Origin of the sequence: Yoonia sp. (genome assembly GCF_036770585.1) — a bacterium.
GTDB lineage: Bacteria > Pseudomonadota > Alphaproteobacteria > Rhodobacterales > Rhodobacteraceae > Yoonia.
The window spans coordinates 1-42,578 of record NZ_DAIPIW010000013.1 but is presented as its reverse complement, the minus strand read 5'-3'; the positions used below and the strand labels follow the sequence as shown (position 1 = coordinate 42,578).

39 protein-coding genes, 1 tRNA gene and 1 pseudogene are annotated in these 42,578 nt (G+C 61.9%); 23 read left to right on the top strand and 18 right to left on the bottom strand.

Annotation, left to right across the window (positions count from 1 at the left end):
- Both V7N12_RS04350 and V7N12_RS04345 read right to left on the bottom strand, forming a co-directional pair.
- Positions 1-976 (bottom strand): annotated as a pseudogene (locus V7N12_RS04350) (TRAP transporter permease); the annotation flags it as partial.
- 114 nt (positions 977-1,090) lie between these two features.
- A complete protein-coding gene (locus tag V7N12_RS04345; RefSeq protein WP_333712937.1) occupies positions 1,091-2,068 on the bottom strand; it encodes a TAXI family TRAP transporter solute-binding subunit in 978 nt (325 codons plus the stop codon).
- Positions 2,069-2,522: 454 nt separating this feature from the next.
- On the opposite strand from V7N12_RS04345, the gene V7N12_RS04340 reads away from it, so the two are divergent.
- The 3 genes from V7N12_RS04340 (at position 2,523) to V7N12_RS04330 (ending at position 4,855) form a co-directional block, all read left to right on the top strand.
- Positions 2,523-3,557, top strand: a complete 1,035-nt coding sequence (locus V7N12_RS04340; protein WP_333712936.1) for a glycosyltransferase family 2 protein — start codon at positions 2,523-2,525, stop codon at positions 3,555-3,557.
- Positions 3,558-3,647: 90 nt separating this feature from the next.
- On the top strand, positions 3,648-4,094 hold the full coding sequence (gene aroQ / locus V7N12_RS04335; RefSeq protein ID WP_333712935.1) for a type II 3-dehydroquinate dehydratase: 447 nt from the start codon (positions 3,648-3,650) through the stop codon (positions 4,092-4,094).
- Positions 4,091-4,855, top strand: a complete 765-nt coding sequence (locus tag V7N12_RS04330) for an autoinducer binding domain-containing protein (protein ID WP_333712933.1) — start codon at positions 4,091-4,093, stop codon at positions 4,853-4,855. The genes aroQ and V7N12_RS04330 overlap by 4 nt, the downstream gene beginning before the upstream one ends.
- A 373-nt stretch (positions 4,856-5,228) precedes the next feature.
- On the opposite strand, the gene tsf is transcribed toward V7N12_RS04330, so the two are convergent.
- The 3 genes from tsf to V7N12_RS04315 form a co-directional block, all read right to left on the bottom strand.
- On the bottom strand, positions 5,229-6,101 hold the full coding sequence (gene tsf, locus V7N12_RS04325; protein ID WP_333712932.1) for a translation elongation factor Ts: 873 nt from the start codon (positions 6,099-6,101) through the stop codon (positions 5,229-5,231).
- 72 nt (positions 6,102-6,173) lie between these two features.
- Complete coding sequence (gene rpsB, locus V7N12_RS04320; RefSeq protein ID WP_333712931.1) at positions 6,174-6,956, bottom strand: 30S ribosomal protein S2; 783 nt, start codon at positions 6,954-6,956, stop codon at positions 6,174-6,176.
- Between the two features lie 206 nt (positions 6,957-7,162).
- The gene (locus V7N12_RS04315; protein ID WP_333712929.1) at positions 7,163-8,455 is read right to left on the bottom strand and encodes a HupE/UreJ family protein; all 1,293 of its coding nucleotides are present in this window, start codon (positions 8,453-8,455) and stop codon (positions 7,163-7,165) included.
- 46 nt (positions 8,456-8,501) lie between these two features.
- On the opposite strand from V7N12_RS04315, the gene V7N12_RS04310 reads away from it, so the two are divergent.
- The 5 genes from V7N12_RS04310 to V7N12_RS04290 all read left to right on the top strand — a co-directional run bounded on the left by V7N12_RS04310 (position 8,502) and on the right by V7N12_RS04290 (position 12,546).
- Positions 8,502-9,302, top strand: coding sequence for a DUF4198 domain-containing protein (locus V7N12_RS04310; RefSeq protein WP_333712928.1), 801 nt, complete (start codon positions 8,502-8,504; stop codon positions 9,300-9,302).
- A 38-nt stretch (positions 9,303-9,340) separates the two neighbouring features.
- Positions 9,341-10,234, top strand: a complete 894-nt coding sequence (locus tag V7N12_RS04305) for a PfkB family carbohydrate kinase (protein ID WP_333712926.1) — start codon at positions 9,341-9,343, stop codon at positions 10,232-10,234.
- Complete coding sequence (locus V7N12_RS04300; protein WP_333712925.1) at positions 10,231-11,136, top strand: pseudouridine-5'-phosphate glycosidase; 906 nt, start codon at positions 10,231-10,233, stop codon at positions 11,134-11,136. The genes V7N12_RS04305 and V7N12_RS04300 overlap by 4 nt, the downstream gene beginning before the upstream one ends.
- Before the next feature lie 78 nt (positions 11,137-11,214).
- Positions 11,215-11,940, top strand: coding sequence for a DUF502 domain-containing protein (locus V7N12_RS04295; protein WP_333712924.1), 726 nt, complete (start codon positions 11,215-11,217; stop codon positions 11,938-11,940).
- A 3-nt stretch (positions 11,941-11,943) separates the two neighbouring features.
- A complete protein-coding gene (locus tag V7N12_RS04290; protein WP_333712923.1) occupies positions 11,944-12,546 on the top strand; it encodes a LysE/ArgO family amino acid transporter in 603 nt (200 codons plus the stop codon).
- Here V7N12_RS04290 and V7N12_RS04285 read toward each other — a convergent pair.
- Together V7N12_RS04285 and V7N12_RS04280 are read right to left on the bottom strand one after the other, a co-directional pair.
- Entirely contained in the window at positions 12,539-13,573 is a 1,035-nt protein-coding gene (locus V7N12_RS04285) for a patatin-like phospholipase family protein (protein WP_333712922.1), read from the bottom strand. The two genes, V7N12_RS04290 and V7N12_RS04285, sit on opposite strands and share 8 nt — an antisense overlap.
- Positions 13,574-13,576: 3 nt before the next feature.
- Positions 13,577-14,350: a 3-hydroxybutyrate dehydrogenase gene (locus V7N12_RS04280; protein WP_333712921.1), complete on the bottom strand. Its 774-nt coding sequence runs from the start codon at positions 14,348-14,350 to the stop codon at positions 13,577-13,579.
- A 373-nt stretch (positions 14,351-14,723) separates the two neighbouring features.
- Here V7N12_RS04280 and V7N12_RS04275 point away from each other — a divergent pair, with 373 nt between their 5' ends.
- The gene (locus V7N12_RS04275) at positions 14,724-16,436 is read left to right on the top strand and encodes an extracellular solute-binding protein (protein WP_333712920.1); all 1,713 of its coding nucleotides are present in this window, start codon (positions 14,724-14,726) and stop codon (positions 16,434-16,436) included.
- Between the two features lie 82 nt (positions 16,437-16,518).
- Here the strand turns inward: V7N12_RS04275 and V7N12_RS04270 are convergent, their stop codons facing one another.
- On the bottom strand, positions 16,519-17,115 hold the full coding sequence (locus V7N12_RS04270; protein WP_333712919.1) for a helix-turn-helix domain-containing protein: 597 nt from the start codon (positions 17,113-17,115) through the stop codon (positions 16,519-16,521).
- Between the two features lie 158 nt (positions 17,116-17,273).
- On the opposite strand from V7N12_RS04270, the gene V7N12_RS04265 reads away from it, so the two are divergent.
- Positions 17,274-17,918 (top strand): DsbA family oxidoreductase, encoded by a 645-nt coding sequence (locus tag V7N12_RS04265; protein WP_333712917.1) that lies wholly within the window; start codon positions 17,274-17,276, stop codon positions 17,916-17,918.
- Positions 17,915-19,126 (top strand): multidrug effflux MFS transporter, encoded by a 1,212-nt coding sequence (locus V7N12_RS04260; protein ID WP_333712915.1) that lies wholly within the window; start codon positions 17,915-17,917, stop codon positions 19,124-19,126. The genes V7N12_RS04265 and V7N12_RS04260 overlap by 4 nt, the downstream gene beginning before the upstream one ends.
- Positions 19,127-19,170: 44 nt before the next feature.
- Here the strand turns inward: V7N12_RS04260 and mfd are convergent, their stop codons facing one another.
- Complete coding sequence (gene mfd / locus V7N12_RS04255) at positions 19,171-22,617, bottom strand: transcription-repair coupling factor (RefSeq protein WP_333712914.1); 3,447 nt, start codon at positions 22,615-22,617, stop codon at positions 19,171-19,173.
- A gap of 37 nt (positions 22,618-22,654) precedes the next feature.
- Positions 22,655-23,179 (bottom strand): hypothetical protein, encoded by a 525-nt coding sequence (locus tag V7N12_RS04250; protein WP_333712913.1) that lies wholly within the window; start codon positions 23,177-23,179, stop codon positions 22,655-22,657.
- 123 nt (positions 23,180-23,302) lie between these two features.
- On the opposite strand from V7N12_RS04250, the gene hemB reads away from it, so the two are divergent.
- A complete protein-coding gene (gene hemB / locus V7N12_RS04245; protein ID WP_333712912.1) occupies positions 23,303-24,301 on the top strand; it encodes a porphobilinogen synthase in 999 nt (332 codons plus the stop codon).
- Positions 24,302-24,405: 104 nt separating this feature from the next.
- Positions 24,406-24,960, top strand: coding sequence for a YSC84-related protein (locus tag V7N12_RS04240; RefSeq protein WP_333712911.1), 555 nt, complete (start codon positions 24,406-24,408; stop codon positions 24,958-24,960).
- 36 nt (positions 24,961-24,996) lie between these two features.
- On the opposite strand, the gene V7N12_RS04235 is transcribed toward V7N12_RS04240, so the two are convergent.
- On the bottom strand, positions 24,997-27,408 hold the full coding sequence (locus V7N12_RS04235; RefSeq protein WP_333712910.1) for a GcvT family protein: 2,412 nt from the start codon (positions 27,406-27,408) through the stop codon (positions 24,997-24,999).
- A 148-nt stretch (positions 27,409-27,556) separates the two neighbouring features.
- Between V7N12_RS04235 and V7N12_RS04230 the strand changes: the two genes are divergently transcribed.
- Together V7N12_RS04230 and V7N12_RS04225 are read left to right on the top strand one after the other, a co-directional pair.
- Positions 27,557-29,965, top strand: a complete 2,409-nt coding sequence (locus V7N12_RS04230; protein ID WP_333712909.1) for a GcvT family protein — start codon at positions 27,557-27,559, stop codon at positions 29,963-29,965.
- Positions 29,962-30,552 carry a nucleotidyltransferase family protein gene (locus V7N12_RS04225; RefSeq protein WP_333712907.1) on the top strand — a complete coding sequence of 197 codons (591 nt, stop codon included), beginning with the start codon at positions 29,962-29,964 and terminating at the stop codon, positions 30,550-30,552. Before V7N12_RS04230 ends, V7N12_RS04225 begins: the two co-directional genes overlap by 4 nt.
- Here the strand turns inward: V7N12_RS04225 and V7N12_RS04220 are convergent.
- Complete coding sequence (locus V7N12_RS04220; protein WP_333712906.1) at positions 30,542-31,315, bottom strand: Hint domain-containing protein; 774 nt, start codon at positions 31,313-31,315, stop codon at positions 30,542-30,544. The genes V7N12_RS04225 and V7N12_RS04220 overlap by 11 nt on opposite strands.
- Positions 31,316-31,594: 279 nt before the next feature.
- Positions 31,595-31,680 (bottom strand) — tRNA-Leu (locus tag V7N12_RS04215).
- A 116-nt stretch (positions 31,681-31,796) separates the two neighbouring features.
- Here V7N12_RS04215 and V7N12_RS04210 point away from each other — a divergent pair.
- Positions 31,797-32,375, top strand: a complete 579-nt coding sequence (locus tag V7N12_RS04210; protein WP_333712904.1) for a YqaA family protein — start codon at positions 31,797-31,799, stop codon at positions 32,373-32,375.
- Positions 32,372-32,833, top strand: coding sequence for a disulfide bond formation protein B (locus tag V7N12_RS04205; RefSeq protein ID WP_333712903.1), 462 nt, complete (start codon positions 32,372-32,374; stop codon positions 32,831-32,833). Before V7N12_RS04210 ends, V7N12_RS04205 begins: the two co-directional genes overlap by 4 nt.
- On the opposite strand, the gene V7N12_RS04200 is transcribed toward V7N12_RS04205, so the two are convergent.
- Positions 32,819-33,238: an Lrp/AsnC family transcriptional regulator gene (locus V7N12_RS04200; protein ID WP_333712902.1), complete on the bottom strand. Its 420-nt coding sequence runs from the start codon at positions 33,236-33,238 to the stop codon at positions 32,819-32,821. The two genes, V7N12_RS04205 and V7N12_RS04200, sit on opposite strands and share 15 nt — an antisense overlap.
- A gap of 85 nt (positions 33,239-33,323) precedes the next feature.
- Between V7N12_RS04200 and rocF the strand changes: the two genes are divergently transcribed.
- On the top strand, positions 33,324-34,253 hold the full coding sequence (gene rocF, locus V7N12_RS04195) for an arginase (RefSeq protein ID WP_333712901.1): 930 nt from the start codon (positions 33,324-33,326) through the stop codon (positions 34,251-34,253).
- Positions 34,254-35,297, top strand: a complete 1,044-nt coding sequence (locus V7N12_RS04190; RefSeq protein ID WP_333712899.1) for an ornithine cyclodeaminase — start codon at positions 34,254-34,256, stop codon at positions 35,295-35,297.
- 9 nt (positions 35,298-35,306) lie between these two features.
- Here V7N12_RS04190 and V7N12_RS04185 read toward each other — a convergent pair whose 3' ends face one another.
- Positions 35,307-35,573 carry an usg protein gene (locus V7N12_RS04185; RefSeq protein ID WP_333712898.1) on the bottom strand — a complete coding sequence of 89 codons (267 nt, stop codon included), beginning with the start codon at positions 35,571-35,573 and terminating at the stop codon, positions 35,307-35,309.
- Between the two features lie 196 nt (positions 35,574-35,769).
- Between V7N12_RS04185 and gyrA the strand changes: the two genes are divergently transcribed.
- The 3 genes from gyrA (at position 35,770) to gluQRS (ending at position 40,800) form a co-directional block, all read left to right on the top strand.
- Entirely contained in the window at positions 35,770-38,499 is a 2,730-nt protein-coding gene (gyrA, locus tag V7N12_RS04180; protein WP_333712897.1) for a DNA gyrase subunit A, read from the top strand.
- A 61-nt stretch (positions 38,500-38,560) separates the two neighbouring features.
- Positions 38,561-39,916: a methylenetetrahydrofolate--tRNA-(uracil(54)-C(5))-methyltransferase (FADH(2)-oxidizing) TrmFO gene (trmFO, locus tag V7N12_RS04175; RefSeq protein WP_333712896.1), complete on the top strand. Its 1,356-nt coding sequence runs from the start codon at positions 38,561-38,563 to the stop codon at positions 39,914-39,916.
- Between the two features lie 59 nt (positions 39,917-39,975).
- Positions 39,976-40,800, top strand: coding sequence for a tRNA glutamyl-Q(34) synthetase GluQRS (gene gluQRS, locus V7N12_RS04170; protein WP_333712895.1), 825 nt, complete (start codon positions 39,976-39,978; stop codon positions 40,798-40,800).
- On the opposite strand, the gene hisI is transcribed toward gluQRS, so the two are convergent.
- Positions 40,793-41,152, bottom strand: a complete 360-nt coding sequence (hisI, locus tag V7N12_RS04165) for a phosphoribosyl-AMP cyclohydrolase (protein ID WP_333712894.1) — start codon at positions 41,150-41,152, stop codon at positions 40,793-40,795. The two genes, gluQRS and hisI, sit on opposite strands and share 8 nt — an antisense overlap.
- A gap of 66 nt (positions 41,153-41,218) precedes the next feature.
- Here hisI and V7N12_RS04160 point away from each other — a divergent pair, with 66 nt between their 5' ends.
- Positions 41,219-41,665 (top strand): iron-sulfur cluster assembly scaffold protein, encoded by a 447-nt coding sequence (locus tag V7N12_RS04160; RefSeq protein ID WP_333712893.1) that lies wholly within the window; start codon positions 41,219-41,221, stop codon positions 41,663-41,665.
- 171 nt (positions 41,666-41,836) lie between these two features.
- Here V7N12_RS04160 and V7N12_RS04155 read toward each other — a convergent pair whose 3' ends face one another.
- Positions 41,837-41,959, bottom strand: a complete 123-nt coding sequence (locus V7N12_RS04155; RefSeq protein ID WP_333712892.1) for a hypothetical protein — start codon at positions 41,957-41,959, stop codon at positions 41,837-41,839.
- 101 nt (positions 41,960-42,060) lie between these two features.
- The coding region (locus V7N12_RS04150) for a helicase-related protein (protein WP_333712891.1) at positions 42,061-42,578 on the bottom strand (518 nt) is incomplete at its 5' end.

Genomic DNA, 42,578 nt, shown 5'->3' with positions numbered 1-42,578 from the left:
AGGCCACCCCGATCGGCACCTGTGCTGTGCCCACGGCATTGCGCGCGGCGGTGCCATAGATCGGGATCAGATAGAAGGCGACAATAAAGGCGCAAAGGCCCAGAACGATGTCCGAGACGGGAAAACCGTCGCGGTCGCGACGCTCGAACCAGCTGGTGATGATGGCGCCGAATGTGGCGACCAGCAGGGGCACACCGAACCACCAGATTTCGCGTTGATAGACCCAGTCGTAGACGGCGAAGGTTTCGGGAATGGCGGTTCCCGACATCCAGAGCGGTCTGCCGCCCATTTCCATCACCTGATCCGACCCCAGAAACTGGATGAAACCGACGACGGTGAAGGCCGCGATCAGGGCAGGCAGCGCAAGGGCCCCCGCAATGACACGCACGATGCGGGTTTGCGCGGCAGGCGGCGCGTTGGAAGGAAACCCATAGGCCGAGAAAATCACGAACCCCAGCGCCAGTGCGCCCGCGATATGGATCATGCGAAAGTTCCACGGCTCCATCGGCAGGGTCGGCAGGAAGGGCAGGCGGTTCGCCCAAGTGCGCTGGACGTCGCGTGCCGTGCGGCCCAGATCGGTCGCCCTCTCTTGGGCGGCTGCGATCCCGGTGCTGAGCGCGGTGATCTCGTCGGCGTTCTCGGCGGTCAAGGCGACCTCTTCGGCCAGAACCAGAAGGCGGCGCACGCTGTTGCCCGAGAATTCTTCACCCGCAGGCCCAAGAGCATCGCGGAGGTCCTCGAACCCGCCCTGTGCCTCGCGCGCGGCAAGATCGGCCTGGATCGACCAGGGCATGGCGATCACGCCACTGACCGACAAACCATTCAGCGCGGCCATGTGAAACGCCGCATAGAGAAACGCCAAAAGGGCGATCAGCGTGTAAGAGCGACCGGTAAAGAGGCGGCGATTGGCCTCGACCGGTTCTTCATCCACGCCTTCGGCGATGACCTGTCCGGTCTGGCTTGTCGTATTTGTCATTTTTGTTCCCCCCCGAATGGTGCGTTGACCATCCATCGTCTGGCGGCGCGCCTTTTTGGTCTGACTTTACCGCTGCATGAAAACGGGGCGGCGCAAGGCCGCCCCATCCAGTCGTTACATCGCGCCGTGGATGCGGTCGGCGGGGATGTCCGCACCCGCATTCTCGGTGAACCAGCGTGCCGCACCGGGGTGCCAGTTCAGCGATGTGTTCTTGTCCCAATGGATCGGCAGGGTCTCGCGTGCCGAGGCGTGGATGCCGACCATGCGCTCGTTGTCGGACATCACGATGTCGGTGACCGCATAGACAAAGGATTCAGGCAGGTCACAGTTCGCAATGGCGAAGTTCCACATGGCCACGGACCGGGCAGGGGCCCCTAGCGTGGAATAGGTGGTTTCGGCGATCTCGAAGCCGGAGACGGGGAAGGCCGCGATAATCTGGGCCTGCTCTTCTTCGGTGAATTCGATGATGTTGATGTCCGTCTGAACCTCGAGCTGCGAGACGGCCGGAATTGGAACACCGGCTGCAAAGGCGATCACGTCCAGCAGACCATCCTGAAGCTGACCACCAAGGTCATCCCAGCCACCGTTGCGGCGCTCGAATTCAACGCCGAGGGCTTCCAGCATCAGCGGGAAGTAGGTGTCCGATGTCGAACCGGCCGGACCGAAACCGATGCGCGCACCGGCGGGGATGTCCTCGATCTGCTCGATGCCCGTCGATGACAGTGCAGTCACCGAGAAGGGCGTCTGATACATCGGGAACATCGCACAGGCGTTGGTCATTTGCAGACCCGGCGCAATCGGGTTGGTGCCGGCATAGGATTCCGCGGCAGGGCCCATTGTGGTCAGGCCGAACTGCGCGTCACCCGAATGCACTAGCGCCATGTTCTGCATGGGGCCGCCGGTGACTTCGCCGCCGCCGGTGATGCCAAGCTCATTGGCGACGAGGTTTGCCCAGCCAGAGCCATAGACGAAAAATGTGCCGCCCTGAGACGCCGTGCCGACGGTAAAGCTGTCAGGCCAGCCGGTCCGGTCCTGCGCGGCCACTGCCGTCGCGGTCAGCGCGGTGGTTGCGAGAATCGCTACTAGTTTCATGCGTGGTTCCTCCACTATAGGTTATCCGATCCCTCCCGGATCGGTTTCGTGACCCAATCACATCGCCTGTTATAGGCTCTGCGTCGCGATGGTCCAGAACGATCACGCTGTTCACCAGCCGGATGGGAAAGTGTTTGCGTTAATAGTTTCACATATTCGCCATCTCGGGGGGCTTGGGGTTGTGGCATGGTCGGAAGGGGTCAGCGCATATTCCTGCGGCTTCGCGCGAGGCCGAACGATCATCCAGTTATCGCATAATCAGTATTATGTAAAAAATGCAATCAGGGTTGCGCGAGGCCCAGCGCGTCAGATTGCGCACGGCCAAACAGCTTTAGCCGTCAACGCATTGACGATCATCGGCAAATCCCCCGTCGCGCCATTTCGATCAGCGCCCCGGGTTTGACGACCGGCCCTTCGTCACCTACCAATCGTGCGATATGCACCAAGGGCGATCATGCGCAATCTCATCATCACTTCCATGCGCAACGAGGCGCCCTTCGTGCTCGAGTGGATTGCCTACCACCAGCACATCGGCTTCACCGATTTCCTGATCTATACCAATGATTGCGACGACGGCACCGATCTGCTGCTCGACCGGCTGGCCGAACTGGGCCATGTCGTGCACCTGCGCAGCCACTCGGGCGGGAAAAAGCCGGTGCAATGGCGCGCGCTGAACAAGGCCCGGCGTCACCCGTTGACACGATCTGCCGACTGGATCTTCGTGGCCGATGTCGATGAATTCCTGAATATTCATGTGGGACAAGGATTGCTGGCCGATCTCCTTGGCGCGCGCCCCGAGGCTGCGGGCTTTGCGATTCCCTGGCGGATGTTCGGCAATGCCGGTGTCCGCCGGTTCGAGGATCGCCCGGTCATCACGCAATTCACCCAAGCCGCACCCGAGGCGATGATCTGGCCCTGGCGCGCGGTGCAATACAAGTCGCTCTTCAAGGCGGATGGCGAAGACGTCGACTTGGGTGTTCATCGACCAAAGTCCGGCACTGCGGACCGGTGGTGCGATGGCAACGGACAGCCTGACCGCGCGGCCCGTGCCACCTATCAGTTTCAGCGCGGCGCCCGTTATGGATTGGCGCAAATCAATCACTATGCGCTTGGATCCATTGAATCATTTCTGGTCAAGCGCGACCGTGGCAAGCCGAACCATCACACCGATCCGATCGACCTTGCTTATTGGGTGGAACGGAATTTCGCGGCAGCGGAGGATCGCTCGATCCTGCGCCATGCGGCTGCGGTGTCCCGCCGTGTCGATGCCTTTCACAAGGACCCGACCCTGGCCGGTCTGCATGCAGAGGGTGTCGCTTGGCGGCAAGGCAGGATCGCGGCCCTGCTTGCGGATCCCGAGGTCTTCAATCTCTATACTACGCTGTTGCAGGTGGCCCCGACCTGCCCCCTGCCCCTTGGGGATCAGGAACAGCTCTTCAATCAACTGGTCCGGTTGCGGCGTGCATTGCGAAGCAAGACGAAGCCGTAAAGTTGTAAATCTGCCATTCACCCCGCGTTTGTTGCCCCTTTTGCCGCAGAAATTCGTTTGCAGTCCGTGGGCCGGGTGCTAGCAAACTGCATGACGCAAAAAATCCTTATCCTGAACGGCCCGAACCTCAACCTGTTGGGCACGCGCCAGCCCGAGGTCTACGGCGCGACCACGCTCGCCGAGATTGAAGCCATGTGCCATGCGCGGGCGCAAGAGCGCGGGATCGCGGTCACTTGCGTCCAGAGCAATCACGAGGGCGCGCTGGTCGATCAGCTTCACGCAGCCCGCGGTGTCTTTGCCGGCGTGGTTCTGAATGCCGGCGCCTATACCCATACATCCGTGGCACTGATGGATGCGATTTCAAGCACCATGCTGCCCGTTGTCGAATTGCACCTGTCCAATATCCACGCACGCGAGGCGTTCCGGCATCGCTCGTTCATTGCGCCCGTTGCTGTGGGCCAGATTTGCGGGTTCGGCGCGGCGGGCTACCCGCTTGCCATTGATGCCTTGCTCGCGCACCTTGGCGCCGATGAATGACCGATCTGATCCAGACCTTGGATGAGATGGTTGCGACCACCGATGTCGAGGATCTTTGGACACTGCACAAGGCGAAGATGCGAACCTACGGTTTCGACCGGCTGATCTACGGCTTCACCCGTCATGGCGGTTCGGCGTCTGTGGGCAGCCCGAGTGACTGGATGATCTTGTCGTCGCAAACCCATGAATACATGAATTCTTTTGTCAAAGGCGGTCTTAACAAGGACGCCCCCATGCTGCGGTGGGCGCTGGAGCACGAGGGCGCTTGCAGTTGGCAGTGGATGCACCAGAAGGCGCATGACGACCGTCTGACGGCCTCTGAGCGCCGGGTGCTGGAATTCAACAAATCCATGGGGGTCACCGCCGGATATACGATCAGTTTTCGGTCGGTGTCGTTGCGGGTGAAAGGGGCAATCGCGCTGACGGCTGCATCTGGCATGACCCAGGATGAAGTGGATCAGATCTGGGCGATACGCGGCAGGGAAATCCTGTTGTTGAACAACGTCATGCATCTCAAGGTTCAGACGCTTCCGCAGGCTGTGGGTTGCAAGCTGACCAACCGCCAACGCGAGGTGCTGCAATGGGTCGGCGACGGCAAGTCGGTGATGGACATCGCCGTTTTGCTGGGACGCAAGCCTGCCACGGTGGAAAAGCACCTTCGCCTCGCCCGCGAGGCACTGGGCGTCGAGACAACGGCACAGGCGGTGCTGAAGGCCGCACTTCATAACCAGATGTTCGTCGTCGCGCCCGAAAAGCGGTAGCGCAGGACCTGACCTGTCCAAAAGGATAGGTCCCCTGACCCATCAGGTCAGGTTTCCCTGACTTTGTTGCCCTTGCGTCATGTGGCACTGTTCATTTGTTCCGTGAGTGTGGGCCTTGGGCCCTGGATCAGAGCCGACAACCCCTGCGATATCAGGGCTCTTGTTGGCTTGTTCCGGTTAACCGGTAGCTTGGTGTGGAAGGTTTGCCGGACGCACCAAGCGTTCGGCCTCTTTTCCGCCTCCCGATTGCGCAAAGAGGCGGGCATGTCGGTTAGGTCCTTGTCGATGGGGTTGTCCGACAGCTTCTCCCCCGACGACGAAGGGCGGTCCGTTCACACAGACCGCCCTTTGCGTTTCTCGAAAGATGTTGTGATCAAGCGTTGAGCTTGGCGACCTCGGCGGCGAAGTCTTCTTCTTTCTTCTCGATCCCTTCACCCACGGCCAGACGGACGTAACCGGTGATTTCGACGCCCGCTTCCTTCGCGGCATCCGCAACGGTGAGGTCGGGATTGACGACGAACTGCTGGCTGAGAAGCGTGACTTCGGCCATGTATTTCTTCATGCGGCCGACGATCATCTTTTCGATCACGGCTTCGGGCTTGCCGCTTTCACGGGCGATGTCCATCTGGACCTGCTTTTCCTTCTCGACCATGGCGGGGTCAAGATCCGCCTCGGAGAGTGCGGCAGGGTTCGCGGCGGCGATGTGCATGGCGACCTGACGGCCGAAACCCTCGTCATCGCCGGTCATGGCGACCAGAACGCCGATATTGCCCATGCCCTCGGCAGCGGCGTTGTGCACGTAGGTGACGACCTTGCCGCCTTCCAGCTTGTTCATGCGGCGGACCGACATGTTCTCGCCGATGACAGCGACGGCATCAGTGACGGTCTGTTCGACCGACTTGCCGTTGATCTGGGTCGCTTTCAGACCGTCGAGATCGGCGGCACCCAGTGCGGCCTGCGCGATGCCTGCGACCATTTTCTGGAAGTCGGCGTTCTTTGCGACAAAGTCGGTTTCCGAGTTCACCTCGACCGCGACCCCCGTGCCGCCATCGACGGCCACGGCCACAAGTCCTTCGGCCGCTGTCCGGCCGGATTTCTTTGCGGCCTTCGCAAGGCCCTTGGTGCGCAGCCAGTCAACGGCGGCTTCCATGTCGCCATCGGTTTCGGTCAGTGCCTTCTTTGCGTCCATCATGCCTGCGCCCGTGCTTTCGCGCAGTTCCTTCACCATTGCAGCGGTGATCGCCATCGTGTTTCTCCTCAAGAGGTCTTGTTGGAATGGGCGGGGCATAGCGCCCCTGCCCTGTCAGTTTTGTGACGCTCAGCCGGCGGTCGCTTCTTCGGCGGCGGCTTCTTCTGCGATCACTTCCTCGGCCAGTTCTTCCATGGCGCCCATATCGACACCGGCCGCACCCAGTTGCGCGGTCATGCCGTCAAGGGCGGCACGCGCGGCCAGATCGGTGTAAAGCGCGATGGCGCGGGCGGCGTCATCGTTGCCCGGGATCACATAGTCCACACCCGCAGGCGAGCAGTTGGTATCGACAACAGCCACAACGGGGATCCCCAGCTTGTTGGCTTCGGCGATGGCGAGGTCTTCCTTGTTGACGTCGATGACGAACAGAAGGTCAGGCACGCCGCCCATTTCGCGGATACCGCCAAGCGAGGCCTGCAATTTGCCCTGCTCGCGCTCCATGCCCAGACGCTCTTTCTTGGTCAGGCCGGTAAAGCCGTGCTCGGCCGCCTCGTCGATGGCCTTGAGGCGGTTGATCGACTGCGACACGGTCTGCCAGTTGGTCAGCGTGCCGCCAAGCCAGCGGTGGTTCATGTAGAATTGCGCGGATTTCTCGGCGGCTTCCATGATCGGCTTGGCGGCCTGACGCTTGGTGCCGACAAAGAGGATCCGGCCGCCCTTGGCGACTGTTTCGCGGATGACCTGCAGCGCCTGATCCAACATGGGAACAGTCTGTGTCAGGTCCATGATGTGGATGCCATTGCGCGACCCGTAGATGTATTTGTCCATCTTGGGGTTCCAGCGGGCGGTCTGGTGACCGAAGTGAACGCCAGCCTCAAGCAGCTGACGCATGGTGAACTCGGGAAGAGCCATGTCGTTTTCCTTTTCCGGTTTCAAGCCTCGGCGGGGGATCATTCCGGAACACGTCCGGGACAACCGGTGGATCCTTTGGGATGTCTCCCCATCGGACCCGCCCCCGCCTGCGGGATTAAGTGCGCGCCTCATAACGGGGGTCGCGGGGCGTTGCAAGCCTTGGAATGCCTCCGGCGGGAGTTTCGCGGGAGAAAGAAGTCCGGTGGCTAGAGAAACACCCGTTCAACGCACCAGTAGGCCCCGACGAAAGCGATGGCGAGCGAGGCAGGAACCGCCACGATCCGGCGGTAGGCGTCCGCTTGGTCGCGAAACCGGATCGACATGATGCAAAGGCCGAAGACGCCAGCAAGCGGGACAGAGAAGATCCAGACCGGATTTTCGAGTAATGCCACGAGGCTTGCCGGATTGAGGATGCCAAGGGCGACCGCGCCGACCAGCAGGCCCAGATAAATCGCATATCCACGCCCGACCTCGGCTGCGCCGCGATCGATCCGCAGGGCCTGCCAGACACAGAGGGCCATGATGGCGATGACGAAAAGCTGGCCGATCTCGACCCCGACGTTGAAGCCGATCAAGGCGGCGATGAACGTCTCATCGGGCAGTCCGAATTCGGCAAGGACCGAGGCGAAGCCAAGCCCATGCAGCAGGCCGAAAGCGAAGATGATGAACGGCCGCCAGGGTGTAAGGCCCTTCGCCCAGATGTTCTCGACCGCCACAAAGACGATGGATGCGGCGATCAGGGGTTCCACGATGGCGCCCGGCAGGCTGAAGATGCCCAGCGCCGCCAGCGCCAGCGTGATCGTATGCGCGACGGTGAAAAGGGAGATCTGGATGATCAGCGGCCGCATCCGGGCGGCCAGAAAGAACAGGGCCAGCACGAAAAGGATATGGTCGAGACCCTTGGGCACGATATGGTCGAAACCGACAGGGATATAGCCGACGAAAGTGTCCCAACCCGATGCCTGCCCGCCGCCCTGCAGCGCGATCTCTGCCGAGAGCGCCCCGCCTTGCAGGTAGCCGTCATAGGGCGCCGGAACACCCATCTGGCGCAGCACCAGAACCCCGAAATTGGCAGCCCAGCCGACCTGAACCGTTTCGGCCCCTTCCGGCAATGCGGCCGTGAAGGTAAACGACGAGGTCCGCACAAGGTCGGTATCGCCGACCTGATCGACAAAGACGTCGTCCAGTTCGGGCACCAGCGCCATGCCGTCCGCCGTGATCGTCAGACCACTGGCCATGAGGGGCCAGAAGGCGCGGAATTCCTCTGCCAGCCGCGCGGGTGGCAGTGCGCGCAGCGCGTCATAGCGCACCGCTTGCGGCGTTTCATTGGTATCGGACGTCGCGGCAAGGTCGATGCCTGCGATGAAGCTTTCAAGACTGGCCCGCACCTCGAAGATGAGAACGCCGTCCTCCTGCCGCATGTCGGCGATGGAGGGCAGGACCTCGTGCGCCGCTGCCGTTGACGCAAGCGTGATCCAAAGCAGCAGGACGCTTGACACCAAGGCTGCCCATGACAGTTTGGCGTGACTGCATAAGGAAATGAAGATGCGCATTCTCGCCCTCGTGATTGGTCTTGTCGCCACGCCTGCCGTCGCACATGAGTTCTGGATCGAACCGCTTGACTACCAAGTCGGCGCGGACGGTAGATTAGAGGCGCATCTTGTCAATGGCGAAGCGTTCGCAGGGGCCAAACAGCCATACCTGCCGCAACGCCACGAGAATTTCGTGCTTTTCGCGGGCGAAGACGCGGCGCGGGTGCAAGGGCGTCTGGGGGATTCGCCTGCGATGAACGTCCCGCCGCTGGCCGAGGGGCTGAACATCGCGGCCTATCAGGCGCGCAACGCCACGGTGAACTACGAGAACTGGGAGAAATTCCAGCGCTTTGTCGATCACAAGGACTTTGGCGATGTCCTGTCGCTGCATCAGGCGCGCGGGCTGTCGATGGAAAACTTCGGGGAACTTTATTCGCGCTATTCCAAGACATTGTTCGGTGTCGGCTCTGCCGAGGGTGCGGACCGGCGTGTCGGCCTGGAAACCGAGATCGTCGCGCTGACCAACCCCTACACCGATGATCTGACCGACGGGATGCAGGTGCAGGTCTTCTACCGCAACGATGTCCGCGCCGATGCGCAGATCGAGATTTTCGAGAAAGACGCAAGGGGCAACGTCGCGATCAGTCTCTACCGCACCGACGAGAACGGGATCGGCACCTTTCCGGTCCGCCAAGGGTTCAGCTACATGGTCGATGCCGTTGTCCTGCGCGAACCCAGCGCCGAAGAGGCGGCCACCACCGGCACCGTCTGGGAAACGCTCTGGGCGAACCTGACCTTCGCCGTGCCAGAGTAGATATTGCGCGCGCCGCCGCTTTGGGTCATTTGCGGCATATGACCAAGACACCTGACATTCTTTGCATTGGCTCGGTCCTGTGGGACGTGATCGGGCGCACCGCAAGCCATATGCGCCTCGGATCGGACGTGCCGGGGCGGATCACCCGCCTGCCGGGCGGGGTGGCGATGAATATCGCCATGACGTTGCGCCGCTTCGGGATGACGCCTGCCCTGCTGACCACCATCGGACGTGATGCCGAAGGCGAGGAACTGATGGGCGAGGTGCTGCGCATGGGCATGATCTGCGATCATGTCTATCGGTCGGATGACCTGCCCACGGATATCTATATGGCGATCGAGGGGGCCAACGGCCTGATTGCGGCGGTGGCCGACGCCCATTCGCTGGAAGCGGCGGGTGACAAGATCCTGCGCCCCTTGGCGGATGGACGGCTGGGGCGGCCCGATCAGCCCTTCAGGGGGCTGGTGGCGCTGGACGGCAACCTGACCGAAGACTTGCTGCAGACCATCGCCACCTCACCGCTGTTCCGCGATGCCGACCTGCGGGTGGCGCCAGCGTCCCCCGGCAAGGCCGAACGTCTGCTGGCGCTGGTCGATCACCCGACGGCGACGCTTTATGTGAACCTCGAAGAGGCAGGCTTGATCTGTCAGACCACATTCGACAGCGCCCCCGAGGCCGCGACCGCGCTGATCGCGCGCGGTGCGCATCGGGTGCTTGTCACGGACGGGGGCAATCGGGCGGCGGAATGCACCGCAGGCGACACGATCACGGCGACACCGCCCGAGGTCATGGTGACGCGCGTCACCGGCGCAGGCGATACCTTCATGGCCGCCCATATCGCCTCGGAGGCGGAAGGCATGGATCGCGTTGCCGCACTGGGACGGGCGCTGAATGCTGCCGCAACCTACGTGTCAGGAGAAACGCCATTATGATCCCCTTGCAATATAGTGCCGAAGTCGCCGCCGCGCGGGCCAGTGGCGCAGCCGTCGTGGCGCTTGAAAGCACGATCATCACCCATGGCATGCCCTTTCCGCAGAACGTCGAGACCGCGCGTCTGGTCGAGGCCGACATCCGCGCGGCAGGGGCAGTGCCCGCGACGATCGCGGTCATGGGCGGCAAGCTTCATATCGGTCTGGAAGCGGATGAACTGGACGCGCTTGGTCAGGCAGAGGGCGTCGCCAAACTGTCGCGGGCCGATATCGCAGCATGCATCGCATCGGGCGGGACCGGTGCCACGACTGTCGCGGCGACAATGATCGCGGCGCATCTGGCGGACATCCATGTCTTCGCCACAGGCGGGATCGGTGGTGTGCATCGCGGGGCCGAGACGAGCTTTGATATATCCGCCGACCTGCACGAACTGGCACAAACCCCGGTGACTGTCGTCGCCGCCGGTGCGAAAGCTATCCTCGATCTGCCCAAGACCTTCGAGGTGCTGGAAACGCTCGGTGTGCCTGTGATCGCCTTTGGTCAGGACAGCATCCCGGCCTTCTGGTCGGCGCAATCCGACATCCCTGCCCCGCTGCGCATGGATACCGCCGCAGAGATCGCGGCAGCACACAAGATGCGTGCCGCGATGGGTCTCTCCGGCGGGCAACTGGTCACCAATCCGATTCCGGACGCCGACGCAATCCCCGCCGAGGTTCTGCACCCGATCATCGCGCGGGCCTTGGCCGAGGCCGAGGCCCAAGGCGTCAGCGCCAAGGCGGTCACGCCGTTCCTGCTTGGACGGATTTTCGAACTGACCGAAGGCCGCTCTCTTGCGGCGAACATCGCACTGGTGCGCAATAATGCGCGCCTTGCCGCACAGATTGCCGTCGCTCTGGCGAATTGAATCATGGCACGCAGGCACCATCTTGCCGCCGTCTTGATCTGAGCATAGATAACGCAGAATGACAGACGGAAGGGTATCATGTCGAACCCGCTGCAAGAAGACCACAAGCCCCGCAAGCCGGGAATGTTCACGCGGCTGCGCAGCAATTTTCTTGCCGGCCTGATCATCGTCGCCCCGATCGGATTGACCATCTGGCTGATCTGGACCGTCGTCGGTTGGGTCGACAGCTGGGTCTGGCCCTTCGTGCCACAGGCCTACCACCCGGATGCTTTGCTGAACCGGTTTCTGGGTCGTCCTGCCGGCGAAGAGATTTTCATCAACGTGCGCGGCTTGGGCGTTGTCGTTTTTCTGATCTTTACGGTCTTGGTCGGCTGGATCGGCAAGGGGCTGATCGGGCGGTCGTTCATCGCTTGGGGAGAACGGCTGGTTGATCGCACACCGATCGTCCGCTCGATCTACAATGCGGTCAAACAGATCGCCGAGACGGTGTTCTCGCAACAGGAAACCTCGTTCGACAAGGCCTGTCTCGTCGAATACCCGCGCAAGGGCATCTGGGCGATTGGCTTCATCTCGATCAATGCCAAGGGCGAGATCGACGGCAAGCTCAATCTGGGCGAACCGATCGTGACGGTCTTCCTGCCGACCACGCCGAACCCGACCTCGGGCTTTCTGCTTTTTGTGCCGCAACGGGATGTCATCGTTCTCGACATGTCGGTCGAGGATGCGGCCAAGCTGGTGATCTCGGCGGGTCTGGTTTACCCCAACGGGAAAGATCCTGTGCAGGTCTCGAACCCCGAAAGTTGACCGATGCTTGTTCCTGCCCTGACGGGTTTCGCCACCGGCGCGGCCTTTATTGTCGCGTTCGGTCCGCAAAACACATTTCTGCTTAGGCAGGGGCTGGCGCGGTCGCATGTGTTCTGGCTTTGCCTGTTTTGCGCGATGTCCGATCTGATCCTGATCGTCGCCGGCGTGGCGGGGTTCGGGATCATCGTGGAAAGCTACCCGTCACTGCCCGTGATCATGACATTGGGTGGCGCGGCGTTTCTGTTCGCCTACGGCATCATGCGGTTTCGGGCCGCCTATCAGAATAGCTACGACTTCGTCTTGTCCGGCAAGCCTGTCGGTCTCTGGGCGGCTCTGGCGACCTGTGCTGCCTTCACCTGGCTGAACCCGCATGTCTATCTGGATACGCTGGTCGTCATGGGTGCGATTTCCACCGGATATGCGGGTATCGCCGCCAAGGCCGCCTTTGCGGCAGGGGCGGCGACTGCCTCGTTTCTGTTCTTCTTCGGTCTTGGCTACGGCGCGCGGTTGCTTGCGCCGGTGATGCGGTCGGCGCGGGCGTGGCAGGTGCTCGATGTGACGATCGGTGTTCTGATGTGCGGGTTGGCGATCAAACTGATCAGTTGAACATGGCGTGCAGATCAAGCGAGCTGCGCTTGCCCAGATCCTTGCGGTGATCCGACAGGAATGTTTCGGCCGCCGCTTCACCCGCCGCTTTCAGACGGGCAAGCACGACTGGTGCCGGGATCGTCTTTGTGGCGACGTTCAGCGCGTTCATCAGTGGATCGTCCGAAATCATGTGGACCAGCACGTCTTTCATCGTGCCCCGCTTGATCGCCCCTTCCGTGATCAGCCGCTTCACGAAAGCAATCGCGCGCAATTCGCGCAAAAGCGAGCTGTTGAAGCTGATCTCGTTGATCCGGTTCGCAATCGACTGGCTGTCGGTCGGAAGCGCGTCGCGGCGCAAGGGATTGATGTTCACGATCAGGATGTCATCGGGCAGGTCGGCCTCGAAAAGCGGAAAGAGCGCCGGATTGCCGGTATAGCCGCCATCCCAATAGGCCTCGGTCTTGCCGGTCGCGGGGTCTTCGATCTCGACCGCCTGAAACAGGCTTGGCAGGCAGGCCGAGGCCATGATCGCCTCGGGGCTGATTTCATCCCCCGAAAACAGTTTGATCTTGCCCGTTCGCACATTGGTCGCCCCGACATAAAGCGCGGGCCCGCCTTTCGCACAGACCGCATCGTAGTGAAACTGGGTGACGATACGTTCCAGAGGATTGCGCGCGAAGTCGCCATAGACATAGGGGGAAAACATGCGCGTCGTCATGTCGAACCCCACATAGGCGGGCGAATACTTCAGCGATTTGGCCCAGAAGTCGACCGTCGGCGCGGCGGCATCCAGCCAGCCTGCGATGAACGGATCGGTCAGCGCCCCCACCTGTTCCCAAAGCCAGGCAAGGTTCTGGATTGCCCCTTCCCGCCCGCCGGAAATCCATCCGGACTTGAGTGCTGCCGCATTCAGCGCGCCCGCCGAGGTGCCCGAGATGGCGGCGAATTCCAGATCATCCTCTTGCAACAGGCGCGTCAGCACACCCCAGGTAAAGGCCCCATGCGCGCCGCCGCCCTGCAGGGCCAGATTGATCCGCGTGACCATGGGCTAGAGCGCCGTCCAGCCGCCATCGACGCTGATCGTCGTGCCGGTGATCTGTGCGGCGGCCTCCGAGCACAGGAAGACCGCGGTGCCGCCCAATTGCTCGACCGTGGCGAATTCCTTGGACGGCTGACGCTGCAACATGACCTGTTCGATCACATCCTCGCGGGACATGTCGTATTCCTTCATCGTGTCGGGGATCTGCGATTCGACCAGCGGGGTCAGCACGTAGCCCGGACAGATTGCGTTGCAGGTGATCGGATCGCGGGCGGTTTCCAGACCGATTGTCTTGGTGAACCCCACGATCCCGTGCTTGGCGGCGACATAGGCCGATTTGTAGGGCGATGCCGTCAGGCCGTGGGCCGAGGCGATATTGATGATCCGGCCATAGCCGCGCTCGCGCATGCCCGTCACGGCGGCGGCTGTCGTGTGAAAGGCCGACGTCAGGTTGATGGCGATGATCGCGTCCCATTTGTCCGCAGGGAATTCCTGCACCGGCGCCACATGCTGGATCCCTGCATTGTTCACCAGTATGTCGCAGCCGCCCGCCTCGACGACCAGACGGCGGCAATCCTCGCCTTTGGACATATCGGCCTGCACATATTTCGCCTCGACGCCGCAGACCTTGGCGATTTCAGCGGCAAGTGCGTGGTCTTCGTCGCGGTCGGTGAACGAGTTCAGCACCACATTCGCCCCGGCCTTCGCCAATTCGCGGGCGACCCCCAGTCCGATCCCAGAGTTCGATCCGGTGATGACAGCGGTTTTTCCTGCCAGTGACATGGTCTTACCCTCCGATTCTCTTGCTTCGGGGCCAGTGTATATGCTGCACCTGCAAATGCCACCGCAGCCAAGAAAAACACGAAAAAAAACGCCCGCACAAGGCGGGCGTGTAGTTATTGAGGCAGGTTTCATACAGGCAAGAAACCTATCGAGCAGTGCCCTCTTTATAAGCAATCCGTCGCTTGGGTCCAAGCTAAAAGTTTGAAAAGCTTGGGAACCCTCTTTACGATCCGATAACAAGAAAGAACAAAACAGCCGGGGGTTACGGGCCATGTTGCATTCATTTCCAACGAAACTGCGTCGATATGTTGCGGGCGCAGCTTTCAGTCTCTTTGCGGCAAGCGCCATTGCCGAACCGCAACATGGCATAGCTATGTATGGCGACCCTGTCCTACCACCTGATTTTGTGTCCCTTCCTTACGCCAATGCCGATGCGCCGACGGGCGGACGGCTGGTCGAATCCAATGTCGGCAGCTTCGACAGCCTCAACCCGTTCATCCGCAAGGGCAGCACGCCATGGCAATTGCGGTTCCTGATCGGCGAAAGCCTGATGGGGCGGACGCTGGATGAACCCTTCTCGCTTTACGGACTTTTGGCCGAATCGATCGAGACCGGCCCGAATCGTGAATGGGTCGAATTCACCTTGCGCCAAGAGGCCCGCTTTTCGGACGGCAGCCCCGTCACCGTCGAGGATGTGATGTGGTCCTATGAAACGCTCGGGACTGTCGGCCATCCCCGCTATCTGGGGTTCTGGGAGCGTGTCGAAAGCATGGAACAGACCGGCCCGCGCTCGGTCCGCTTCACCTTCAACGTGGAAGATCGCGAGCTTGCGCTGCTGGCAGGCCTGCGCCCGATCCTGAAAAAGGCCCAATGGGACGGCGTGGATTTCGCCGAAAGCACGACCGAGGTGGTGCCCATCACCTCGTCCCCTTACATCATCGACGATTTCGAGCCCGGGCGCTTTGTCTCGCTGCGGCGCAACCCCGACTATTGGGGCGCTGATGTCCCTTTCCGCGTCGGGACGAACAATCTCGACGAATTGCGGATCGAGTTCTTCGGGGATGAGACCGCCGCCTTCGAGGCCTTCAAGGTGGGCGAGATCAACACCAACCGCGAATTCAATGTCGCCCGTTGGGACAGCCAATACGATTTCCCGCTGGTCCAAAGCGGCGATGTCGTCAAATCGGTCCTGCCCCATGCCCGCCCGTCCGGGATGACGGGTTTCGTGATGAACACACGCCGCGACCAATTCGCCGATTGGCGGGTGCGCGATGCGATGCTGCATGTCTTCAATTTCGAATTCGTGAACGAGGCGATGACCGGCTCGGCCCAGCCGCGCATCACGTCTTTCTGGTCGAATTCGCCCTTGGGGATGTCCGATGGTCCGGCCGAGGGCCGCGTGCTTGAATTTCTCGCACCTTACGCCGCTGCGCTGACGCCCGGAACGATCGAGGGATACGCCCTGCCCGTCAGCGACGGGACCGAGCGGAACCGCGCCGGCACCGCCGCCGCCTTGGCGCAGATGGAGGCCGCAGGCTGGACGGTGCAGGACGGCGTGATGAAGAACGCAGCCGGAGAGCCGTTTACGTTTGAAATCCTGTTGCAGACGGGGGCGTCGGAAAATCAGGCGATCATCGATATGTATGTGCAATCGCTGGCACGGATCGGTGTGACGCCGACCGTCTCGGTCGTCGATGCTGCGCAGTTCAAGGAACGCACCGACGTCTACAATTTCGACATGACCTACTACCGTGTCGCCGTGTCGCTTTCACCCGGGAACGAGCAATTCGGCTACTTCGGCATGGAGGCCGCCGATGTGACGGGCGGGCGCAACCTGATGGGTGTCCGATCCGAGGCGGTGGATGCGATGATCAACCGCCTGCTGACATCCGAAAGTCAGGATGACTTTGTTGCGGCGGTCAAGGCGCTGGACCGGATCCTGACCGCTGGCCGCTATGTGATCCCGATCTACCAGTGGAATATCAGCCGCATCGCCCATGCCAAAGAGCTGCGCTATCCCGACGAGATCCCGATCTTCGGCGACTGGCCCGGCTGGCAACCGGATGTCTGGTGGTATGAGGACTGATCCGCCCCCCTCTGCCGCCGGTCCCTGCTTGCGGGCAAGGATGCCTCCGGCGGGGATATTTATGGGCCAATAATGAGGCGGATCAGCCCAGCGAGGTGACCCAGAGGATCGTCGCGTCATCGGCGCTGACGGAGATCACGTTGTGCCCCATCGTGGCGTCATAGTAGGCGCTTTCGCCACGGCGCAGGTCGATGGGTTCGTAAAACTCGGTATAAAGGCGCACCTGTCCGGTCAGGACGTAAAGGAATTCCTCGCCGTCGTGGCGCACCCAGCCGTCGAAATCTTCAAGGGCGCGCGCGCGGACGCGGGCGCGATAGGGCAGCATCTTCTTGGTCGTCAGAGTTTCGGCCAGAAGCGCATGTTCGTAGGTGGTCGTGACCTTGCTGGTTTCATCGCCGGTTTTCGTCACGGCCATCCGGCCATTGACCTGTCCCTTCGAGGGCGGGGTGAAAAGCTGGGGCACGGAAATCTGCAATCCGACGGCCAGCTTTTTCAGCGCATCATAGGTCGGCGACATCTGCCCGTTCTCGATCTTGGACAATGTGGACCGCGCAAGCCCCGCCTGCTGGGCTGCCTGTTCCAGCGTCCAGTCGCGGGCCTTTCGTAACTCGCGCACGCGCGCCCCAAGGTCGAGAGGTTCGGGTGTCGCGGCGTCGCTTCTGTCGCTGTCGATTTTCATGTCGCTCTTGGGCCTGCCTTCGGATCGGACTTCAATAAGCCGCGGGGCTGTTTCATGCAACGGTTGGCTGTGCCATCGCGGGGCGACAAATTTGCCGTTGCGGCCCGCCTTGTCGGGCCGTAGGTGATAGGGAAAATCCGCCGACAGAAAGCCCCGCCATGGTCAAGCTTGATATCATCTCTGATCCGATCTGCCCGTGGTGCTATATCGGCAAGACCAATCTGGATCAGGCGCTGCTGCAGTTTCCCGATCATCCCTTCGTGGTCGAATGGCACCCGTTTCAGCTGAACCCTGACATGCCGCCCGAAGGGATGGACCGGCGTGCCTATCTTGAAGCCAAGTTCGGCGGCAAAGAGGCCGCGGCGCGCGCCTATGCGCCAGTCGCCGCGCAGGCGGAAAAGGCCGGCGCGGTGATCAATCTGGAAGCGATCCACAGAACACCGTCGACCATCGACGCGCACCGGCTGATCCACTGGGCCGGTATCGAGCAACGCCAATCCCTGGTGGTCGATCTGCTGTTCAAGGCCTATTTCGTCGATGGCCGCGATATCTCGGATCACGAGGTTCTCGCCGATATCGCCGATAGTGCCGAGATGGATGCAGCACTGGTGACGCGGCTTCTGGGGTCGGATGCGGATACCGCCGACATCCGCGCCCGCGATGCCCATAGCCGCAAGATGGGCGTGTCGGCGGTCCCGACGTTCATCGTCGCGCAAAAGCACGCCGTCCCTGGGGCGCAACCGCCTGAGACATGGGTGAGCGTGATCACCGAGATCATGGAACAGATCGCCGCGCCCGAATGACAACCCCAACCGTCAAGCGGCTGCCGCAAGCCGAGTTCATCGCCCTGATGGCCATGGTCGCTGCGACCGTGGCCTTTTCGATTGACGCGATGCTGCCTGCCCTGCCCCAGATCGGGGCCGCGCTGTCGCCGGATGATCTCAACCGTGCCCAGTTGATCGTCACGACCTTCATGCTGGGCATGGGCGTCGGCACGTTTTTCACTGGCCCCCTATCGGATGCCTTCGGCCGCAAGCCGGTGATGATCGGCGGGGCCGTGATCTATATTCTGGCCTGTGTCGTCGCATGGCAGGCCCAAACGCTGGAGGTGATGCTGGCCGCCCGCGTGGTGCAGGGGCTGGGTGCGGCGGGCCCGCGCGTTGTGGCCATGGCCCTGATCCGCGATCTCTATTCCGGTCCTGACATGGCCCGCATCCTGTCCTTCGTGATGATCGTCTTTGCGCTGGTCCCCGCGCTTGCGCCGACTTTGGGCCATTACATCGTCCTCTTTGCCGGATGGGAGGCGATCTTTGTCGCCTTCATCGTGTTTTCGCTTGCGACGACGATTTGGTTGCTGGTCCGCCAGCCTGAAACCCTGACGCCGGAGAACCGCAGGGCCCTGAGTTTCGCCGCCCTCGGTCATGCCGTGGCCGAGATGTTCCGGCATCCGACAGCGCGGCTGTCGATCCTGATCCAGACCCTGACCTTCGGGATGCTGCTGAGCATGCTGTCCTCGACACAACAGGTCTTTGACCAGACCTTCGGTCAGGGTGATGTCTTTCATCTGTGGTTCGGTGGGATTGCTATTGTCGCGGCCTCGTCGGGGTTTGTGAATGCCCGACTGGTGGTCCGGCTGGGGATGCGGGCGATGATCAAGGCGATGTATACCGCACAGATCGTGATCACCACGGTGATGATCGCCGTCACGCTTGCGACGGATATCTACTGGCTGGCCTTCGGGGCCTATGTCTTCTGGGTGCTCAGCAATTTCTTTCAGGCGGGGCTGACCATCGGCAATCTGAATGCCCTGGGGATGGAAGAGATGGGCCATATCGCGGGGCTTGCGGCCTCGGTCATCGCCTCGGTCTCGACGGTGGGGGCTGTCCTGATCGCCGTGCCGATCGCGCTGCAATTCGACGGCACACCCTTGCCGATGGCGGTCGGCACGCTGATCCTCGCCGCCCTGTCGCTGTGGCTGACAACGATGCTCAAGCGGCCGGGCGAGGTTTAGGCGGCATTATTGACCCATAAATATCCCCGCCGGAGGCATCGAAGTCAGGCGGGCGTGCCCGCCTCTTGCTTCAGCTTCTGTGCCAGATCGCGCGCGATGATGAATGCACCCTCGATCTTGTCGCGTTCCTTGCCCCAGTCGCGGCGCACGATGATCTTGTTGTCCTTGACCTTGGCCAGCCCGCGCTGTGCTGCGATGAAGTCCACCAGCCCCTTGGGCGAGGCGAACTTGTCGTTGTGAAAGCGGATCGTCGCACCTTTGGGTCCCGCATCCAGATGGCTGATGCCCGCTTTCTTGCACATCGCCTTGATCCGCACGACCAGCAGAAGTGAATTGACCTCTTTGGGCAGCTTGCCGAAACGGTCGATCAGCTCGGCGGCAAAGCCTTCCAGTTCCACCTTGCTCGACAGGTCGGACAGGCGACGATAAAGGCCAAGCCGCACATCCAGATCAGGCACGTAATCCTCGGGGATCAGGACAGGGACGCCCAGATTGATCTGCGGCGACCACTGGCCGTCATCCACGATGCCTTCGGCCGCACCCGACCGGATCGCGGCGATCTGGTCTTCCAGCATCTGCTGGTAAAGCTCGTATCCGACCTCGCGCATCTGGCCCGATTGTTCCTCGCCCAGAAGGTTGCCCGCCCCGCGAATATCCAGATCCTGAGAGGCCAGCGCAAAGCCTGCCCCGAGGCTGTCGATAGAGCCCAGCACCCGCAGCCGCTTTTGGGCGGTGTCGGTCAGTTTCTGGCGCGGTTTGGTGGTCAGATAGGCATAGGCGCGGGTCTTGGCGCGCCCCACCCTGCCCCTGATCTGGTAAAGCTGGCTGAGCCCGAACATATCCGCCCGCCAGACGATCATCGTATTCGCGGTCGGAATGTCGAGACCGCTTTCGACAATCGTCGTCGCCAGCAGGACATCGTATTTGCCGTCGTAAAAGGCGTTCATCCGGTCGTCGAGTTCGCCCGCCGCCATCTGTCCCGTTGCGGTGACATAGCTGACTTCGGGCACCTGCGTTTTCAGGAAGTCCTCCATTTCGGGCATATCCGCGATGCGCGGGACGACGATGAACGAATGGCCGCCGCGATAATGTTCGCGCAGCAGCGCCTCGCGGATGGTGATGCTGTCGAATTCGCTGACATAGGTCCGGATCGCAAGCCGGTCGATGGGCGGGGTGCCGATGATCGACAGATCGCGCACACCCGAGAGCGACAATTGCAGGGTGCGCGGGATCGGTGTCGCGGTCAGTGTCAGCACATGCACATCCGTCCGCAACTGCTTGAGCCGTTCCTTGTGCTGCACCCCGAATTTCTGTTCCTCGTCGATGACCAAAAGCCCGAGGTTCCTGAACCTGACGCCCTTGGCGAGGATGGCATGGGTGCCGACGACGATATCGACGCTGCCATTGGCCAGCCCCTCGCGCGTTGCATTGGCGTCCTTGGCCGAGACGAACCGCGACAAGGGGCGGACCGTCACCGGAAAGCCGCGGAACCTTTCCGCAAAGCTTTGGTAGTGCTGGCGGGCCAGAAGGGTGGTGGGTGCGACAATCGCCACCTGCACACCCGACAGGGCCGCAATGAAAGCCGCGCGGATCGCCACTTCGGTCTTGCCGAACCCGACATCGCCGCAGATCAGCCGGTCCATCGGGCGACCGCGTTGCAGGTCCTCCAGCACATCGGCGATGGCGCTGAGCTGATCGTCGGTTTCCGCGTAAGGAAAGCGCGCCAGAAACTGGTCCCACATCCCGTCTGGCGGATCGAGCACGGGGGCCGTGCGCAATTCACGCTCGGCGGCGACCCGGATCAGACGTTCGGCAATCTGCCGGATGCGTTCCTTCAGCCTTGCCTTTTTCGCCTGCCATGCCCCGCCGCCGAGTTTGTCCAGCAAACCGACCTCATGCCCGTATTTCGACAGAAGTTCGATGTTCTCGACCGGCAGATAAAGCTTGGCGTCTTCGGCATATTCCAGCAGCAGACATTCATGGGCCGCACCAAGGGCCGTGACGACCTCCATCCCCATGAACCGACCGACACCGTGATCGACGTGCACGACCAGATCACCGGGTGCCAGACTGTTTGTCTCGGACAGGAAATTCTCGGCCCGCCGTTTGCGTTTCGTCTGCCGGATCAGCCGGTCGCCCAGCACGTCCTGTTCGGAAATCACCGTCAGTTCCGGCGTCTCGAACCCGTGATCCAAGGCCCAAACCGCCAGATAGAGCCCCGATTTGCCTACGCGCGTCACGTCCGTCACTGGGATCGTTTCGGCCAGCCCCTCGTCCGTCAGCAACCCTTCCAGCCTTTCGCGCGCGCCTTCGGAATAGCTGGCGATGACGACCGGTCCGTCGTCCATCTTGGCGCGGATATGCGTGGCCAGCGCCCCGAAGAGGCTGATCTGTTCCTGTTGCCGCTCGGGTGCGAAGTTGCGCCCGATCCGTCCGCCAGCGTCGGTGACGCCAATGCCGGTCGCCTGCCGGAGAGGCGCGAATTGCAGCACGCGGTGGCCTGCGACCGCCCGCTGCCATGCCGCATCGTCAAGATAAAGCAGCTTTGGCGGCGCGGGCTTGTAGACCGTGTCGATCCGGCCTTTCTGGGACAAGGCGTGGATGCGCGTCTCGTACTGGTCGTTGATGCTGTCCCAGCGCGAAATACGCATCGGCGTCATCTGGTCGTCCAGCGTGATCGTCGCTTTGGGCAGGTAATCGAACAGCGTTTCCAGATCGTCCTGAAAGAAGCCCAGCCAATGCTCGACACCTGCGTGTTTGCGGCCGGCGCTGACCGCTTCGTAAAGCGGGTCATCCGTGCCGGCCGCACCGAATTCAAGCCGGTAGTTCTGCCGGAACCGTGTGATCGCGGCCTCGTCGAGGATGACCTCGGACACGGGCGCAAGTTCGACCTCTGACAGTTTTTCCGTCGTCCGCTGCGTGGCAGGATCGAACCGGCGCGCGCCGTCGAGCACGTCTCCGAATAGGTCCAGCCGCACCGGCCCGTTCTGCCCCGGCGGGTAAATGTCGATGATGCCGCCCCGAACGGCATAATCTCCCGGTTCCATCACGGTCGGGCTTTGGGTGAAACCCATCCGGACCAGAAAATCGCGCAGCCCTGCCTCGTCGATCCGGCTGCCGACTTTCGCGGTGAAGGCCGCCTCGCGCAGAAGGCTGCGGGCCGGAACGCGCTGGGTTGCGGCGGACAGCGTCGTCAGCAGGATGAACTGCGCGGGCATCCCGTGCACAAGGGCGGCAAGCGTCGCCATGCGCGCGGCCGAGATATCGGTATTGGGCGAGACACGGTCGTAGGGCAGACAATCCCAAGCCGGAAAGACGAAGACGGGCACATCGGGCGCAAAGAAGGCCAGCGCGGCCTGCATGGCTGCCAAACGCTTGTCGTCACGCGCGATATGCAGGACAGGCGCCCCTTTGCGCATTTCCTGAAGCGCAAGCTGCGCGTCAAACCCCTCGGGGGCGCCGCTGACGGTGATGTGTTCGGGCTGAGACATGGCGGTCACGTACGCTTTGGGCGGTTGGTGTCAACCGTCAAAAGAACCTCATCGTATCGATCGCATAGGCCATCCCGAGGGCCGATGTCGCAAAGAGCGAAATCGCGGCAATCCCTTGGGTCCAGAGCCGGACACGAAACAGGCGGGCCACCAGCTCTTGCCCCTTCAGCGGATTGGCGTGCAGCGCCAGCGCCAGACGCAGATTGACCAACACCACGACGAAGAGCGGCAGGGCAAGGATCAACACTCCGATGGCCAGTTCGAACCGATAGCCGATGGCCAGCAATCCGGTGCCTGCCAGAAAGAAGGCGGCAAGTGCTGCAAAGCCCGCCCCGCCGATATCCTGAAACCAGATGATCCGGCGCACATTGATATCGACCATCGCCTCGAGGTCGGCCATCTCCCGACCCTTGCCACGCCGCGCGCGGACCAGCATGTCGAAAGGGACGCCGATCAGCCAGTGACAGGCCACGGCCCAGGACACGACGACCGCGGCCCAGTACCAGACATTGCTGAAGGTATCCAAGGTGATGATGCGGGCGATGACCTCTGTCCAGTCCAAGGGGGTGGTCCATTCCTGTTGCTGCCTGTCGCGAACCTAGCGCCCACCCAAGAGGTTGCCCAGCCTTGTGGCGGTGGAAAAACCATGCGACCAAGACAGGCGACCAAGAAAAGGCCCTTGACGATGAAACCGACCGTTGCCCCCTTCCCTGCCACCCGACTGCGGCGGATGCGCCAATCGCCTGCGCTGCGGGCGCTGGCGCGGCAGACCACGCTGACAACGGACGATCTGATCTGGCCCATCTTCGTGATGGACGGCAAGGATGCCGAAACGCCCGTCGCATCCATGCCGGGCGTGGTGCGCCGCACGGTCGACCGTGTCGCCAAGGCCGCGAAAGAGGCGCAAGCGCTTGGTATCCCCGCCATCTGCATCTTTCCCTACACAGGGATGGAGGCACGGACCGAAGACTGCGCCATGGCCTGGGACCCTGACAACCTGACCAACCAGGCGATCCGCGCGATCAAGGACGCCGCCCCGGATATCGCCGTGATGACCGACATCGCCCTTGATCCCTACAACATCAACGGCCACGACGGCTATGTCGAGAACGGCGAGATCGTCAACGACCGCACGGTCGATGCGCTGGTCCGCATGGCGCTGGCGCAGGCAAAGGCCGGTGCCGATATCCTTGGCCCCTCCGACATGATGGACGGGCGGATCGGGGCGATCCGGATGGCGCTTGAATCCGAAGGCCACCAGAACGTCTGCATCCTGAGCTATACCGCGAAATACGCCTCGGCCTTTTATGGTCCGTTCCGCGACGCTGTGGGTGCGTCCTCGGCCCTGACCGGCGACAAGAAGACCTACCAGATGGACCCCGGCAACAGCGACGAGGCGCTGCGACTTGTCGAACGCGACCTGATGGAGGGCGCGGATATGGTCATGGTGAAGCCCGGCATGCCCTATCTCGACATCTGTCGCCGCGTAAAAGATAGCTTCGGTGTCCCGACCTATGCCTATCAGGTCAGCGGTGAATACGCGATGTTGCAGGCGGCCATCCAGAACGGCTGGCTTGATGGTCAGAAGGTCATGATGGAAAGCCTGCTTTCGTTCAAACGCGCGGGCTGTGACGGTATTCTGACCTATTTCGCACCCGAGGCGGCAAGGGTGTTGCGGGGCTAAGGCACTCTTCTGGCTATGAAGGCGTGACACCCCTGTCGCTTTTGACTATAATGTTTCCACAAAGGGCGAAAAACGCCCATCACAGGCATATAGGCGGATTTCTGATGAAACATCTTTCGCGGCGCGGATTTGCGCTTGGCGTAGCGGCAACCTCACTTGCGGCATGTGGTAACGGGATCGGCAGCGGCGGTGCCGCAACCATCGACGCAAGGGTCGATACCACACTCGATGCCATGTATCAGGCCTATCCCGGCACCCGGGATCTGGCCACGCGGGCTGCGGGCGTGCTTGTCATGCCGCTGGTCACCGAAGTGGGCCTTGGTTTGGGGGGGTCGTTCGGGCGCGGTGCATTGCGCGTGGGTCCGTCGACCGTCGATTACTACACCGCCGTTGCCGGAAGTGCGGGCCTGCAGATCGGGGCGCAGCAATTCAGCCATGTCCTGTTCTTCATGACACCCGAGGCCTTGCAGCAATTCCGGTCTTCACCCGGTTGGGCCGCCGGGGCGGATATCGAATACGCCTTTTCGAACCAGTCCGAGATGCTGCGGGCCGAGACGACCACCTCGCTTTCGCCGGTGATCGCCGTGGTCTTCGGGCAAACGGGTCTGCGTGTCGGGGCGACGCTGGAAGGCACGAAATACACCCGCATCATTCCCTGACGTGACCTGCGGGCGACCAACCCGTCGCCCGTGTCATCAGGACCGCAGCCTTTCGCCCTTGGGATCGAAGGGTGGTGCTGCCAGAACGACACCCCGATGTGGTCGGCCAAGGACCATCACGTCCACGGCTGCGCCCGCGCTGACGCCCCTGAGATATCCCAAGGCCAGCGACTTGCCGACCGAATAGCCATAGGTGCCAGAGGTCACGCGCCCGACCGGCGTGCCATCCGGCAGGAAGATCGGCTCGCCGCCTGTTGCATCGGCATTGGTCACATCCTGCACCTCGACCAATGACAAAACCTCACGCGGTGGATGATCCTTGATCGTCAGGTATCTGGTTTTGTTCAGGAATTCCTTTTCAGGCTTGATCAGCTTGTGCAACCCGACCTCCTGCGGCCAGTATTCCGGCGAATACTCGCGCCCCCAACTGCCATAGCCCTTTTCGATGCGCAAAGACATCAGCGCACGCGCCCCCACTGGTCCCGCATCGAAGGCTTCACCCGCCGCCAGCAAGGCCCGAAAGAGTGTCGTCTGATCCGCCTCGGCGCAATGCAACTCCCACCCCAGATCACCGGTGAAGGACACGCGCAGGGCAATCACATCGACCCCCGCCACGGTGATCCGCTGGCTGCGCATGAAGGGGAATGCTGCGGTCGAGAGGTCCGTGTCCGTGAGCCGGGACAAAATTGCGCGCGACAAAGGCCCCGCCACGTTGAAGCCACACATCCTGTCCGTGCGGCTTTCGAAGGTTGTCCCATCGGGCAAGGGCACCATTTTCCAGAAACGCTGGTGATAACGCTCGGCCGCACCACTGCCGATGATCATGAAGTCGTGCTCGGCCAACCGTGTGACCGTGAAATCACCGGCAATCCCGCCGTTTACACCGATCAGCGGCGTCAGACAGGACCGGCCGACAGCTTTGGGCATGGTGTTTGCGAAGACCGCGTTCAACCAGCCTTCCGCATCAGGTCCGCTGGCGAAGTATCTGGCGAAGTTCGAGATATCGATGATCCCTGCCCGATTGCGCAGCATCCGGCATTCGGCGCCGACCGGCTCGAACCAGTTCTGGCGGGTAAAGCCGTTGGTGTCCCTGGTGCCCGGCCTATCCGCGAACCACAGCGGGTGTTCCCAACCATAGTTGAGGCCGAACACCGCGCCCATGTCCTTTTGCATCTGATAGGCAGGACGTGTCCGCACGGGCCTGCCTGCTGCGCGTTCCTCGTTCGGGAAGTGGATGCTGAACCGCTTGGCGTATTGATCACCGACGCGGGCCTTGGTGAATGCCGCATCCGCCCATGTGCCGAAACGGGCGACGTCCCATGCGAACATGTCATATTGGCTTTCGCCTTGGATGATCCATTGTGCGGCCATCAACCCCATGCCACCCGACTGGCTGAAGCCCGGGATGATGCCGTTGCAGCAAAAGTAGTTGTTCAGATCGGGATGCGGACCAAAGAGAACATTGCTGTCAGGAGACCAGATCATCGGCCCGTTGATGACACGCTTGATCCCCGCCGCGCCCATGGCGGGCACCCGCGCCATCGCGCGCAGCATGTTGTCTTCGATGCGGTCCAGATCGTCGGCGAAAAGCTCGTGGCCAAAGCCCTGCGGCGTGCCCTCTTCTGCCCAGAACCGCACGTCCTTTTCATAGGCACCGACCAGCAGGCCCTTGCCCTCTTGGCGCAGATAGTATTCCCCGTCGCGGTCCGCCACCGACGGCAGGCGGCGGTCCATCGCGGCGATTTCGGGGATCGTCTCGGTGACGACATACTGATGTTCGGTCGGCAAAAGCGGCAGTGCGATGCCTGCCAGCCGCGCAACCTCGCGGCCCCAGAGACCGGCGGCATTGATCACCCAGTCCGCGCGGATTTCGCCCTTCGCGGTCGCGACGATCCATGTCCCATCGGGCTGCTGCACCGTCGCCGTCACAGGCGTGAAGCGATGGATTTCGGCGCCGCGCTGGCGCGCGCCCACGGCATAGGCATTGGTGACGCCCGATGGGTCCACGTTGCCACCGTCGGGTTCATACATGATGCAGCGGATACCGTCGAAATCGACCAGCGGATGCAGGCGTTCGGCCTCGTCGCGGCTGACCTCGTGAAAATTCATGCCGTAGAAACTGGCCTTCGCCGCTTGCAGGCGCAACTGATGCTCGCGCGCCTCGGTCTGCGCCAGATAGAGCGATCCAGGCTGGAAAATCCCGCAACTCTGCCCCGTTTCTTCCTCCAGCGCCTGATAGAGGGTCATCGTATAGTGCTGGATGCGGCTGATATTCGTGCTGTCATGCAGCCCGTGGATGTTCGCGGCCGCGTGCCAGGTGGACCCGCTGGTCAACTCGCTGCGTTCCAGCAGGACCACATCCGTCCATCCCAGTTTCGTCAGGTGGTAGAGGATGGAACATCCGATGACGCCGCCTCCGATGACGACAGCCTGGGCATGGGTGCGCATCAGACAGACCTTTCGCTTGATGATGGCTTCACCGTCCGCAATGCTCTGACCCAGCGGTTGCCCCAAGGCGACATCCTGTGTCGCAATCAGTACCGCGCGTCAGAATTTCGCTGGCATAGTGCGGGAAACCAGTGAGGGAGCGACGACCATGAAGACCACAACCAGATGCGTGATTATCGGCGGCGGGGTCGTGGGGTGTTCGGTGCTTTATCACCTGACCAAGCTGGGATGGTCGGACATCATGTTACTGGAACGCAGCGAGCTGACCAGCGGGTCCACCTGGCACGCGGCGGGCGGGTTTCACACCCTGAACGGCGATACCAACATGGCCGCCTTGCAGGGCTATACGATCAAGCTTTACCGCGAACTCGAAGAGATCACCGGCATGTCCTGCGGCTTGCACCATGTGGGCGGAGTGACCCTTGCCGACAATCAGGACCGTTTCGACATGCTGGTCGCGGAACGGGCCAAGCACCGCTACATGGGGCTGGAGACCGAAATCGTCGGCCCTGCAGAAATCGCGAAGATCGCACCGATCACCAACCTCGACGGGATCATCGGCGGGCTTTACGACCCGCTTGACGGCCATCTCGACCCGTCGGGGACGACACATGCCTATGCCAAGGCGGCGCGCATGGGTGGCGCGATGATCGCACTGCACACCAAGGTGATCGAGACCAATCCCCGCGCGGACGGCACATGGGACGTGGTGACCGACAAGGGCACGATCCACGCCGAACACGTCGTCAACGCAGGCGGCCTCTGGGCGCGCGAGGTGGCGGCCATGGCGGGCACCTATGTGCCGCTGCACCCGATGGAACATCAGTATATCGTCACCGATGACCTGCCCGAAATCTACGAGCGTGACAGCGAACACCCCCATGTCATGGACCCTGCCGGTGAAAGCTATCTGCGGCAGGAAGGGCGCGGTCTGTGCATCGGGTTCTATGAACAGCCCTGCAAGCCTTGGGCGGTCGATGGCACGCCTTGGGACTTCGGGCATGAACTGCTGCCCGACAATCTCGACAAGATCGAGGATTCCATCGCCTTCGCCTACAGGCGCTTCCCCGTGCTGGAGCGCGCTGGCGTCAAGTCCGTGATCCACGGCCCCTTTACCTTTGCCCCCGATGGCAACCCGCTGGTCGGCCCTGTTCCGGGTCTGCGCAACTACTGGTCCGCCTGTGGCGTGATGGCGGGCTTCAGCCAAGGGGGCGGCGTCGGTCTGATGCTGGCGCAATGGATGACGACCGGAGAATGCGAGCGTGACGTGACCGCGATGGACATCGGGCGCTACGGCAAGTGGATCACCCCCGGTTACACCCGCCCCAAGGTGATCGAAAACTACCAGCGCCGTTTCTCTGTCAGCTACCCGAACGAGGAACTGCCCGCCGCCCGCCCCCATCGCACCACGCCGATGTATGACATCTTCAGCGATCTCGGCGCTGTCTGGGGGCATCAATTCGGGCTGGAGGTCGCCAACTACTTTGCCCAAGAGGGTGAGCCGACATATGAAACCCCCACGTTCCGGCGGTCGGACGCATTCTCTGCGACCAAGCGCGAGGTGCAGGCGGTCCGTCGCGGCGTCGGCATCAACGAGGTGCAGAATTTCGGCAAATTCAGCGTGACGGGCAGCGGCGCGCGGGCGTGGCTCGACCGGATCATGGCGGGGCGCATCCCGCAGCCGGGGCGGATGTCTCTGACACCGATGCTGTCCCCGAAAGGACGGCTCTGGGGCGATTTCACCGTGTCCTGCTTGTCGGAAACCGAGTTCCAGATCACCGCTAGCTATGGCGCACAGGAAATCCATCACCGCTGGTTCCTGCAGAACATGGCTGACGATGTCGAGGTCGCGAATATCTCGGACCGCCGGACCGGGTTCCAGATCGCAGGCCCGAAGGCGCGCGATCTGCTTGCCGCCTGCACCCGCGATGACGTGGCCGCAATAAAATTCATGGATGTGCGCCGCATGACCGTGGGCCAAGTCGCCTGCATCGTGCAGCGCGTCAGCTACACGGGCGATCTGGGATATGAGATCTACTGCGATCCGATGGACCAGCGCCAGCTTTGGTGGACGCTGTGGACTGCCGGGCAGCCGATGGGCCTGACGCCCTTCGGAATGCGCGCGATGATGTCGCTGCGGCTGGACCGTTTCTTCGGCTCTTGGCTGTCGGAATTCTCGCCCGACTATACCGCCGCCGAAACCGGGATGGACCGCTTCATCAGCTTCAAGAAGAACGCCGATTTCATCGGACGGGCCGCCGCAGAGGCCGAACGTGCCGATCCCCCTGCCCGCATGCTGGTCACCTTCGCGGTCGATGCCGATGACGCCGATGTCGTGGGCTATGAGCCGGTGTTCATCAACGGCGATGTCGCGGGCTTTTGCACCTCGGGTGGCTATTCGCACCATGCCGAGACATCCATCGCCATGGCGCTGGTGCCGCGCGATGCCGTGACCGATGATCTGGCCGTGCAGATCGAGATCATGGGCCAGTTGCGCAACGCCCGCCGGATCACGACGCCGCTTTTTGATCCTGACGGCGCGGTCATGCGCGGATGATCCCGATCCTGATCCTTGCGGCCGGCCGGTCGTCACGGATGCGCGGGCGCGACAAGCTGCTCGAGGATCTGGGGGGCGAATCGCTGATTCGGCGACAGGCGCGCCATGCGCTGGCGCTTGGCGGCAGGGTCTTTGTGGCGGTCGGTCCGGATCAGGATGAACGGGAAGAGGCGCTTGCAGGACTGGATGTGCATATTCTGCAGGTGCCCGATGCGGTCGAGGGGATGTCAGGCACCCTGCGCGGTGCCGTGGCGCAGTTGCCCCCCTGGACGGCCTTCATGTTGGTGCTTGGTGATCTGGTCGCACTTGAACCGGAAGATCTCGCACAGGTCTGCGCGGCCCATGTCGGCCAGCCCGACCATCTGATCTGGCGCGGCGCGACCGAGGACGGCAAAGCAGGCCATCCGATCATTTTCGCAGATGCGTTAAGATCCGCCTTTGCCGAATTGTCGGGGGACGGCGGCGCACAAGTCATCGTCGCAGGGCATCAGGACCGGACCTGTCTTGTTGCCTTGCCGGGCACCCGCGCAAGGCTGGATCTGGACACGCCCGAGGACTGGGACGAATGGCGCGCCGTCAAAGGCTGAACAGCAGCGCCGCCTCGTTACGGTCAAGCGTTCTGCGGGCGGGGCGATACTGGGTGACACCCTCTCTGGCGGCGAGATCGGGGAACAGGCCGAACAGTTCTTCGCACTGTTGCTGGTCCATCCCCTTCAACGACAGATCACCCGGCTGGAAGCTTTCGCTCCATGTGCCGTCGGAAAGAACCACCTCGTGGTGATCGCACATGAAGTGCACGTAGGTGGCATAGGGCACCTCGGCCACGGAAATCCCGTCGAGTTTGACAAGATCGATCGCGGCGACAAAGACCTCGGACTGTCCGAAATGTGCCCGCGCCACGTCCGAGCGGACCAGCAGCCGGTGCATGGGCGAGACTTTCATGTCCCGTTCCGGCTGCCCGCCGCCCAGGGCGCCCGCCTTGATTTCGACCGGGCGCAGTTCCTTAAGCGTCTTCAACTGCAGATGATCCAGCTTTTTCTGCCCGAACCAACGGATCGTCTTGATCCCGTTGTCCCGCGTCAGAACACGGTCACCGACCTTCAGCCGTTCGACTGCGACCTCGCCCTTGGGCGTCGCGATACGGGTGCCGGGGGTGAAACAGGGGATGACCCGCTGAAGATCGGACAGCGGGACATCCGTTCCATCCGTAAAGGTGAAGCGATGCCGCTGGCGATCCACGTCGGATATATTCAGCGCCGCCAAAGCGCCGCGCCCATCTGCCAGACCGGTCAGATTGCCGGTCAGATCCTTGAACTCTTTATCAACCATATGCCCTGGAAACCATGTCATCGGTTCCCTATCCTCAATTTTTACCGTCAACTTTTCCGGTGACTGCGACACCGGATTTACCATCACTTGTCAATGCCACAGGACCCTGCGCATCGTCCCCCGCTAACTTGATGATCCTGACCAAAAGATCAATCCGAAAGGCCAGAAGTTGCGACCCGCGTCGCATCATCCGTAGATCATAGGCAGGTAAATCTGGCGATAATGCGAAAATCTTTGGAAGAGGTGCGGCACAGCCACCTTTTTCCCTTATCGCAGAAGGTCGGAAAATATCCGATTATCTGGTGCCGATGGAGAGACTCGAACTCTCACGATGTTGCCATCGGGGGATTTTGAATCCCCTGCGTCTACCATTCCGCCACATCGGCCCATGGCTGTCCTAAAGCTGCGCCCGCCCTGCGTCAATCGGGATTTCACGCCCCCGCCGATCAGACTTGACCGGCCTTGTCCAACATGGCCTAAGGGCGCGAACCCAGAGGCTATGATGCTGCGCAGACTGTATGATTGGACCATTTCGCTTGCGCAATCGCCCCATGCCTTGTGGGCGCTGGCCATCGTTTCCTTTGTCGAATCCTCGTTCTTTCCGATCCCGCCGGATGTGCTGATGATCCCGATGATCATAGCCCGCCCCTCGCGCGCGTTCCTGATTGCCGCCGTGGCGACGGTCGCGTCAGTGACCGGCGGGCTATTTGGGTATTTCATCGGGGCGCAACTGATGGAAAGCCTCGGGCATCCGATCCTCGAGTTTTATGGAAAATCGGGCAATTTCGAGGACATGGCCGAGGTCTTCAACCAATACGGGGCCTGGGCCGTTGTGGTGGCCGGTGTCACCTTCCTGCCCTTCAAGGTGATCACGATCGCATCCGGTGTGACGGGTCTTTCGCTGCCGGTCTTCATTCTGTCGTCGATCTTTGCGCGCGCATTGCGCTTCTTTTTGGTGGCCACATTGCTTTATTACTATGGCGCGCCGATCCGCGACTTCATCGAGAGGCGACTTGGCCTTGTGTTTGTGGTCTTCTGTGTGGTGCTGATCGGCGGCTTCGCTATCTTGGGTATGCTATGACACGACAGGTCTGGATCATGATTTCGGCGGGCGGGTCCGCGGCTTTGCTTGCGGGGGCCTATATCTTTCAGGCGCTTGGTTATCCGCCTTGCGCCATGTGCTACTGGCAGCGCTGGCCGCATATGGCGGCCATCCTGATCGGGCTTGTGGCGTTGCGCTTTGCCGGACCGGTCCTGCCGGTTCTTGGCGCGCTTGCCGCAGCCACAACCGGCGCGATCGGGATCTACCATACCGGGGTCGAGCGTGACTGGTGGGAAGGGCCAAGCAGTTGCACCGGCAGCGGCGGCCTTCAGGGGCTGAGCGGGGCCGACCTGCTTGCGGTCGAGGGGCCGCGCGTGATCCTCTGCGATCAGGTCAGTTGGGCGCTGTTCACCCTGTCCATGCCATCGTGGAACGCGCTTTTCTCGTTCATATTGGTCATCGGCTGGATCATGGCCGCGCGATCAACGGCGCGTTGACAACAGCAGGTTCGTCTCGGACCGCGTGACGCTGTCCAGACGCCGTATCGCGGTCAGCACCTGATCGAAGTGTTCCAGCGTATCGGTGCCGATCTCTGCGATCAGGTCCCAAGTGCCATTGGTCGAATGGATGGCCCGCACCTCGGGCAGGCGTTGCAGGTATTTCATGACCTTGTCCGCCCCGCGCCCCGCGATTTCCAGCATCATCAGCCCGCGCACCGGATCGGGTCGCACGTCCGATCGGGTCAGGACGGTAAAGCCTGCGATTTCGCCGCCCTGCACCAGCCGTTCCAGCCGCACCCGGACGGTGCTGCGCGTGACCCCCAGAATCCCCGCCAGTTCCGATAACGTTGCCCGCGCATTGCGTTTCAGCGCCACGATCAGGCGGCTGTCCAATTCGTCCATAAGCTTTGTCCACTTTGATCACTCCTTGCTCGTATTGCACAAAATGCAGGGTTCAACCACCCGTGGTTTCGGGCAATGCTATGGCATGACACAGAAAAACATCATCCTGATCGGCGCACCGGTCGATTGCGGCAAACGCCGTCGCGGCTGCCTGATGGGACCGGACGCCTACCGCACGGCCGGACTGGCAGAGGCCATCACCGCACTTGGCCACACGGTCGAGGATATCGGCAACCTGTCACCGCGCGCGGTGGACGTAGCCGAGACCGCGACCGGCAAGGTCTACAAACTGGCCGAGAACGTCGGCTGGACCATGACCCTGATGCAGGCCGCGCAAGAGGCCGCCCCCCGTGGCATGCCCATCTTCATGGGAGGCGATCACGCACTTGCCGCGGGCACTGTGGCCGGAATGGCCGCCCATGCCGCTAAGGTCGGACGGCCCTTCTTTGCGCTCTGGCTGGATGCCCATAGCGATATCCACACGCCCGAGACCACCGAAAGCGGCAACCTGCACGGCACACCCGTCGGCTATGTGACGGGTCGTCCCGGCTTCGACGCTTTCCCGCCCCTGCCCGCGACGGTCGCAAGCCGCAATATCTGCATGATCGGCCTGCGGTCCGTGGACCCGGCGGAACATGCCATTCTGGTGGACGGCGATGTGGAACTGGTCGATATGCGCCGCATCGACGAGGAAGGGATCAGCGCGCCGCTGAAAGCTTTCCTTGACCGTGTCGAGGCCGAAGGCGGGATGCTGCATGTCTCGCTCGACGTCGATTTCCTCGACCCTGCGATAGCCCCCGCTGTGGGCACGACCGTGCCCGGCGGTGCCACCGTGCGCGAGGGTCATCTGGTGATGGAGATCTTGTCGGACAGCGATCTGGTTACGTCGCTCGATCTGGTCGAACTGAATCCGTTTCTCGACGACCACGGGAAAACGGCCAATCTGATGGTGGATCTGACCGCCTCACTTCTCGGGCGGCGCGTGTTCGACCGCCCGACACGGAGCAAGACATAAATGCTGAAAGCCTCGCCTCTCGCAATGGTGCCTTTTGTCAGTGTCGATAACATGATGCGTCTGGTGCACCACATCGGCATCGAAACCTTCCTGTCGGATCTCGCCGCCGAAATCGAGGCCGACTTCGCCCGGTGGGAGCTTTTCGACAAGACCCCCCGCATCGGCAGCCATTCCGAGGTCGGCGTGATCGAGCTGATGCCAACGTCGGACGGGCAGCATTATGCCTTCAAATACGTGAACGGCCATCCCAAGAACATGAAGGAAGGCTTGCAGACCGTCACTGCCTTCGGCGTGCTGTCGGATGTCTATACCGGCTATCCGAAACTCTTTTGCGAGATGACGCTGCTGACCGCCCTGCGCACCGGCGCGATGTCGGCCGTCGCAACCAAGCACCTTGCCCGCAAGGATGCCCGCACCATGGCGATGATCGGCAATGGTGCGCAGTCGGAATTCCAGTGCCTTGCCATCAAGGCGGTCTGCGGCATCGACAACATCCGCCTTTACGACATCGACCCCGCCGCGACGCGCAAGTGCATGGCGAACCTGCAAGGGCTGGGGTTCACGATCACCCCCTGCACCACAGCGCAAGAGGCCATCGAAGGCGCGGATGTGATCACCGTCGCCACGGCGGACAAGAACGCGCAGACCATCCTGACCGACAACATGGTCGGTGCCGGCGTTCACATCAACGCCATCGGCGGCGACTGCCCCGGCAAGACGGAACTGCACCGCGATATCGTCGCGCGCTCGTCGGTCTTCGTGGAATACCCCGCGCAAACGCGGATCGAGGGCGAAATCCAGCAGATGCCGCCGGATCATCCGGTGACCGAGCTTTGGCAGGTGATCACCGGCGCCGCACAAGGGCGCAGCTCTGCCGCCGAGGTCACGCTTTTCGACGGTGTCGGCTTTGCCATCGAGGACTTCAGCGCCCTGCGTTATGTGCAAAAGACCATCCTGCAAACGCCCTATTACATCGACGTCGACCTGATCGCGGATCCCGACGATCCGCGCGACCTTTTCGGGATGCTGAAACGGGCGGGCTGACCCTGACCCCTAGTGATACTTGAGCTCGCCCGTGACGTGCCGCCACGCGCCGGGGCTGATCAGCTTGCGATGCACAAAGCGGACGGAATGCAGCGGGCCCTCTATCTCGTCGTGCCAGTAGCTGATGAAATTCAACAGCCTGTCGTGGTCGGGGGCTAGGTCGTAGTCCTGCCAGATGAACGTATTCAACACATGCGGATGGTCCGGCAGGTGATAGAACATCTCGGCCGTTGTCAGACCATACCCTTTCAGCATCAATTCCGTCTCTGTCGTCATCGCATTTCCCTTGCAGTGCGGCCACATGCGGATATTGAGGCAAAGGTGAAGTTATCTGTCAACAAAAACAGTATGTTAGCACAAGAGCTCCCCGGCTGCCAACCGCAGGGCGCTTCCGACATTGCGCCCCATATCAAGTGTCTGATAAGGTATGCTCAACCAGATATAGCAGTGTCCCAAGCAACAGGCAGATCACGTGAACGACACGCCGGAAACACCTGAAAACGAAGACGAAACCCCGCCGCAGCGGCCCCACTTCTTCGGGCCGTCGGTCACGATCGAGCACGAGCTGAAGACCAGCTATCTCGACTACGCGATGAGCGTGATCGTCAGCCGCGCCATTCCCGATCTGCGCGACGGGTTGAAGCCGGTGCACCGCCGGATTCTCTATGCGATGCACGGAACCAACAACACGCCGGACAAACCCTACCGCAAATCCTCCCGCCCGGTGGCCGAGGCGATGGGGAAATACCACCCCCACGGCGACTCGGCCATTTATGATGCGCTGGTGCGCATGGCGCAGGATTTCTCGATGTCGCTGCCGCTGTTGGACGGTCAGGGCAACTTCGGGTCGATGGACGGGGACAAGGCCGCCGCCTATCGCTATACCGAGGTGCGGATGGACCAGCCCGCCGTCTATCTGCTGGCCGATATCGACAAGGACACCGTCGATTTTCAGGACAACTACGACGGCAAGGACCGCGAACCGACTGTCCTGCCCGCCCGCTTTCCCAACATGCTGGTCAATGGCGCAGGCGGGATCGCGGTGGGCATGGCGACGAACATCCCGCCCCATAATCTGGGCGAGGTCGTGGACGCCACGCTCGCCCTGATCGACAATCCCGACCTGTCCTCGGAAGGGTTGATCGAGTATATCCCCGGTCCCGATTTTCCGACCGGCGGGATCATCCTGGGCCGTTCGGGTGCCCGCAAGGCCTATCTGGAGGGGCGCGGCTCGGTCATCGTGCGCGCGAAAACATCGGTCGAGGAAATCCGCAAGGATCGTTTTGCCATCATCATCGAGGAAATCCCCTATCAGGTGAACAAGGCCGCGATGATCGACCGGATCGCCGAGGCCGCCCGCGACAAGCGGATCGAAGGGATCGCCCATGTGCAGGACGAATCCGACCGGTCCGGCGTGCGCGTGGTTGTCGAGCTCAAGCGCGATGCCACGGCCGAGGTGGTGCTGAACCAGCTTTTCCGCTTTACCCCGATGCAGACGCATTTCGGCTGCAACATGCTGGCGCTGAACGGCGGCAAGCCCGAGCAACTGACCTTACGGGACTTCCTGACCGCCTTCATCGACTTCCGCGAAGATGTCGTCGCGCGCCGCACCGCCTTCGATTTGCGCAAGGCGCGCGAGCGGTCGCATCTGCTTTGTGGTCTGGCGGTCGCCGTCACCAATATCGACGAGGTCGTGCAGACCATCCGCTCCTCCGCCGATGCCGCCACCGCCCGCGAAAGGTTGATGACCCGCCGCTGGCCTGCCGAAAGCATCCTGGAATATATCGCGCTGATCGACGATCCGACCCATACCGCCAACGATGACGGCACCTACAACCTGTCCGAGGCACAGGCCCGCGCCATTCTGGAACTGCGCCTGCAGCGCCTGACCCAGATCGGTGTCAAGGAAGTCACCGACGAGTTGCAGGAACTGGCCGGCAAGATCCGCGAATACCTCGAAATTCTGGGCAGCCGCGAAAGGATCATGCAGATCATCCGCGACGAGCTGACCGAGGTCCGCGATCTCTTCGCCGTGCCCCGCCGCACAGAAATCACCGACTGGTCCGGCGATATGGAAGACGAGGACCTGATCGAACAAGAGGACATGGTCGTGACCGTGACCTCGGGTGGCTATATCAAGCGCACGGCACTTGCCGATTTCCGCGCGCAGCGGCGCGGCGGCAAGGGCCTGTCGTCCATGCAGACCAAGGAAGAGGACGTGGTCACCACCCTCTTCGTGGCCAATACGCATACGCAGCTATTGTTCTTCACCACCGACGGGATGGTCTACAAACTGAAGACATGGCGCCTGCCCTTGGGCAGCCGCACGGCCAAGGGCAAGGCCATCGTCAATATCCTGCCGATCCCGCAAGGCGTCAGCGTTGCCGCCATCATGCCCGTCGATCGCCCCGAAGAGGAATGGGACGATCTGCAGGTGGTCTTTGCGACCTCGGCAGGCACGGTGCGCCGCAACAAGCTGTCGGATTTCACCAATGTCATGCGCAACGGCAAGATCGCGATGAAGTTCGAGGACGACCACGCCGAGACGACCCTGATCAACGCCCGTATCGCGTCCAACGATGATGACGTGATGCTGGTGACGAAGGCCGGCCGCGCCATCCGCTTTCCTGCAACGGATGTGCGGGTCTTCAATTCGCGGTCCTCGGTCGGGGTGCGCGGGATCAACCTGCAAGGGGATGACAAGGTCGTTTCCATGTCGATCATCCGCCACTTCAAGGCCGATCCTGCCGAACGCGCCGCCTACCTGAAAATGCGCCGCGCCATGGCCGGTCTGACCGATGAGGCCGAAAACGAGGACGAGGACGACACGACCCCCGGCGCGATCAGCCCCGAACGCTATGCCGAAATGTCGGCGGCGGAAAATCTGATCCTGACGATCACGGCCAAGGGATCGGGCAAGCTGTCCTCCAGCCATGACTATCCGGTGCGCGGACGTGGCGGCATCGGTGTCGCGGCGATGGACAGGGCGATGCGCGGTGGCCCGCTGGTGACGTCGTTCCCTGTCGATATGTCCGACCAGATCATGCTTGTGACCTCGACCGGCCAGTCGATCCGCGTGCCCATCGAAGGCATCTCGTTCCGGTCGCGGGGGGCTGGCGGGGTCAAGGTCTTCGACACCGGCAAGGGCGAAACCGTGGTCAGCGTGGCATGGATCGCCGATCAGGGCGAAGAAACCGAATAAGGCAAAGGCCCCGCCTCCTCGGGGCCTTTTCTTTTGGGCCTGCCGTCTCTAGATCAGGCGCATGGACAAGACACTTCACATCATCGGCGGCGGCATGGCCGGATCAGAGGCCGCCTGGCAAGCCGCGAACGCAGGCGTCAAGGTGGTCATCCACGAAATGCGCCCCAAGGTCGAAACCTTCGCCCACCGGACCGACAATCTGGGCGAGATGGTCTGTTCCAACTCGTTCCGCTCGGACGATCATGAACAGAACGCGGTGGGTCTTCTGCATTGGGAAATGTTGCAGGCCGGCGGGCTGATCATGCAGACGGCCTACAAGCACCGGCTGCCTGCGGGTGGCGCCTTGGCGGTCGATCGTGACCCGTTTGCCGAAAGCGTGACGGCGGCGCTCAAGTCGCATCCCAATATCGCGGTGTCCCACGAAGAAATCACCGCCCTGCCCGACGATGGTCTGTGGATCATCGCGACCGGCCCGCTGACCTCGGGCGCCTTGGCCGAAGCGATCAGACAGGAAACCGGGGCCGAGGCGCTGGCCTTCTTCGATGCCATCGCCCCCATCGTCTATGCCGACACGGTCGATATGGATGTGGCATGGATGCAGTCGCGCTACGACAAGGGCGAAACCGAGGCAGAGCGCACCGCCTACCTCAACTGCCCGATGACCAAGGCCCAGTATGAAAGCTTCATCGACGCGCTGCTTGCCGCCGACAAGACCGAATTCAAGGAAGGCGAGACAGCGGGCTATTTCGACGGCTGCCTGCCGATCGAGGTCATGGCCGAACGCGGGCGCGAGACCTTGCGGTTCGGTCCGATGAAACCTGTCGGTCTGACCAATGCCCACGACCCCGACACCAAACCCTATGCGGTGGTGCAACTGCGCCGCGACAATGCGCTGGGAACGCTGTTCAACATCGTCGGCTTCCAGACCAAGATGAAATACGGCGCGCAAAAGGCTGTTTTCAAGATGATTCCCGGGCTGGAGAACGCGGAATTCGCGCGCCTTGGCGGGATACATCGCAACACCTTCATCAACTCGCCCACGCTGCTCGATGACCAGATGCGTCTGCGCAGCCGCCCCAACATCAGGTTCGCCGGCCAAATCACGGGTGTCGAAGGATATGTCGAAAGCGCCGCCATGGGGCTGCTGGCCGGTCGCATGGCCGTTGCCGAACTGAACGGCGCAACCTTGCCCTCGGTGCCCCATACCACGGCCATGGGTGCGCTGGTGACGCATATTACAGGCGGCGCCGAGGCCAGGACCTTCCAGCCGATGAACGTGAACTTCGGCCTCTTCCCTCCTTTGGAGGGGGTCAAGGGCGGGCGTCGGGGACGCAAGGACCGCTACAAGGCCTATACCGACCGCGCCAAGGCCGACTGGCTGGCGTGGCTGGGCCATAGCGCGCTGGACGCGGCCTAGGCCATGGCGGTCCGTGGCCGGGATGCTGCTGCCGCCGGTGTCGTCGGCCTCTATTGCCCATGAAGACGCGATTTGCACCTTCGCCTACGGGGCTCTTGCATCTTGGCCATGCCTATTCGGCACTGACGGTCTGGTCGCATGCCCAAAGCCTTGGCGGCACCGCCCTTTTGCGGATCGAGGATACCGACAGCACAAGATGCCGTCCCGAATATGAAGCGGCCATCTACGAAGACCTATCGTGGCTTGGCCTGAAGTGGCCCGAACCCGTCTTGCGCCAGTCCGATCATGACGACGCCTATACGGGTGTCCTGGGACAATTGGTGACGATGGGCCTGCTTTACCCTTGCAACTGTTCGCGCAAAGTGATCGCGGCTGCGGGGGCAAAGGCGGGGGCGGATGGCCTTGTTTACCCCGGAACCTGCCGCGGACGGTCGATCAAGAGCAGACAACCCGGTGATGCGCTGCGCCTGAACATTGCCAAGGCCTGTGCGCGGATCGAGGTCCCGATGCGCTATGAAGAGACCGGCATGAAACCCGGGATCTACCGCGTCACGGCAAAGAAACTGTTGGAACGGATTGGCGATCCTGTTCTGCAACGCCGCCAGACCGGGGATCCCGCCTATCATCTGGCCTGCGTCCATGACGACATGCGCCAAGAGATCACCCATGTCGTGCGCGGCAGCGATTTGCGGGCGATGACACCGCTTCATGTCCTGTTGCAGACCCTGCTGGGCTACCGGACGCCGCTCTATTACCACCACGGGCTGATCCTCGACGAACAGGGGCAAAGGCTGGCGAAGATCGACAAGGCAAAGTCAATCGCGAAATACCGTGATGAGGGCTACACCCCCGCCCAGATCCGCGCGATGGTCGGGATCAGGTGACGGGGCTGGTCAGTTCGATCTCATCGTCATCGCGCACGGCCGTATAGAAACAATTGGGCCGCCCGGTGTGACAGGCGGGGCCGAATTGATTGACAAGCACCAGCAGACAATCGCGGTCGCAATCGAGGCGGAAATCCACCAGCTCTTGGGTATGGCCGCTGGTCTCGCCCTTGATCCAGAATGCCTGCCGCGAGCGCGACCAATAGGTCACACGGCGGGTCTTCAGCGTGGCGGCCACAGCCTCGGCATTCATCCAGGCCATCATCAGCACATCACCGCTGGTGGCATCCTGCGCGATCGCGGGGATCAAGCCCGAGTCATTGTATTTCAGTGTGGCGGGGTCGAAAGACATGGCAAAAACCTTTGCAAGCGGGCCTGTCCAGACTATCTACGGCGGCAGAGGACAAAGGGCAACGCGATGTCAGCCGAAACCGATCTGATCAAACTCTATTCGGGGCGCATTCTAGCGCTGGCCGCGGATATGCCGCGGACTGAACGGCTGGCTGCCCCCACCGCAACCGCGAAACGGCGTGCGCCCCTTTGCGGATCCACCGTGACGGTCGATCTGAAGATCGAGGATGGTATCGTCACCGATTACGCGCAGGATGTGAAAGCCTGTGCTTTGGGTCAGGCCTCTGCCGCTATTCTGGGAAAGGTCATCGTCGGCCTCTCTGTCGCAGAGATTCAGACCGGGCGCGATGCGTTGCATGCGATGCTGAAGTCCGACGGACCCGTGCCCGCCGCCCCCTTTGCCGAACTGGAAGTCCTGCAACCGGCCAAGGACTACAAGAACCGCCACGCCTCGATCATGCTGGCCTTCGATGCCACGCTGGACGCTATCAGCGAAACACAGGCCACCGCATGAAAAAACCGCCGCACCCGGGACAGGGGCGCGGCGGCAGGATTTGACGGTCAGATCCGGTCCGATGTTCAACGGGGAGAGGCAAAACCCCCAGTCAGGACAAGGACAGGCAGGTCATCACATTGCAGCTTGGGACAGGCAATGCGCAGGACCGGACCTGCACCGTCAGGCAAGTCAGAACAGGCCGGGCAAGGCCAGTCCGACGATCAGCAAAACCATCAAGGCGGCCACACCAAGCGCATCAGCGACAATCGTCTCACGCGAGCGTGTCAGGACGGATTTGATCTCTTCAGCCATGATGTGTTCCTTTAACGTTCTGTTGCCACTTTGTTCCCATATCGGGGCACGGCTGTAAAGAACTTTTTAAGAACATTTGCGAACATTTCGGAACGAGAACGCTAACCCACTGAAATCAAACGAATCGCTTTGTCCTGTTCCATCAGCCAAAGCAGCATCCGCGCGGCCTTTCCCCGGGGGCTTTCCAGTTTCGGATCGTCATGCAGCAAGGCGCGCGCATCCGTTTGCGCGACAGCCATCTGTGCGGCCTGCCGTTCCAGATCGGCGATGCGGAAGCGCGGGATGCCGGATTGGGCGGTGCCGATCACATCCCCCGCCCCGCGCATGGCAAGGTCTTCCTCGGATATGCGAAAGCCATCCTCGGTCTGGCGCAGGATCTCCAGCCGGCGCTTACCGCTTTCGCCAAGGGGCGGTTGATAGAGCAGCAGACAGGTCGAGGCCGCAGCCCCGCGCCCGACACGCCCCCTCAGCTGATGCAACTGGGCAAGGCCGAAGCGTTCGGCGTTCTCGATCACCATGATCGAAGCATTGGGCACGTTCACGCCCACCTCGATCACGGTGGTGGCGACCAGAACCTTGGTCTCGCCCGCCACGAAACGCGCCATGGCGGCGTCTTTCT

What these genes read in the sequence shown, in the direction of transcription:
- V7N12_RS04300 (WP_333712925.1), top strand. Translation starts at nt 10,231, where the DNA reads ATGATCCCCTTGCAATATAGTGCCGAAGTCGCCGCCGCGCGGGCCAGT.
- V7N12_RS04305 (WP_333712926.1), top strand. Translation starts at nt 9,341, where the DNA reads ATGACCAAGACACCTGACATTCTTTGCATTGGCTCGGTCCTGTGGGAC.
- V7N12_RS04225 (WP_333712907.1), top strand. Translation starts at nt 29,962, where the DNA reads ATGATCCCGATCCTGATCCTTGCGGCCGGCCGGTCGTCACGGATGCGC.
- V7N12_RS04205 (WP_333712903.1), top strand. Translation starts at nt 32,372, where the DNA reads ATGACACGACAGGTCTGGATCATGATTTCGGCGGGCGGGTCCGCGGCT.
- mfd (WP_333712914.1), bottom strand. Translation starts at nt 22,617, where the DNA reads ATGTCTCAGCCCGAACACATCACCGTCAGCGGCGCCCCCGAGGGGTTT.
- V7N12_RS04200 (WP_333712902.1), bottom strand. Translation starts at nt 33,238, where the DNA reads ATGGACGAATTGGACAGCCGCCTGATCGTGGCGCTGAAACGCAATGCG.
- V7N12_RS04230 (WP_333712909.1), top strand. Translation starts at nt 27,557, where the DNA reads ATGAAGACCACAACCAGATGCGTGATTATCGGCGGCGGGGTCGTGGGG.
- V7N12_RS04330 (WP_333712933.1), top strand. Translation starts at nt 4,091, where the DNA reads ATGACCGATCTGATCCAGACCTTGGATGAGATGGTTGCGACCACCGAT.
- V7N12_RS04275 (WP_333712920.1), top strand. Translation starts at nt 14,724, where the DNA reads ATGTATGGCGACCCTGTCCTACCACCTGATTTTGTGTCCCTTCCTTAC.
- V7N12_RS04345 (WP_333712937.1), bottom strand. Translation starts at nt 2,068, where the DNA reads ATGAAACTAGTAGCGATTCTCGCAACCACCGCGCTGACCGCGACGGCA.
- V7N12_RS04235 (WP_333712910.1), bottom strand. Translation starts at nt 27,408, where the DNA reads ATGCGCACCCATGCCCAGGCTGTCGTCATCGGAGGCGGCGTCATCGGA.
- V7N12_RS04210 (WP_333712904.1), top strand. Translation starts at nt 31,797, where the DNA reads ATGCTGCGCAGACTGTATGATTGGACCATTTCGCTTGCGCAATCGCCC.
- V7N12_RS04260 (WP_333712915.1), top strand. Translation starts at nt 17,915, where the DNA reads ATGACAACCCCAACCGTCAAGCGGCTGCCGCAAGCCGAGTTCATCGCC.
- V7N12_RS04280 (WP_333712921.1), bottom strand. Translation starts at nt 14,350, where the DNA reads ATGTCACTGGCAGGAAAAACCGCTGTCATCACCGGATCGAACTCTGGG.
- V7N12_RS04185 (WP_333712898.1), bottom strand. Translation starts at nt 35,573, where the DNA reads ATGACGACAGAGACGGAATTGATGCTGAAAGGGTATGGTCTGACAACG.
- gluQRS (WP_333712895.1), top strand. Translation starts at nt 39,976, where the DNA reads ATGAAGACGCGATTTGCACCTTCGCCTACGGGGCTCTTGCATCTTGGC.
- V7N12_RS04265 (WP_333712917.1), top strand. Translation starts at nt 17,274, where the DNA reads ATGGTCAAGCTTGATATCATCTCTGATCCGATCTGCCCGTGGTGCTAT.
- V7N12_RS04155 (WP_333712892.1), bottom strand. Translation starts at nt 41,959, where the DNA reads ATGGCTGAAGAGATCAAATCCGTCCTGACACGCTCGCGTGAGACGATT.
- tsf (WP_333712932.1), bottom strand. Translation starts at nt 6,101, where the DNA reads ATGGCGATCACCGCTGCAATGGTGAAGGAACTGCGCGAAAGCACGGGC.
- V7N12_RS04310 (WP_333712928.1), top strand. Translation starts at nt 8,502, where the DNA reads ATGCGCATTCTCGCCCTCGTGATTGGTCTTGTCGCCACGCCTGCCGTC.
- hisI (WP_333712894.1), bottom strand. Translation starts at nt 41,152, where the DNA reads ATGTCTTTCGACCCCGCCACACTGAAATACAATGACTCGGGCTTGATC.
- V7N12_RS04240 (WP_333712911.1), top strand. Translation starts at nt 24,406, where the DNA reads ATGAAACATCTTTCGCGGCGCGGATTTGCGCTTGGCGTAGCGGCAACC.
- V7N12_RS04285 (WP_333712922.1), bottom strand. Translation starts at nt 13,573, where the DNA reads ATGGTCACGCGGATCAATCTGGCCCTGCAGGGCGGCGGCGCGCATGGG.
- trmFO (WP_333712896.1), top strand. Translation starts at nt 38,561, where the DNA reads ATGGACAAGACACTTCACATCATCGGCGGCGGCATGGCCGGATCAGAG.
- V7N12_RS04270 (WP_333712919.1), bottom strand. Translation starts at nt 17,115, where the DNA reads ATGAAAATCGACAGCGACAGAAGCGACGCCGCGACACCCGAACCTCTC.
- rocF (WP_333712901.1), top strand. Translation starts at nt 33,324, where the DNA reads ATGACACAGAAAAACATCATCCTGATCGGCGCACCGGTCGATTGCGGC.
- V7N12_RS04295 (WP_333712924.1), top strand. Translation starts at nt 11,215, where the DNA reads ATGTCGAACCCGCTGCAAGAAGACCACAAGCCCCGCAAGCCGGGAATG.
- hemB (WP_333712912.1), top strand. Translation starts at nt 23,303, where the DNA reads ATGAAACCGACCGTTGCCCCCTTCCCTGCCACCCGACTGCGGCGGATG.
- V7N12_RS04160 (WP_333712893.1), top strand. Translation starts at nt 41,219, where the DNA reads ATGTCAGCCGAAACCGATCTGATCAAACTCTATTCGGGGCGCATTCTA.
- V7N12_RS04340 (WP_333712936.1), top strand. Translation starts at nt 2,523, where the DNA reads ATGCGCAATCTCATCATCACTTCCATGCGCAACGAGGCGCCCTTCGTG.
- V7N12_RS04290 (WP_333712923.1), top strand. Translation starts at nt 11,944, where the DNA reads ATGCTTGTTCCTGCCCTGACGGGTTTCGCCACCGGCGCGGCCTTTATT.
- V7N12_RS04190 (WP_333712899.1), top strand. Translation starts at nt 34,254, where the DNA reads ATGCTGAAAGCCTCGCCTCTCGCAATGGTGCCTTTTGTCAGTGTCGAT.
- rpsB (WP_333712931.1), bottom strand. Translation starts at nt 6,956, where the DNA reads ATGGCTCTTCCCGAGTTCACCATGCGTCAGCTGCTTGAGGCTGGCGTT.
- V7N12_RS04220 (WP_333712906.1), bottom strand. Translation starts at nt 31,315, where the DNA reads ATGACATGGTTTCCAGGGCATATGGTTGATAAAGAGTTCAAGGATCTG.
- aroQ (WP_333712935.1), top strand. Translation starts at nt 3,648, where the DNA reads ATGACGCAAAAAATCCTTATCCTGAACGGCCCGAACCTCAACCTGTTG.